Source organism: Sphingomonas sp. FW306-05-A, assembly GCF_058782275.1.
Window position 1 is genome coordinate 113738 of the sequence record NZ_JBYSXN010000005.1, and the last position, 45819, is coordinate 159556.

Genomic DNA, 45819 nt, shown 5'->3' on the forward strand with positions numbered 1-45819 from the left:
CTCTGGTGCCCTCGTTCCTCGGCGAAGCGCACTTCAACGCGCTGAGCTACGCGCTCAGCTACATGCGTACGCCGCAGCGGCGCGAGCTCGATTACGTACGCCAGGTCGCCGCCAGTGCGGATACGGCCAAGGAGGTCAAGATCTTCGGCCTCAGCCCTTTTCTGATCGACCGCTATCGTACCATCTCACGCGACACTTACAGCGCAAGCCGACGGTTGGCGCAGCGCCGGGCGGTTTGGGGCTCGGGCTTCGCGGCTCTTGGCACGATCGCCTATTACGCCGCCTACGCCTACATTGCTTGGCGGGCAGTGACTGGGGCGATCACCATTGGCGACCTCACTTTCCTTGCGGCCTCGTTCCTGCGGCTCCGCGGGCTACTGGAAGGACTGCTCACGGGCTTTTCTTCGACCGCCGGCCAAGCATTGTACATCGACGACCTGTTCTCCTTCTTTCGGACCGAGCCCAGCATCCACTCACCAGACGTAGCACTGCCGTTCCCAAATCCCGTGCGGCAAGGCTTCGTTTTTGAGGATGTTGGCTTTCACTATCCAAGCGCCGAACGATGGGCGGTACGGCACCTGTCCTTCACGCTGGGACCGGGCGAGGTGGTTGCACTGGTCGGTGAGAACGGCGCAGGCAAGACCACGCTCGTGAAGCTGCTGGCCCGGCTGTACGATCCGGTAGAGGGCCGCGTTCTGCTAGATGGACGCGACTTGCGCGAATACGATCTTGACGGTGTGCGCGCCGCGATCGGCGTGATCTTTCAGGACTTTGTCCGCTACAATTTGCCTGCCGCCGACAACATCGCCGTCGGGCGCATCGAGGCGCGTAGAGATCGTGAGCGGATCGAGGCGGCAGCGTCCGCCGCGCTCGCCGACGATGTTGTTGCCAAACTGCCCGACGGTTACGATCAAATGATCGGAAAGCGGTTTCGGAACGGTGTCGACCTTTCCGGGGGCGAATGGCAGAAGATGGCGATCGCTCGCGCCTACATGCGCGATGCCCAAGTATTGATCCTCGACGAACCTACCGCAGCGCTGGACGCGCGCGCCGAGTACGAGGTGTTCCAGCGCTTTCAGGAACTGAGCGCGGGACGCTCTGCGGTACTGATCTCGCACCGCTTCTCCAGCGTTCGCATGGCAGACCGCATATTAGTGCTTAGCGACGGCAAGGTGGAGGCATCAGGTACCCATGACGATCTGCTTGCTGCAGGGGGCCGCTATGCCGAATTGTTCGAGCTTCAGGCTGCTGGCTATCGATGATCCACCGTTACCCAGTGTCGGACATTCGAGGCCAGTTTTTAGTTCCCCAACTCCGGTCATCCATTCATGTAGGCGGCAGGGCTGTGTAGATGTCATAGAGTTATGTCCTTCCGTCATTCTCTCCCCAAAAACGTTTTGACAACGAGACGCTAAGTGCCACCGCCAGTCAGGCGGTCCCAATTGCGATGCGCGAACCCTTCACGGGCGGCATCGTCAAGCGTGCAGCCCTCAAGGAAGCGGCGCGGTGCCCCGCCTTCCCGGTATTGATAGGGGAAGTCGGTTGAGAACAGCAGCCGCTCAGGCCCGACGATCTCAAGGCAGCGCTGCAGGTAGGTTTCGCTCCACATGCCGCTGCCGGTCACATACAAATTGCCGCGCGCATAGTCCGCGAGCGGACGACGCAGGTCGAGCGCCCGCTCGAAGACGGTCGAGATCCGCTCGAGATAGAACAGCACTACCTCCCCCCAATGACCGAGGATGATCTGCAGATCGGGCAGTTCGTCGAACACGCCAGCTGCAGCCATGCGGACCCATTGCAGTCCCGCCTCATAATGCCAGCCAAGGCCGAAGGCGGCGAGCGCGAGGTCGGCGCGCTCGTTGATCCCGGAATAATTGGCGTCGCGCACCGCAGGCGGCGGGGTCTGCGGATGGATGAAGAGCGGCACGCGCAGTTCCGCCGCTTTAGCCAGCATCGGGCGGAAGGAGGAATGGTCAAGGTGCCGGTCGCGCGTCCGACCGCACAGCAGCGCTCCCTTCAGGCCAAGGTCACGAACAGCACGCTCGAGTTCGCGCGGCGCGGCCTCAGGATCTGGCGTCGGCAGCGCCGCGAACCCTTGGAAGCGATCAGGATGACGGGCGCAGGTCTCGGCGATACGGTCATTTACGCGGCACGCCAATTCGACGGCGACGCCGGGAGCCAGATTATGGAGCCCGGGCGTGGTGAGTGACAGGACCTGCATGTCGACGCCTTGCTCGTCCATCAGCGTGAGGCGGCCCTCGCCGAGATCGGCAAGGCGGTCTCCATTGTCGCCGCCGTCCGCAAAGGCCGACACCGGATCATGCGGCAGCGGTGCGGCGCTCCATGCGTCGCGCACCTCCTGCGGAAGGATATGTTCTTCGATTGCGATCAGGCGCATGGATTTGCTCTCCGAACGGTGACGAAACGGGAACTGGCCGAACACGAGTTAGGTCCACTCGCGTTCAAGCCGTACCAGTTTCGGAGCGCAATCTGTAACGCTACCTGTCTTCTTCGCGCCTATCACGGCGGCTGGAATGACCCACAAGCAGACATTCACGCCCGCTTCCCGACTGGCCAACTTCAGCCATTCATTCATCTTCGCGGCATTACGGTGTTGTCAATCGGATCAGCAGTCTCGAATGTCGTGATATATCGGATAATGGCCCGGCCGTTTTGGACCGCCGCCAGACGATACCGGTCGTCCATTCATCTACGACGAGGTGGTAACTAGCCATCGACAGCGACTACAGCGAGGTTGCTATTTCGGTACGATCGTGAAAATCATCCATGATGCAGGACAATCTGATCGTTCTAATTCTTTCGCTGACGGCGACGACTTTTGCAATCGAACCCCCGCCGGTCATTGCGCAATCTGCTCCACGCCAAATAGTCAAAATCAAGGACAATCTTCCGCAATTTTCATATGCGATCAGCGGCACCGCCACAGATCTCGTCCGTGCCCCTGACGCGACCTTCGCCCCCTTTGCCGCCAAGGTTAAAGCCGATATTGACGCTGTGCTCGCCCGCTACGAAATCCGTGACATAGCGACTTTGCGGGAGCTCTACTCGACGCGGCTTTCGCTGCAGTTGTTGGAGGGAAAAAACGACGACGCACTCGCGACAATCGGCGTCCTGCGTGGATTGAGTGAAAAGCCCAGCGAAAAGCTGCTTACCGGGCTCTCCAGCATGGCAATCGCGCGGGCACGGCTTTCGACCGGGCAGATAACGGGGGTCGCTTACGCCAAAGCATTCGGCAGAAACCTGGCGAAAAGCCTTGAAACAATACCGTGGTCGGTCGTCGGCAACGGTGTCAAGCAACGGCGGGGTGACGCATTGATCGCGTCCGACGACAATATGCTTGGCCTGTTGCAGGCCTATATCGAACCCGGTGTCGCTAAGACCCACCAGCTCAGCAGGGAGGGCGCCGCATACGTCATCGGGGCACGGCTGTTCGTGCGGTACCAAAGCGCAACGGTCCCGCAGGAGCTGGCCGCCCTGACCGCCTATATCACCGCTCATGATGTCCCCAAGCGCGATATCTGGCCGGCACGCGAAGTAAATCTGACTGCGGCGGATGGCCTGAATCCCGTGCCCGTGGCGATCTGGGATGTCGGCGTCGACTTGTCGCAGTTTCCAACCCAGACCTTTGTCGACCCGACCCCCGGCACATCATCCGATCCGCACGGCATTGCCTATGATATCAATTTCAGGCCGACCCACGGCGACCTAAAGTCACTCACGCCCGCGCAGCAGCGCGGATATGCCGCCAGCCTGGAAGATGCCAAGGGCATGTCAGACCTGGAAGCGTCGATCGAAAGTCCGGAGGCCGACGGGTGGCGACGCAAGCTTGCCAGGCTCAGCCCCAGCGCCCGCGCCGCACTGATGGAGTCCACGTACTTTTACGGCAATTATACCCACGGCACCCACGTCGCCGGGATCGCGGCAAGCGGCAATCCCGCAATTCGGCTGGCTACGGCGCGGGCGACGTGGGACTGGCACAATATACCGATCGCATTCACCGACGCTGTCATCGCTCGACAAGTCGCCGCCTATCAGCATTATGTCGACTGGTTCCGTACCCGCCATATTCGCGTCGTGAATATGAGCTGGGGCGAAGCGCCCAGCGATTTTGAGAGTAATCTGGAGACCAACGGGATCGGCAAGGATACTGCCGATCGCAAGGCAATCGCGCGCCGATTGTTCGAGCGAGAACGTGACGGACTTCGCCGCGCGATGGCGAGCGCGCCTGATGTTCTGTTTATAACTGCGGCGGGCAATTCGAACGACGACAACGGCTTTACCGAGGACATACCTTCGTCGTTCGATATGCCCAATGTGCTAACGGTCGGCGCGGTCGATCAGGCGGGCGAGGAAGCGTCGTTCACGACGTTCGGCAAGCTCGTTCGCGTTCACGCCAGCGGCTATCAGGTGGAATCCGTCGTCCCCGGGGGTTTAAGGCTACGTTTTACGGGTACGTCGATGGCTGCACCCGCAGTCGTCAATCTTGCTGCGAAGATGTTAGCGCTCGATCCTGCGTTGACGCCCCCCGAAGTGGTCCGAATGATCATCGCGGGGGCCGACACTAGCGCCGACGGACGTCTGCATGTCATCAACCCCAAGGCAGCGATTGGGATGCTGCCGCAGCGCCGTTAGGTCCGATCGGTACTAGAATTGGCGACGATCTGCCGTTACGTGGTCATGAATGCGGGGCCGCCGTTAGATCCGTCAAACGCCCGGTTAAAGGTTGCCTTCTTAAGCGGTATCCAGGCACTTTGGCCTCGAATCGGCGTTATCCTTCAGGTACTTCCGGCAGTAGGCGCGGAGCTCTGTTGATTAGTGGACTGCAGCTATGGGCGTGTTGTCGCCCACGGCATGTCGCCGAATGGTCGCTTACTGTTGTGCGCTTATCGCGCCCGGCGCTGCCATCCGGTGGGATGGGTATCGGGCGGGAGAATGTGCCTGACACACCCCGGAATTGATAAGGTCCGGTCTCAAGAGCATTTTCCTCGTTACTGAAATCTCAAGGTGCGCCGGCGAAGCCTAACCGTCTTATATAATTAACTATTATATTGACAGCGTGAAGGATTATCGCAAGCCTGAGTCCTGCAGCTTAGCCGCATGGTTTACAGTCCGGGTAAGCGTCAGCTTAGGACAGCACAGTTAAACCAGCATGGCGCACAAGAACGCCGGCAGGAAGTCAGAGCTGCGACTCACTATGTCGTTCTAATATGCGAAGGGAATGCTGATGATTCGATCCGTGTCGCTGGCCGTTGCAGCCGCCCTTTCAAGCACGACTGCGCATGCTTCAACGATTGATTTTGAAGCGCAGTTCTTCGACAGCTTTGGGTATGAGAAGACCGCTTTCGTCGAAGATGGATTTCGTGTCGAAATTGTTCCTACAAGTATCTTCGGCATGTTTCTTATAAATGATCCTACCAAACAAGTGGGCTTATGTGGATACCAAGGGTGCGCCGCAAATGGAACAACATCTTATTACGGCTTAAATGAAACAAACATATCGTTTTCCAGAGCCAATGGTGGCCGGTTCTCGCTGAGCTCCTTAGACGCAGCCCAAACATTTATAGGCCTGGACCGGCCCCTGACTCTAACTCTCACGGGCACGAAAGCGGGAAGTGTAGTATCGAACACGATCCTCGTTGGCGCCGATGCGGCCGGAGCCTTCGCTACCTTCACTTTTAATGACTTCGTAGATCTTTCGTCATTAACCATCACTGGCAGCTCAGAGTTTCCAGAGTTTGCCTTGGACAACGTCGTCCTTAACGCAGGGGCGGTCCCTGAACCCGCAACCTGGGCGATGATGATCGGCGGCTTCGGCGTGGTAGGTGGCACAATACGCCGTCGCCGCGTCAGCCCGAGGGTTAGCTTCGCCTAAGAAGGTTCGCATACGAAGGATTGAAAGAAGCCGCCGGTCTGCAGGCCGGCGGCTTCTCTGTGTCGCGTGATCGAGTGCACCGGCGCAAGGCAATGCATAAGGGAGGCACTAGGGTCCCGTCCGGCAGATCACTGGAAGGCGCACGTACCCAACGGCGCTTCAGAATAAACCTAACGGCCCATAGCTGCGGAAACTTCCGCCTTAGATTGGGTGGACAGTCCAATCTTCCGTTCCCTTAAGCCTCCACGTCTGGCCGGGCGCCGAAGGTGATAGCCTGATCCTTTGAAGAGTCACAAGTGATCGTTTAACCACAAGATGTTCACGATGGTATAGGTTGATGCCGAAGGGGAGAGCTAAACGTATAGCCAACGAATTGGTCGGGTAACAACCCATCGGGTTTTGGCGGCGCTCCCCTGTTAGGCCAAGAGTTTTTGTCGAAAGACCCAAACCCCGCTATTCCCAGCGCTTATTCGCCTCTCCAACTTTCGACGTTCATTCAGCTTTCGATGTGGCGCGGTCTCGACCGCTGACCCACGCTTGCGTCCTGGTCGTTGCCGCGCGGATGCGGTGAGCACGTTGATCACCAAAGGTCTCAATCACAAGATATCCCAACAACCACGCGCTATTGGGCAGGATGGTATCGAGCGCCCGAGTGTTCACGCAGCAGCGGTTTTCGAGCGTGCCCTTGGGCATTGTTCGGTCAGCTCGGGAACGGTGCGCACAGTTGAGCGGTTTGCAGATGACCAGAGGGCAATCTTGTCCAAGGTACGAAAAAGGATCGCGCGCCATGGCTGCTCCGGAAGATCTCATGGAAATCTACACCGACGAGCTGAAGGATCTCTGGTCCGCCAATGATCAGATGAAGAAGGTGCTGAAGAAGATCACCACGAAAGCCAGCGACGCGGCGCTGAAAGAGATGCTGACCAACTCACAGGCCGGCATCGAAAAGCACACCGACGTGTTGAAGGAATTGATCGCCGCGAACGATGAGAAGGTCTCGAAAGAGCATTGCAAGGGCATGGAAGGCCTGGTGGCCGAAGCGACTAAACATGTGCTTGAAGAGGGACCTGACAAGGGTCCGTTGCTCGACGTCATTATCATCGCGCAATATCAGCGGATGACGCACTACGGCATTGCCGGCTTCGGCACCGCGGCGGCCTATGCAGAGGCGCTCGGCCTCAAGGCCGATACCAAAAAGCTCAAGGACGCCACCAAGGACATCTATGGCGGCGACGAATATATGACCAAGCTCGCGGAATCATCCGTCAACTTGCAGGCGGAAGACGCCTGATGCCACGCCCGCCGGCATCGGCCGGCGGGCGCCTTACCGATACAGCGCCCGACGCTTCGTGGGGTTGAGCGCGGGCAGAATCGACCCAAAATCGGTCAGTCATGCGCTCCTTCTCCGTTCCCAACATCGGACGCCTGTTCATGTTCAACACGGCCAGTTTCCAAGGCCGGCTTCCACCCGAGAAAGTCGCGTTTTGGAGTAAGCGGCTCAGCTGCCGTGACCGTTAGATATTGCGAACAGGCCACCCATGCCGAGGGCATAAAGGGTAAGCACTGCGAAGGAATCGATGCCCATGCGCCAAACTTGACGCTTAGGTCGGAAAATCAGGCCTGCGGCGTAAACGCAGGTCAGCAGCACTCCGAGGCCCGCAAGGTAGATGTCGCTTGCCTGAGCATCAGGCAGCACTGCCTTGCCTGAGACGACGACGGCTAGGAGGAAGAGCACTGGCAGAAAGGCGTTTCCACCGAAGATGTCGCTGATGGCCAGCTGATAGTCCTTCATGCGTACCGAGGTGATACCGGTCGAAAGCTCGGGCAGCGACGTGGCGGCCGCAAGCACCGTTGCCCCGAAGAGCACCCCGCTGAGGCCGATGTGATCGGCTATGGCATCGCCGCTTCGTTCCAGGAGTACGCCGGCTGCCAGGGTCGCAAGCGCCGCGGCGCCGAAGACCAATGCGACATGAACCGTACTCTCGCCGCGCTGTCCGGAAGCGTCATCCTTCTTTGCCTGCGAGTGGCCCTTGCGTTCTTTTTGCCCGTCGGGAGCCGTGCCGCTCGTATCGTGCCAAGGCAGCCCCTTGCTGGCTTTGCTGGAAAGCCACACGCCGATGATCCACAAGACGCCGATCAACACCGCCCCGGGAGTCAGGCGGGCCGCAATGAGCGTGCCCGGCAACTGCGTCGCCATGATCGACACGATCAAGACCACCACGACCAGCACCGCCTCCACGACCAGCGTGAGGCTGGCGGCGCGGTAGGTCAGAGAGACCTGCTCCTTCATGGCGATGTCCATCGCCACGAGCACGACCGTCTGGATGGCGATGCCGCCCAGGATATTGCCGATCGCCACCCCCAGATTGCCTGCCAGCGCCGCACTGACGGTGATCGCCACCTCGGGCAGGTTGGTGGCTATTGCGAGGACGATGATACCACCGAGCGCCTTGCCCAGGTGAAGGCGCGAGGACAGAATGTCCGTCGTATCAGCTAGCTTCACGCCCGCGACCCAAATTACACCCGCGCAGGCGGCAAAGATCGCGAGCAAAACCGGCAGGCCAAGTCCGTTGAACATGCGGAACTTTCAGTTTGTGGGTGAGCGATAGGCGGTCCATCTTAGCGATCCAGGCGACCGTGCGTTCCACAATCAACCAGGCTCCAGTGATACCAAAGCCGCGCAATCTAGCTCGCCGGGCCTGCTGCGGACAACGGCTGATCGATGCGATGATTATCAAGGCACCCGGTACCAGTAATTACCTACGCAGCGACACGCAGGGTAGTCCGCCGGTTTAAATCAATGACGAATTATCCGTTCGTCTCGTATCGACCGTGCTTCGTGACAAACCGATGAACTCCGCTCCGGCGTGGATACAAAACGATACAATCCATGTTATGCGATTTGGGTCGGCATCGGGTCGCCCCCTTGTGCTGGGGATCCCGCATGGATCAGACTGCCTTCCTACTTGGGTTCACAATCATGTCGCTGGGTTCGCTGGCGATCTATGCGACGGGGAAGAAAAGTCACCCGTCCGGCCACCATACGCTGCTGCATGCCAGCGTGCCGTTCATCGCAGCTACGGCATATCTGGCAATGGCTTTCGGCATCGGTACGCTGTTCAAGTTCGACGGCTCGGTGACCTATCTCGCAAGATACCTCGATTGGTCGGTGACAACGCCGATCCTGCTATCGAGCCTCGTTCTTCTGGCCTTCCATGAGCATGGCAGAACTGGCGAGGTGGGCGGTCACCTCACCGCCATCATCGTCCTTGACGTGCTGATGATAGCTACGGGACTGATGTCGTCGCTAACCGGCCCATCGTTCGCAAAATGGGTCTGGTATGCGTGGTCATGCGTCGCCTTTCTCGGCGTTCTGTACCTCTTGTGGGGGCCGCTACGCACGCTGGCGCAAAGCCGGGGCATGGCCTTGGGCACGGCATACAACAAGAACGTCGCCTTCCTGACGGTTATCTGGTTCCTCTATCCAATCGTCTTCCTGATCGGTCCCGAAGGGATGAAGATCATCACGGATCCGACATCAGTCTGGGCGATTCTGATCATGGATGTCGTCGCCAAGGTCGTTTACGCCTTCTATGCAGCAAGCAACCTGGACAAGGCGCTGGAGCAGCATAGCACCGAACGCGGTCATCAGTCATGATCGCCCGCGCTCCAGCCTGGGGCTGGAGCCTGCTTCTGGGGGCGGCAGCCGCCGCCTCCATTAGCGCGTTGACCGTACAATTAGCTTTTGCGGTTGTGGCGATAGGTCTCATCGGCATGGCACATGGCGCCAGCGACTTGGCAATAGTCGAGCCGCGGCAACGCCCTTTGTTCGTCGCCTTATACGTCTTTGTTGGTGCAGTTTGCCTCTGTTGGTGGGTCATTGATCCAGCGGTCGCACTTCCGGCTTTTCTTATCGCGTCGGCAGTTCATTTCGGCGTGGAAGATGCACCAGCGGATCGGCCGTTGGAGAGGGTGGCGAGAGGAACAAGCCTTGTCGCCACCCCCGCCACTTTTCATGCCACGAACCTGACCGATATTCTTCGTCTTGGCGGCACCTCGACAAACGTGATGTGCGCAATGGTGTCGGCAATGGCGCTGATCGGCGCGATAGCCGCAGCGTATTTGGTCGTACGGGCATGTCAGCGCAACGACCTGCGCCTCCTGATCGGGACGGTGGCCCTTGTCGTTCTGCCGCCACTCGTGGGGTTTTCGGTGGGCTTTCTTGTTCTGCATGCCGCACCCCAAACGTTCGAACGTCGTACGCAGATCGGTTGTGCAACGATGGGCGTCTACCTCCGAGCAACTGCTCCGATACTCGTCGCCGCTATACTGCTTGCTACCATAATAGGCGTTCTTTTGTTAAACTCTGACCCTTCCGGCGTCCGCCCCCTATTCGCGGGCATTGCGGCTCTCGCTGTACCACATCTAATAGTGACGCCATTATTCGGGCATATGCAGTGGCGCCCGTTTCAACGGGCTGTCCGCTCCGACGCTTAGAGTGACCGCCGGGTGGCTTCTTTCAACGAATGGCCCGTTGGCGTTACGACCCACAAGTGGACATTCATGGCCCTTTTACGCCTCCCACTTTCGGACATTCGTTCATCCGGTTGGACGGCAGTCTTTGGACGTCTAGAGCAGTCGCCCGTACCATCTAAACTGGTGGAATGCAGACAGTGAAAGGCCACCGGTCATTACACCAGCGGCCTTTTCAGATGCCCCAGCCGGGTTCGGGTTAAGCCGCGAAGGGGGACTTTAGTTGTAACTCTCTGAGGCCGGCGCATTACGCCGCCAACCGCACGTATGCCGAAGATCGTCGTCGCTCACGATGCCAGTTCAAGCATCGCGCCTACCGCAGCGCGGGCAATCAACGTCGCTAAACGATGTTATGTTTATCGCCCTGTGGGCAGCCGACACCCCCGTTTCAAGCTCACGATATCATCCCGCGTCGGCGATGGTATCGTATGCCGGGGCTTGGGCCATTTTTATCAGTCCGAAGGGTTGCCGGTTCTCAACTTTGCCAAATCGAGTTTATCGAGCAGAGCCAACATGTCGTTCGGTATATTTCGGTCGAGCTTTTGAAACAACGTGGATCGTCGTTGCCGTTGGGTCGGATCGGAGCCAAGAGTGCTTGAGCGCACAACAATCACCTGATCAAAAAATGCTCTGATGACCAGAGAGGGGGGACTGATCACCGGAGTGGAACTACTGTCTTCAAGTTAAACGTCGATATGCTTAACTGCGTTCCACGATCCAGGCCGAATAGCTTTACGATTGTTATAAAAAGCCGGCTTTGAAATGCCCGCACGACATTACCCCCGGCAGGTTGGCCTATGACCCAAAGTCGGCCATTCATGCAGGTCGTGGGGAGCCCGAAACCGGACGTTGGTTCAGGTCAATTTGCGCCGCTGTAAGGCGTAAAGCGGACGCCGCTGGCGGTGCTCCCCCGCCGAAAGCGGCCATTCCGCTCTCCACCCAATGTTATCGAAATGTAAACGGTCCAATTCTTGAAGGATCAAGCGATCTTTGCCATAAGGCGACCGGCGGCACCTTGCTCTGCCGCAAGATTGCGATTGTACGCAAGCGGCATCCGCGCTGATTTCCATCGCAAAGCGTCCATAATACCCGCCAGGTCCTCACCACTGGCAAACAGGTCCTGGTTAAGCCCAATCCGCGTCGAGTGGGAGCTGATGCCTTTGAGCAGTCGAGCGATATCCTCTTCAGTCAGGTCGGGCAGCGCACTGCGGTTAAACGCGCGCTGGATAATCGATCGAAAGATCTGTCCGATCGAGCCTGGATGCAACGCTACAATGCCAACGTCATACGCCACGCGCGCCTCCACCGCAGGTTTGGAAAGTGTCTTGCGCAGATCCCACGTCTCCCGCCCCGAGATGCTATGGATCGAGCGGCCACGCACCGCTGCGCGAGCCTTGTAACGACGAACTTGCACCCGTCGGAAAAGCGGCCCGGTCGTGATCTCGGCCGCCTCGGTCCAGGCAGCTATCGCCGCAACGGTCCGCGGGCTAAGATAGGCGGTGGCTCCCTCCCCATCCTGATCACCCTTGTGTCGCAGGATTTGCAGCAGCCGCGCTTCGGGGTCAATCGCTTCCTTAATATGGTCGATGGCGACTGCCACCAGCTCAGATGCGCGCAAACCTGTGTCATACGCAGTCGACAGGAGCGCGCGATCGCGTAGTTCAGGCAGATCATCCCCGCAGCTTTCGAGCAAGGCCCGGATATTGAGCCCGCGCGCCTTGTCGCGCTCGACGTCGCGTACTGGACCTTTGAACCGGAGCGGCCGCGCCTGTTTCTGGGCCGTCCCCTTCTTGCGACGTACAGCCTGTAGCCGCAGCTTGACCAGCGGGGCGGGCGTCGGATCCTTGAGATCAAGCAATTGATGGATTTTGGCGATCGACGCCTTGTAGCGGGACAACGAAGCCGGCCGGCTCCCCTTTCCTGCTCGGGCATCAAGATAGTCGGCCACAGTCTCGGCCGTCGCCGGTAGCGCGATCCGGTTAGTGTGCCGACACCAAGCATCAAACGCCGCAATGTCGGATTTGACCGCCCGGATGCTGTGGGGCGACGAGGCCGCCTGATAAGCGGCGATAAGCGCCTCGTTGACGGCGATGCGCTCGCCCGCACGCATCCGTACAACGATCCAGGAGAGGTCGTCCGGCGGTCTGATGGCCGGCACGCTTGCCTCAGATGCCGCAATAGCGGTCTCATGCCCTTCCGGCGCGGTTTCGGTGCTCATTGCGCGCCTTACTCCTCCGCAACGCATCTACCGCACCTTATGCAGGAAGGTCAATTACGCTTATGCAATAACTGCAATTATCATATATCCATACATCAGTAGCCTGCCCATGCTAGACTGAGGTGCCCCATTGGGGATATACTCGCTTTGTGACGCGCACTATTCCTGACCTTTCGAAGCCGGTTTGGACTTCCAAACTCGTGACTGCTCTTGAGCGCGCCGCGGCGGCCATAGGCAGGCTAGATGCCCGCGTTTGCGTCAGTCCAGTCGCTGCACCGTGGGCCATTCGGGCTTCTTGGACGGGGTATGCCACCGCGCTCAGGGGGCAGTCTGTCGAAATTGACGAAATCGACATTTTCGGTCGGGAATGTGCGATCAAACTCCCCGGTCGACCGCTGATCCCGACCCATACGGAAGATCCCGGGGCGTTGCACGAATGGCAAGCGCGGTTGCGGCAACGCGAGCCGCACTATTGGCGGGACATTGCCACTATGCCGACCGCCGTGGGCGAGGACTGGAACCGGCGCCCCGCACTGCTTCGGACTCTTGAGGTCACCGCGCATCATGCGCGAGCCGACGGTACCATCGCTCCGTGGCTGACGTTCCCCGTCCTGCTCCGCTCGATGGCCATCACTCGGGCAACGCTCCCGTGTCTCACAGTCGGGGATAAGGCGATGCGCCTCGCTCCGCGCGAGGGCGAGGCCATCATCGTACGCAACCTACGTGGTCTTGCCGATCGCGCCGACGAGGCTCTTGATCGACTCCAGGCGCTTGAGGATCACCGGCTGCGGACAGCCGAAGCGATCCGTGCCGCGCACCGGCCTGGGAGGCTTCTGGAACTCGCCGCTCTGGTTCAGTTCGCGCCGGTGGTGAGCCCGCGGCAAATTGCACAGCGTTTAAACATGACACTTTCGGGGGCCGGAAAGCTGCTTGCACGCGCCGCGGACCTCGAACTGCTCGCCGAGGTCAGCGGTCGAATGGCTTGGCGCGCCTATATGGCCCCGGATATCGCAATAGCGTTCGGGTACGTCACCCGACCGGTCGGACGACCTCGCGCCGCACCGCGACAGCTGACGGAGCTTGAACCAACCTTGACGGCTTTCGATCGCGAGATGGCGGCTCTAGATCTCGTCCTCGAGAAGTTCGGTGTGATCGGTCCTGCGGGAGAGCCAATCTCCTAGATTCAACCTCACCGCCCAGAAGGACGCGTCGCGCAAAGCTCAACGCATCGAGTCCTGGTATCTCCCTTACGTCCAGTGCTGGTCGAGCACCTCTCGTATCGCCTTCTCAGCGTCTTCCCGCGAAGCTCCACTTTTATGTAACAGCGTCAGGCGGACACCCTTGCGATCGGCGCTTTCGATCCGAAGAACAGCCTTCCCCTTAGAGGACGAGATGGTCTGGACCAATCCTGACCTTTTGGGGGATCCTGACTTTTTGGGGGGGGGCGCAGCTGCGCTCAACGCCCGGATGATATCAAGGACGGGCATCGGGGTTCCGGTGTCTATCTGCCGCTTCCTTAGCATTGCAGCCTCCTGAAAGACCCGAACTCGCTTTTCCTCTGGCTTGAGTAGTGGCTTCAAAGCGATCACGTTTCGGATCGTAAGCGACTGCGGTTCCGGGAATGCCGCCATTAAGCCCTCGGGCAGGCGCGCCAGATCAAGATACCGAGTTAGCCAGCTTTCACTGACGTTGATCCTCTCCGCCATCGTCTTTTGGCGCCCACCATAATAGGCGTCGAGCGCCCGGAGATAATCGCGCGCGCGCTCGAGGTCGGTAAGATCGTCGCGGGCTCGGTTTTCGATGTCAGCCAGCCGGAACGCTTCCTCATCGCCGATTTCCCGAATGTCGACGAGGAATTTGAAGTCTGGATAGTTGTGCGACCGGAGCCAGCTGATCGTCCAGTGGCGGCGCGCTCCGCAGATTACCTCGAATTCGCAATCCGGATCGCCCGAAACGCGGCGGACGATGGCCGGCATCTCCTGCCGACCCTGCGCCTTGATGCTCTCGATCAAATCTTCGCAGCGTTGCTCGTTCAGCAACCCATATTCGCGATTATGCCCGGACCACATGCGACAGCGTGCTGGATCGACCAGTTCGTGGGTCCGGGTGATCACGGCACCCGAAGCGAGTTCCGCAATCCGGTTGCTTCGCCCCGTGAGGACATTGTTTGCGATCCCGCTACGTCTTGGCGCGGCCTCATTGCTGAGGTCGATTCCGGCAGCTAGATCGGCTGCAAATCCACTGTTCTTCCCGCTCATGCGGCCCTCCGGTTCTCGCAAATTGCACGCGTGCAATTTCGCGTTTTCACGCCAGTGCCTCCTGGCGCAAGCGGGCACGATGGCTTGGCCACATCGACCGCACATCGACCTCGATTTCCTGATTTACACCGTCGAGATAGGCGAGGCATCGGTTACGAACCTGCGAGCTGGTGGCTGGCCCGTCTAACTCATAGACCGTCATTAATCGCGCCGTAGCGTTGTCGATCTCGGCGGAATCCTTTAGCGGCGTGCGGATCATGGCATGCCCGAAAAGGGTTCGCATGAGGTTGAGCAGTTCTTTCTGCATCGACTTGTTCTCGTCGACCTTTGACGCGACAAACCGAAGGAACTGCAGATCGGGAGCGAGGCCGCGTTCCGTCAGCTGTTCGATCGTCTCGTCGAGCATCGACAGAAATGCTGCGGTTGAGGAAAAGTCCATCACCGTAGGCGGCACCGGCACAATGAGTGCATTGGCGGCGCGAAGGACTGAAAGCGAGATAGCGCCAAGCGCGGGGGGCGGGTCCATCACGATCACGTCGAACCTATCCGAAATGCTGTCGATGCCTACCCTCAGGCGATCGAGCAGTTCGCCGCTGCCACGTGCCATCCTCGCTGCCAGTTCGTATTCAGAGTTGAACAACCGCAGATTAGCGGGAATTAGCTCAAGTCCGTCGAAGTGCGTCTTGCGCAGCGCGTAATCGAGCGATGTCCGCTCCTCTTCCCGCAGGAACGGATAGAGCGTGTCATCCTCCGTAAGATCCAGATCGGGGACATACCCAAAAAGTGTTGTCGCGGACGCCTGGCTGTCGCAATCAATCAATGCAACGCGATACCCGTGAATTGCCAGGTACTGGGCAAGGTGGACCGCGAGCGTCGATTTGCCGACGCCGCCCTTGAAGTTCTGGACCGCAACGACGCAGCACGGATCTTCAGCGGTGCGATAAGGCCGCGTCCCGAACACCCCCCGCATGTCGTTAATCTGAGCAAGCGTGTATCGCTCCCGCCGGTTATTCTCGCCGCGGACCGGCTCTGGAAGCCGACCATCTTTTTCGGCATCTCGGATTGCAGCGGCCGTTCGCCCCACCAGCTCAGCGGCCTTGCTTATAGTAAATGTCGGTTCGCGCCGATCACCAGCACGAGCACTCCGCGCAGAATCCCGGAGTTTTTCGAGCACCGACGACGTACGCGCAGCGAGCGTCGCTACCGACACTAGGTCCTGGGCCCCCTCGATATCCAATGCTGATGTCACATGCCCGCCCTTTTGAAATTTGGGGCATGGTGCGCTCACTTGCGCTTTTTTGTCAATAAACTTAAGAATTGCGAAAGACTGTGTGGCGAATCGTACTGTTTTGCCCGGGTGTGAAGGCTATCCTGACCCGGTGGGGGAGCACGAAATTGCACGCGTGCAATTTTTACGAAGCCCTGCCCCGCCGAGTAACCCAACCTTCACAGAATCCCGTCCAGGCTTTTAGCAATTTCGCTCCTCGAACCTTCTCAATCCGATCGCCCATTTGCTGCCTGAAGCCATCTGCGATCAGATCGATGTCCCAGCCCCCGCCGTCGTGCCGGGCAATCGCCGCAAGCTCCTCTGCTCCAAATCGAATTGATCCCGACGGAAAGACGAGCTCAGCCGACTTTGCTGGAACGGGGGCCGGCTTCTGCTCTGCGATGGCAGCCACGATCGTCATCACTTCGACCGTTCCATCCCGCCGCTGCCGACGCCCGCCGGAATGGCGCTCGAGCTCGTCGACGGTGGCGATGAGCGCTGGCGTGTCCTTCGGTTCAAACCGGAATTCGATCTCCACGACGGTCCGACCCTGCCTGATCTCCCGCCACTCGACGCGGAAATGCGCAAGCTGATCAATCTCAGCCTTTGCTTTCTCAAGTACCTTCCGTCGAAGCTGCGCAAAATCGGTGTAAACTTCGGGAGGTATGCCGAGAGCGGCGCGCAGCGCGGTCATATCCCCGCGCCATGTTGCCTGCCTGCGATGCAGCCGAAGCGCCCCCAGTTCATAAAGCTTGAGCGCATAGTTCGAGCGAAAACCGAGGACTGCCTGACGGTTCAGGACCGCATAAGTCTCGGATGCCTGAATCAGTTTTCTAGCATCAGCGGTAAATTCCCATTCAATCCACCCGGCCTCGCCCTCCTCCTCCGTTTCTTCCCGCGATCGGGAGATGAGAGAGAACAGGGTGGTGGCCTTCTTCCCGCGCCATGATCGGTCATCGACAGCAAACAGTGTCCGATGGAGTTCCTGGAGCATGTCCGTGATCCGCTCATTGCCTTTATGGCCGCGGCGAATGTCGGCCTTTCGCATTCGGTGTGGCTTGTCTTCCCAAGCATCCCCGCCTGCTGTTAAAATCATCAAAGCCAGTAATCGCGATGCCGTAAGGCTCAGTGATTCGCCTTTGACGAACTTCACCTCGATGATGTTGCCCGGCTTTGCGAACTCGTCGCCGCCTTTAGCGCGCAATGCCGCAGCCACGCGCATCGAACGGCCCGGAAGCGGCTCCTCGGTGGCCTCCTCGACTACAACAACACTTTCACTATCGCCGGCTTCCATGCCATAACACGATCAGAATCAGAGGTCAGAGGCGTGATTGCTGCCTGACCTGACCTCCACCGTCAAGTCAGGTCAGGACGATTTTGAATTCAGCAGCCCCCAAGTGGTCAGGATGATGACGGTGTCAGATCTAGAAAAGCCCTATTAAAGCCACGAGTCGCGACGAGCGTGCGTCCTTGTTGCTGAAACTGTCGATTTTGCGAAATTTGTCGCCGAAACTGGGATCGGAAAACCGATCTGAACGCGATATTTCCGCCGCCCCCAATTGGTCAGGATGACCCCAATCAGTCAGGAAGCTTCCCCCGCCAGGACAGGATGTAGCCCCCAATCGGTCAGCGAGACTCCCCCGCAAGGTCAGGCCACTTCTCGTATGCTACTGAGACTACGCCGTTTTTCGGCCGCGAATTAGAATCTATTGAATCATGAATCCTTCCGCTGCGAGCAGCGTCGTTTTTATAGAGTGATTCTTAAGAACAAGAGAGTGATCGAGCTGGCCATCGATCGATCCCATACTGCTCGCCCTGGCTACGCCCTGAGGCTTGTGCGCGTGTCGATGATGCTCAAGTGGCCGCGATCGGAGGGCTCGAGCCGCATACCGTTCATACGCCCTTCGCCGAGGTGCAGTTCGAGGAGGGGCTACCGCCAACCTGCGGATTGAATTGTCGGGACGACTTGCAGCGGAGCTCTGCCGAGTCGATCAAGCCGCCTGAGGCACTTGCGCAGTAGCCGATCCTTAGGCTTAACCGCGGCGGCGAGATGCTCTGCAACAAGCTGGGTATCCATGACGCCGCCAACCTGACGAAGGCGCAATATCGGGTCACAAGCGAGAAGATAACCCAAGCTACGACGCTGCGAGTCGTGCTCGGTGCACAAGGCTATCGTCAGCTCAGTGCGCACATCTTACAGTATCTGTATGACTGGACCGGAGAAACCGGCTCGGTCCACACTTTTAGACCAGGGACTTTCTTCGCGCGCGCGATTCATCCAACGCGATCTCGAACAGCGCTTCAAGACTTTTGTAGGCAGGGGCCTGGTAGAAGGCACCGACCTGGAGATATTCGCGGACAGAGTGGCCGAACAACTTGTAGAGTTGAACTCCATCTATTTTTTCCGCGAACGTCGTCGTTGCAACCAAGCCGATTCGGCTCGTCACCATGGCGAGCGCTGAGAGCAACGTGAACGGCTCGAACTAGGTGAAGGTGTGGCTGTGCTTCAGCACGCCGGGCGGACGCTTGATCTCCGCTTAGCATATTCCGCCCATTTCGGTGACTGGCACGCCCGGTCCGTTCCAGCCAATTGGTCCGGGTATACCGCCAGAGCGTGCCGGCTTTCACGCTGCACTCGAACGGCTAACCAGGCGCGAAGAAGAAGAGATTTACTCAGCTGCGCAGCGGCTCTTGTCCGAATTGCACTAACGCCCTTTCGCGTTGAAACGATAACGGGGCCGGAACCGATAGCAGCGGTCCCGACCCCGTCGATCGAAGGATCCCCCGTCGAAACGGTGGATAGACAGGCTCAACGCGTTAGCGACGATTCCGGTCCACCACCCCCGTTATACGGTTCATCCTCAATTTCCCATGAACGAGCCGTTCCGACCGTTCCACTCGCCATACGGCACACCACCCGAAGGACTTCACCCGAAGGACATCAACCCCGACGGGACATCAACATGACCGTCATTGCACTCTCGGCTCGTCGCAGTTCGCTCGCGTCATTCGAGAACGCCTACGCCGTCGCCATTCAGCTTCGCGAAAATACTGGAGTCGACCAGTTTGTGGTCCGCACCGACAATCCCATCCAGCCCTTCCGTGTCTCCCGGCGCCGGCCACATCACCCGAAGAGTCTTCTCGCCCTGGTCGCCTGACCGGGTTTCCGTTGTCAGCCTGCGCTCGACACATTGGTTATGATCTGCGCGGCCGTGCGGCCTTCACACAGGTCAGCGTTCGTCGCGTACAGCACCGGTAGCTTCTGCTCGCGCATAACGTTGCACATCCGGCCACGACGATACGTCAAGCTCTGCAGCCAGGCCAACTCGGTGATCGCCTGCTCGATCGGCGTGTCGTACAGCAGATACCAAAGGCGCATCTGGTACGGGTTCTTATCGCGCAGGATCTCCTCGATATCCTTGTAGCCTTCACCGTATCCCGTCGTGTTGCGGACGTCGCTCGCGAGCGCGGTAAACGCCTCCTGCAACTCCGTGATCGCGAGATAAGCGACGTCGAGGCCGATGCCGACCGTGGCGCCTGCAAGCACCCTGCGATCGACCGACACCTGCGGATCGCCGTTGTCGTCCTTCTCGTTGTTGTTCAGCACGTGAGCAGCGGCAGGTCGTAATCGTACCCCCGCATCATGTCCTGGACCTTCATCATATTCTCCTTCGGGTGAGGCCTCGGACTTCCTCCGACCGTCACGCGCCCGGTTTCATGGCCGCATGACGAACATTGACAAATCCGCCACCTGCGGCAATGTCTGTACGTCACGACAAATAAGGTCAACCCGAAATGCAAACTTTTTCCAGTCGCGACTTCAATCGCGAACCGGGGCGCATCAAGCGCGCGGCCGTGGACGGTCCCGTCATCATCACCGAGCGCGGTCGGCCGATCATCGCGGTGATGCCGTTCGCCGAATATGAGCGGCTGAAGGCACCCCCCGGCAACATCCTCGACTCGCTGGACATGGACGAGGTCGGCGACATCGAGGTCGACTTCACGCGACCGCAATCCATCCCGCGGCCGGCAGTATTTGACTGATGTACCTGCTCGACACCAACGTCCTGTCCGAGCTGCGCAAACGTCGCAGCGGAAAGATCAATCCGGCCGTGGAAGCATGGGCGGGCAGCGTCGATCAGGCCGACATGTACCTCTCGGTCATTACGATCATGGAGGTCGAGCTCGGCATCGCGCTTCTTGAACGACGCGATGCCAGGCAGGCCGGCGTGTTACGGCTTTGGCTTCACGAGAAGGTTATGCAAGCGTTCTCCGGTCGCGTTCTGCCTGTAGACACGGCAATCGCCCTGCGCTGCGCGCGGCTGCACGTCCCGGAAACCAAAAGCGAGCGCGACGCGTGGATCGCGGCGACGGGGCTTGCGCATGATCTGACAGTCGTCACCCGAAACATCGGGGACTTTACGGGAACTGGCGTGACCCTCCTCGACCCCTGGACCTTCGCCGACTGAACAACACCACTCCGAGATGCGCAGACCCAAGGGTTGCGACGCGGATCCGGCGCACGATTTCGGAAGCGTTCATCAAAAGCCATCTAATCTCGATCAAGGTATTGGAGGTTGGATGACTGACGCGCTTCCGGACTCCCCTTTTGCCGATCGGCAGCCGGTTGATGTACCGCTGAGCCTGATGAAGATGGCACTGGCGTTGCTTGACCAAGAAGTTGGGGCGACGCTCGCTGAAGCTCGCCTCGCGGAGGCCATCGAAGCAAGGAGTCGAGATATGAGAGGAAAAGGGCATCAGCAATAATAACTGGCCCGTTTTGCCGGCTGTCGTGTTCTGTCTAAATGACAACCTCCACAGTCCCCTATGCGCTTGCGGTCGATGACGACCCTTTCATCCTCATGGATGTCACGACTATTCTCGAAGATGCAGGCTTCCGCACATATGAGGCGGATGACGGCGATGCTGCGATCGCTATGCTCCCGGAGTACGCCCACACCATCACCCTGCTCTTCTCGGACGTCGACATGCCGGGCGACACGAACGGGTTCACGCTCGCCCATCACGTCGCTGAAAACTATCCCTGGATCGAGATCGTCATCGGTAGCGGTCATCTTCAACCGAAAGAGGGTGACCTTCCCGAGAAGGCGACGTTCGTCTCGAAGCCGTTCAATGCGCAGATGATCCATGGCCATCTTCGCGAGACCCTGCCCGACGGCAAGCTACCAGATCCGCTAAAAACGGCCGTTTAAAGACGACCATGCGGGCCTACTCGTCGTCGGTGTCCATGGTGGCAGCTACGCCGCGGGCTTCGAGGGCGGCGTTCAACTGACGCCTGATGCTCATGCCGTTCAGGTGGCTGAATACGCCTTCATAGCCTTCAGCAGTCAGGCGTTCGCGGATATCGCTCACCGAACGACAGGCCCCCTGCTTCGCCAACTGAAATGCTCGCTCAATCGTGCCGATACGCGTGTCGCTCATGTCCCTCCGGATGGCCGATTCATCGTGCGGGTCGCAACGGTCAGCCAAAACGGGATATCGCTCGAAAAATATGGCGTTCAACCCCGTTAGCGGTTGCAAAACGGTGTTCGCACTTGCAGCATAGGGACGCCTTTCAGGCATCCTCTCCTAGAAACTCTCCGGGCCGGCTCACGCTGGCCCTTTTTTTGTCTGCCGAACGCAGCCGCAACTGCGTGATAAGGACACGTCGTTCGCGCTCGATCTGGGTCTTCATCATCGCCCAGATATCGCGGGCTCCGGCGCAATAGCCTGCCCAGTCGGCTTCGATTGACGCATAGGTCCACTTCGCAATGTGCGCATTCGACATCAGCCGTTTTGCGGTCAAGGCGACCAGGAGGTCGGATAGCGCGCTTCGCAGATCTGTATTCGCGTCCTCGAGCAATGCAGGTACGACTGTCTCACTTACAAACTGTGATCGGGACAGGCTGGCATTGGTGAGGCTCTGCCTATCCCTGGCCAGCGCGTCGCTGCCGGGGTGCGCCGCTGCGCAGTGCCGTTCGATTTTGGCAATCCCGTCGATGATCTTTCGGTGATGCTCCTCCAACCTGTATAGCATCTCGTCGTAGTTCATATGGATGGTCCTTCCCGGTCGCGAGCATTGCCTGTTGCTGTCATTGACACCCACGATCTGACGCCGCGGTTGCGCATTACACGGAGTATTATCATTACCTTATAACGGCTTAGACTGAAGGTCTGGTCCTGCCCCCTGACGCGTCCCCTGCCCCCTTTTGACACGCCATTCCTCAAACGCGCGAAATCGGCAGGAGACTCATAAAAACGCCTCCGAAACGACGAAATGGTCAGGGTCTATGACGCACTGAATGAAGCCGCTCGGATGCTCGAAGTTCGGCGCGATCCGATCGACGGGGTGGCCCGCGGTTAGCGTGGTGGTACGGTGCTGTCAGTTGCCTGGGCGATCGTTCGCCGCACTGGAAAAGGTCAGCATGTCCTAGCTGGGGACAAATGAGACCAGCAGTCTCTACTGCGTGTACTTGCTACGCGGCTCGGGCGTTGTTTTATGAACGTCATCCGGCGAATAATAACCTGCGGGCGCATTAGGGTCTGACTTTTTGAAGCTACCGCGGCGCGGGTTCAGGACCGCTTTGCCTTCAGAACGACTGGTGACGACGGTATCGGGCTGACCGCTTTGGTCCGTCGATCCCGATGGTTCGCGACCACACGCGGCGAAGGTCAGCGCGGCCAGCATAGCTGCAGCTGACGTTACATAAATCATCTTGGATTCTGCCATGGTCGATCCCTCAACTTGCTTAGGCGCTGGACGTACGCGTCACCTCAACATCAGGGAAACTATCTGTTCGCCGCAGGTGGTCAAGGAAGAGCAGTAAGGGTTGGGACATCCCGCCCAAGGGGGCGGGACCGTTCAATAGTCGCCAAGAGGCTCCCCGAGCCCCGCGAAGAGCGGGTCTCGGCCCTTCGGGTACAATCACTTGTCGGGCTCCCGGAACGCCCCCAGAGCGGCTCGATCGCCATGTTCGCGGATGGTGTGGGGCGAAGGTTGTGCCTCGTCTCTGACGTCGTGCCCAGGACCGCGATCACCGCAGGCAGCCTACGGCTGTGGAATCATGCGCTAGGCGCATGATGTGTTCTTTGTGGGCCTGTGTTCTCATCGCACCCTTCGCCGTCTCTCAGTGTCTCGGCGTGCCAGACCCGTCCGGCGGGGTCGGCGTCAAAGCTGAATTGCCCGCAAGCGGGCAATGATTTTTGTTTGATTGGAAGACGCCTTAACAAGAATACCGGGCCTAAAGGCCCTACGGTTTCCCCGCCGCTGCGCGTCGCGGAGCCTCCGTCATTCATGTTGACCCCGCCGGCCGTGCCTGCCTCTTGAGCCCCTGCGAGGACGGCTCCGGGTGCGATGAGAACAAAGGCCGGGCCTTGCCCATAAGAACGGTAGGAACAGAATAGCCCGCTACCGCGGTCTATGCGTCTTTGATTTGTTATTTACGCCCCCTAGTCGGGGGCTATTTTATGCTCGGACTCACCGTGTACGATGACTAAGCGTCAAGTAATCAATCCGTTTGGCTAAATAGAGGGGGGGTAAAAAGAAGATGCCGGAGGGGAAAGGCCCCAAGCACCGGCAATAGGGGGATAGGCCCCCGCTTAGATGGAGTTATTACTATGAACATCGGTCAGTTCAAGAACGCCAGCGGTCAGCTTGTTGGTTCGATCGCAACCGCGACTATCGACCTCCCGCGCCTTGGCCTTCGTCCCGTCGAGAGCAACAACGAACGCGCCCCCGTTTTCGAGATCGTCACCCTGAACGTCGCCCGTCGCTGGGTTCAGATCGGCGCACTGTGGCAGCTGACCAGCAACTCGACCGGCGAGGTTTTCTATCGGGGCAAGCTGGACGACCCGAGCCTTTCCGAGCCGTTGCAGATCACGCTTTTCGGCAACAACGAAGAAGGCTTCCGCGTCGTCTGGAACCGCGCGCAGCCCCGCCGCGAGAACATGGACGGCACCCGCCAGAGCCGCCGCAAGGCAGCCGATGACGGTTTCGGCAACGGCAACGCAACCGACAACGGCCAGCTTGCCGAGCCGCAGAACGACGAAATCCCCGCGTTCTAACACACCGACCAAGACGGGCGGGGAGAGCGGCTGAAACGCTCCCCCGACCCTAAACCGCCATCCCTGCCAAAGGCTTGAAACCATGACCAAGAAAACGACCTCCCCGCGCTTTAACAGCTTTTCCGAAATGGGCGAAGCGTTGAACGGCACCGACGCCAGCACGGACACCACGCCCGCCACGGAAACCGCCAGCGACGACGCCAGCGACCCGCGCGCGGCCGAGATCGCCGAGAGCCACGCCGAGGAAACCGCGACCACCAATTTTCAGGATGCTTTCGGCGACGTTGGCGCGCTTTCCATCGTCGAGCTTGGCGGCGAGCGTCAGGAACTCGACATGCCCGAGCCGATCGAGGCGCAGCACGATTGCGCGGCGATCATGGCGACCCTTTTCGACCTGTTCCGCGATACCCGCCTAGAGGCGAGCGCACAGGCGATCGCATGGGGGTTCGTCAACTCGTTCCACTTCGAGGCGCAGAAGCTGGAACGCGAGGAAGACACGCTTTGCCGCGACCTTGGCGAGATGACGCGCCGCTATGATCCGTCCGAAATCTACGCGACGGAAATGGAGGAATTGCAACTCCGCGCGCAGACCATGACCGAGCGCCGCGCCGCCATTGAATGCATGCGCGACTATGCCGCCGACTGCTACCGCGCGCAGTCGGGCCACCCATGGTCCCCCGCGCGCGGATCGAAGGTTTCGAGCGGAGGCACCGCGAGCCAGATTGCCGCCCTCGACTTCCTGAAGGCCCGCGCGCAGGACCACCGCGAGAAGCGCAACCCGACCGGCCCGCTTGTCGTCTTCTCGGGCGGCCAAGAGTGGCACGACTTCCAGCAGCTTTGGGACCGCCTCGACCAGATCAAGGCCCGCGTGCCCCACATGGCGCTTTGCACCACCGCACAGCGCAAGGGGTGCGATATGATCGCGGCAGCATGGGCGGCGAGCCGTGGCGTTACCGTGGTTGCCTTCACCCCACAGACGGGCCGCTATGGCAACCGCGCCGGGTTCGTCCGCAACGAGCAGCTTGCAAAGCTGGCACCCGTCGAAGCTATCGTTTGTCAGGGTTCGGGGCTGCAATCCAACCTCTTGCAGGTCCTGAAAAACGCCCGCGTCCCAACCCACGCTTTCCGCATCGACGGACAGGCACCCGCCCCCACCGCAACCAAGCGGCAGGCGATCAGCTAACCCCATCGGGCGGCGCAGCCGAGAACGCGCCGCCCCTCCCCTTTCCTTGGCAGGAATCACTAGGCCAGCGACGGGCGACCCCCGGCGCTGGCCCTTTTTTGTCAGTGTTGCTGTGGGGGGAACCCTACGGTTCCCCCCACGCCAGGCGATCGGCCGCGCGGCATCCTTGGCACGGCCCCGTCGGGCCGCGCCTGGACGCCGCGCGACCGATCGCCTTCCCCCCTTCGGTAATGCGCTGCCGCCAGCTTGTCCGAGTGGGCGCGAGCTGCCCGATCTTCACGAACGCGGCCAGCGCGGCCCGGGCTCGCTCGCATCGGTCCGGCCCCGTCGGGCCTCCCCTGGCTACGCCTCGACCGGGGAAGCGCCGGTGCGGGCATCGAGCCCGCGCCGGCGCTGCTGCCGCGGTCGAGAAACTGGCCTCCAGTCGTTCGACCTAAACCGCCACATTCTGACCGCCCCGGCCTCGCTCGCTCGCATCGGTCACGCCCTTCGGCCTGCCCTTCGCTACGCGTCGGCCGGGGAAGCGCCAGTGCGGGCATCGAGCCCGCCCTGGCGCTGCTGCCGCGGGAGAAATCTATCTCAAGATCTTCCAAGTCTGTCGGCCGGATCGGCGAGCGCCAAGGACGGCAGGGTCCCACCATATTTCTACGAAAAATCGTTGCCCCTACCGCCGCTAACGCGGCCGCTTCGCGGTCCCTGACCCTCACCAATCCGACCGACGGTCGGACTTCGTCATGATGACCATAGGAGGACGAAATGCAGGTCGCGTTGTTCAGAGCACTGAAATCGGCTAATATCGACGACGAGGCAGCTGCAAAGGCAGTCGTCGTCGTCGAGGAGCAGATCGACATGGCCGTGGGTCGCGCAATTGAGCCGTTGAAGCAGCAAATCGCCGGGCTCGAGCTCAAACTCGATCAGCGGATCGCGGGACTTGAAGGGAAATTCGATCAACGTATTGCCGGACTGGAGGTCAAGCTGGAAAGCGGCCTCAAAGGCATGCAGACATCGATCGACGGGCTCAAATGGTACATCATCGGGCTTGGCTCGCTGATGACTGGCGCGATCGCGGTTGGGGCGGCGCTTACGGCATACGTTCAGTTCATCAAATGACCTTGGGCGGGGCTACGGCCCCTCCCCTCACCGTCTCACGACTATAGGGCCATCCGGGCGACCGGGTGGCCCTTTTCGGTGGCCTATACGCGGGCCCGCCCGACCGGCTCGCTCGCGTCGGTTCGGCCCCTGCGGGCCTCCCTTGCTACGCATCGGCCGGGGAAGCGCCAGTGCGGGCATCGGCCCGCCCCGGCGCTGCTGCCGCGCCCCTCCGGCCGAGCCGTTTGCCCTGCTCGATACACCTCGCTCGCCTACGCGTAGCGGCCCTTCGGCCGCACGCTGGCTACGCCTCGCCGATCGGACTGCTGTGCGTGTTTGCCGGCGTCCCGCATCCTCACCGGAGAGGAGGGGGGGAGGAGTTTGCGGTTTCAATGAAGGAGGTCAGCATGACCATCACATTCCGCGTCGAAGACGGCCGCTCGATCTCACCGCCAAGCGCTGCCGTCATCACCCCTGACCAGTTGGCAGCCTTTCGTGATATGCTCGCCGAACAGGCGCTGCGGTTGAGAACTACGTTGCTCCTACCTGTCTATGGCGTGACGGGCGATCCGTGGTTCGAGTTCGATGCGCGTGTCTGTCATCTGTCGCTGGCAACGGTCGCGCGGTGCTTCGATCACGATCCCTCCGTGATCGCGATTCTGGACGAGGCGCAGTTCCTTGGTCGACGGGTCCGGATCGCTCAAACCGACCGGGCGCGCGACATCGAGATGCGGTTGTCGCTGAACCCCGATGCGGCCCCGGAAATCGTGATGGCGAACCCGGCCGCGCTCACGCTGTTGGAGGGCCTTGGCATCGATCGAGCGGTCGCCGGAATGGTCCCAATGACAGAGCTGCGGCAACGCCTGATGGACCCGCGGATTCGGCGACGCCTCAATGCCGATCCGGGGATGGCCGATTGTGTTGAGACGCTCTCCAAAATGGCGGCACTGAAGCCCGTCGACGGCGAGTATCTGCTGGCTTGGATCTGATCGCCTGCCACATCGAAACAGGACGCAGGGGACGCCCAGCCTAACGGCTGGCGCGTCCCTTTTTTTGCTTGATACCGCCAAGCCGGCTTCGCCGCTTTCCGGCTGAAAAGAGAATGGCCGCACAGGGTAGCAAACCCGTGCGGCCATTGAGGCGGGCCTCAGCCTCGAAACGTCTCCGGCTTACGCCGTCAGCCGCTTCTCGACCTCATCCACGCCCAGCGTTTTCACCGCCTCCATAATCCGCTCCAGTCGATCCAGTGGGAGCTTCAGCAACCCTACCTTCTCGACCTTGTCGATCGCCGTATCCCGCAGCTTCTTCAGATGCGCCTTTCGACGCTCTGCCAGCTTGCGTTCCTCGGCCTCGATCGCGGCCATTTCAGCGTCCAGTGACTTCGCCATATTCTTGCCTTTTGGTCAGGCTGATCGGGCTCTGAACAACCCCGGTATAACCGCCACTCGAGCGATAGAAAAGACCGAGACCAAGGCTCCCAGCATACCCACGGAGACCCCGATGACGATCATCGAAGAACGGACCCAAGACACCCGCGCGGAGCGCAGGATCGAACAACCTTTCCGCCGGCATGGCGGGGCCTTTTCCCGAGGATCACCGGACGACCTTCACATCGAACCGGACGCACGAGGAGATCAGAGCAACAATGATGGATCGGGACTACAGTAGAGCACACCTTACGCAAGCTGCGCTTGCCGTTTTTGGCGGATTTCCGCCATTTTTCGAGCCCTCTCGATGTGATCCCAACAGAGTTGCTTTTGATCCCAACCGACTTTCGGGCAAGAAACCGCAGAAAACCGCCATTTTTGCTGGGATCGGATGGGATCACATTTTTCCGGTTTCCGACCGGCTGACCGTTGCAATACCAAGGGTGACTGCCCTATTGTAGCAGCGTCTCAGAGCCCACCAGCCTCCCTGCTAGGAGGTTGGTTTGAAGATACCCTACGTCCAAAGAACCGTCCGGTTCGACCCGCAGCAATACGCGCGGCTGGAAGAGCTTGCCACCAAGCATTCCAGGTCGATGGCCGAGGTCATGCGCCTCGCCATTGCCCATTATCTCACCGGTGAACAGAAGCGCACCGAGAGCCAGCTTCGGCACCTTCGCGTGACCGAATATGTGCAGGTCGCCCTCGACGCGATCATTCGGGAAAACCACCCGGAACTGCGCGACCAGCTGATCGTCGAAACCGACCAACGCGTGAGGCGCTACCATGGCGCGTGATGACCCCCAGAAGCCGCCCCAGGAGCCCCGCAAGGACATCCGGAACGACCGACGTCCAATTCCTCAACAGCACCATTCTGCGCGCGGTGATGCACCCCGCAATTCGGGCAATTTCACCCGTGGGAGCCAGCTGCTCAACACGCAGGTCCTCATGTGGCTGCAGGGCATCAAAATGCCCGTCTACATGTGGCTCGGTGTCTTCGCGATCTCCTACACCGCGATCCTGTCGCTCACCCTCGATGAAAACAATGTCCAGCTCATCTCAATGCGCATTCTATCCTCGCTGTGGGATTGGATCTCGTTCGACCCGATGAAGCAGGTCAATCTGCGCCTCCCGGATAACAGCGTGCGCCATACGTACATGGGCTACGTGCCTTACGTACCGGACGTTGTTCTGGCCTGGAGCAAGGCAGTTAAGGGCCTCTTGGGATCCCTAGCGATCGCCTCGTGCATCACGGTCCCGCTGTCGATTTGGTACGTCGACTTCTCGGCCCGCCGCGGCAAGGCAATGATCCAGGAGCGGCACGAGCGCGGCGCCATGCTGGTCGAGCGTGATCTCCTCTACTCCGAGATCGCCGAGCATAACAAAGTCGAGTTCGTAAAGGAGGCCGCTCGCCTATTTCCGGGCAAGACGACGGAGTACGTCCTAAGCCTCAAATTCAAGGCGCGGAAGGCGGGCGGCATCCACCACCCGTACAGCGTCGCGGGTATCCCTTTCCCGCACCGGCTAGAGCAGTCACACTTCATGACGCTAGGCACCACTGGATCGGGCAAGACAACGGTCTTCCGGAAGCTCCTGGCGCAGATGCGGGAGCGTGAAGACACGGCCGTCGTGTTCGATCTGACCGGGGCCTATGTCGAGGCCTTTTACGACCCCGAGCGAGACACGATCCTCAACCCGGCCGATGCCCGTTGCCCGGCCTGGACAATCTTCAACGACTGCCATTCCTACAGCGATTTCACAGCTGCAGCCGGCGCGCTGATCCCGTCCGATGGCGGTGCCGCGGACCCCTTCTGGGCACTCGCTGCGCGCACCCTCTTCATTGAGATGTGCATGAAGCTCATCGAGAAGAAAATGACCTCGAACAAGGCGCTCGCGGACAACCTGATGACCGCCGACCTAAAGCTGGTCCACAAGCACCTCGCCAACACCATTGCCGACCCGATCACCGCCCCCGAGGCGGCGAAGATGGCGGAGTCGATCCGCGCCGTTTTCAACACCAACGCACAGGTGCTGCGCTTTCTGCCCGACGACGGTCCCCAATACTCGATCCGGGACTGGATGACCTCCGAGAAGAAGCCTGGCTCGATCCTGTTCATCACCTCGAACTACACCGATCTCGAGATGAACCGGGCGCTGCTCACGCTGTGGTCGAACCTGGCGATCCATTCGCTCATGACGATGAAGAAAACCCGCGATTTGCGCACTTGGTTCGTGTTTGACGAACTCGGCGCACTGCATCGCCTGCCGGCAATCGAAAGCGGCCTCCAGACCGCCCGAAACTTCGGCGGAGCGATGGTCCTTGGGCTCCACTCGTTCGACAAGCTGATACAGGTCTACGGCGAGGAAAACGCGCGCAACCTATCGTCGCTGGCGCGGACAAAACTGATCCTCGCCGCGGCCGACCTCGACACCGCGGAACAGGGCTCCCGCTACATCGACAATCGCGAGATCCGGCAGATGGATGAGGGGTATAGCTACGGCTACAATAACACCCGCGACGCTTCGACCCTGACCCCTCGTAAGCAGATCGAGCCACTGGTCATTCCAGACGACATCATGAACCTGCCCAGCCTGCACGGTTTCGTGAAATTCCCAGACGGCTTCCCCGTCGCACGCGTCCGGCTCGAATGGGAGCATTATCCGACCGTCGCCGAAGGTTTCATCCGGCGCAAACCCGACAAGCCGGACGCGCCTGATAAGCCTGTTCGCGGAGGAGGTGGCAAGCCGCAGGGTGGCGATGTTGATGTTGGTCGAGGTGACCTGCCCGTGATGGTTGAGGAGGGGGCGGCGCCCGCCAACGAGGCGAATGATTTCGCGGCCAACATCCTGTCGCAGCCGACGGAGGGCGAGGTCGATAATTCGCGCGACGGGATGCCGCTCGAAGCGACTGCGCGCAGCGAACCGCCGGTGCTTCTCGCCGACATGCGAGATCGCTCTGACCGCGATCATCGTCACGAGAGCACAAAGCCGTCGGATGGCCAGACGGCGCTCTCACGGGGCGATCATCGGGAGCAGAAGGACAATGCGGCGCAAGAGGCCGAACGTTCTGAAGACCTGTCGATTAGGGAGGCGCGGGACGCGTTTCCGGACGACGGATACGGGCTGTAACGATGCTTTCAATGTCATCCGTGAAGTCGGCGTCAGGAGCCGCCAACTATTTCGCCAAGGACGACTTTGTCAGCGGCGGATATTACACCGACGAGGCGGCCGGCGATGGCAGCATGTGGGGTGGCGAAGGTGCAGCCGCCGCAGGCCTTACCGGCACCGTTCACAAGGAAGCGTTCGCCAAGGTTCTCGGCGGTGAACTTCCCTCCGGTCAGAAGGTGGACGTCAGGGAGGGCCGTCGACCCGGCTTCGACCTGACCTTCTCGGCACCGAAGTCAGTTTCAGTGATGGCCTATATCGCGGGCGACAAGCGGATCCTTGGGCCGGAAGGAGCTCACACCAAAGCAGTGCAGCAAACGATGGCCTGGGTTCAGAAAAACCTCGCCGCCGGGCGCGTCACCAAGGACGGCAAAACCGAAACGGTGAAGACCGGTAATCTGGTGTACGCACTGTTCCAGCACGACACGAGCCGCGCCCTGGATCCACAGGCGCATATCCATGCAATTGTCGCCAACATGACCCAGATGCCCGACGGCAAATGGCAGGCGCTTGATGCTCAAAAGCTGTGGGCGGGCAACACGGTGATCGGGTCGATTTACCACAGCTTCCTACGCAATGAGATGGAGAAGCTCGGCTATCAGGTTCGGATGGACGGCAAGCACGGTACGTTCGAGATTGCCGGGGTCCCGAAAGAGGTTCTGGAGACCTTCAGCCAGCGTCGCGAACAAATCTTGGAGAAGGCGGCAGAGCTCGGAATCGTATCGCCCGAGGGGCGTAACAAGATCACCGTCAACACCCGCGATCCGAAGCTGAATGTAGAAGACCGAGACGGTCTCGTTTTGGATTGGATGCGGAAAGCCGCAGAGCATGGCTTCGACGGCAAAAAACTGCTCGAAGGCGTGCTGAAGGCCTCAGCGGAACGAGAAGACGCTGGTCCGATAGGGCGTAGCTATCAGGCGATTGCCGATGCGGTCAGCGACGCACGTGAGACGGTCGCTGGCCTGCTCCGCTCGCCCGATCCCCTCGTTGATCGTGGCTTCGTCCGCTTGGCACAGTCTACCGGCCAGGCGAACGCGCAGCTCGCAGTCGCACCAGCGATCCGCATTCTTGGCCAGCGCGAAGCAGCATTCGAGGTCGATCAGGTCAGCAAGAAAGCGCTCGACCTCGGCCTGAAGGGCGTGACGATCAACCATGTTGAGACCCGCATCGAACAGCTGCTGGAAAAGGAGAAGCTTCTCGCCGGTCAGATCGAGGTCAAGGGCCGAATGGTCGATGCCGTCACGACCAAAGAAGCGCTGAAGACTGAAATGTCGATCCTCTCCATGGTGGACGCAGGCAAAGAGAAAGCGACCCCGATCGTCGCTGCTGTTGATGCTCCAGACAGGTTGCAGGCGGCCTCCCCGTTCGAGTTGAACGCTGGCCAGCTCGCCGCAGCAACATTGCTCGTATCCAGCACTGATCGCATCGTCGTCGTCCAGGGCGTCGCCGGTGCCGGCAAGTCGACAATGCTCCAGGCGACGGCAGCTGTCGCGCGCGAGGAAGGCAAATGCGTGCTGGGCCTCGCATTTCAGAACAAGATGGTCACGGACCTGCGAGAAGGCCTGAAACCGGGCGAAATGTCGGTCGACGATATGAAGGCGGCCGGCATCGAGGCGCAGACCATCGCTTCCTTCATCTGGGAGAACCAGAAGCACGTTGCCAACCCGAACACGGCGGAGGCGCAGGCCAAGCGCTACGAGATGAAGGAGACCCTTATCGTAATCGATGAGACGTCGATGGTCTCCGATACCGATATGCTGAAGTTGCTCACAATCGCAGACGTGCTGGGCAACGAACATCTTGGTGAGATTGGCGATCGCCAGCAGCTGCAGCCCTTCGATCGTGGCAAGTCCTTCTCCGCGCAGCAGGCTGCCGGCGTCACTATGGCGCGGATAGATGACAATATTCGTCAGCGAACAGACCAGCTCCGCACCGTCGCGGCGCTGACCAACGCCGGAAAAGCATCCCAGGCGCTGAGAGTGCTCGGGGACAAGGTCGTCGAGGACAATAATCCCGCCGAGAAGGCTTCGGAGCTATGGCTGGCGTTGTCGCCTGAGAATCGAGGTATCACCGCAATCTTCGCCTCCGGCAAGGCGGCACGCGCCACCATCAATACGACCGTGCAGGCTGGCTTGCTGAAGGACGGCACGTTGAAGGGCGAGGGTTTGGCGCTGACAGTCCACGAGACGGTCAACCTGACCCGCGAGGAGTTGCGATATGCACACGTCTACAAGCCGGGACAGATCCTCCACGTCCAGGGAAGCGTTGCCGAGATAGGGCTCCGGCACGGCATGTCCGCGGTGCAGCGGGTCTTTGCCAATGGCAAAGTCGAGGTAGAGAACAACGGCAGAAGAGTGCGGTTCAACCCACAAAAGGTCGATCCGCTGATCGACCGCGACCGGATGCAGCTGACCACGCTCGAAAAGGTCACGGTTCATGAGGGCGACCGCATCCGCTGGACCGCTAACGACAAAGACCGCGGCATCAACAATGCGGCAATGGCGACAATCACTGCAATCGAGGGCGGTCGGGTCACCGTCGAGTTGGCCTCCAAGGAGGCACTGACGCTTGAGAGGGGCGATCCGATGCTGTCGCAGCTGGACCTGGCCTATGCGCTGAACGCGCATATGGCGCAGGGCGTGACGGCCGACAAAGCGATCGGCGTGATGCACAGCTACGAGAGCAACCTGTCCAATCAACGACTGACCAACGTAGTCGTCACCCGCGTCCGGGACGATCTTACCATGGTTGTCGACAACCAAGAGAAGCTCGAACGCCAGCTCGATCGCAATCCCGGCAACAAGACCTCTGCGCTCGAAAGCCTCGGCCGGCTCGACATCGATGGGTCCGGCGCGACGACCAAATCCTTCGATGACGCACTGAGCAAGGCGATGGAGGGCCTCGACAAGGCGGACAGTGAGCCGATCCTGATCGATCCGGCCAGCCTCGACATGAACGACCTGCCCCCGATGGGAGAGTCCACCACGGACTATTCCGACCTCGCGAACCTCGATCGCGAGATCCCACCGATCAAGGACGGCGATAACGCTGAACGGCATGACACCCGGGCGGACCGAAGGGACGACGAGCTCGGGATGCGGCCGCTCGACATGGATAACCTCAGCGCCCTGCCCGCGATACTCGCGTCGAATGAGCAAAGCCGCGGGCTGCCTGAGAAGAACCTCAGCTTGGATATGTGATAATGACTGACAGCCAAACCACTGTGATCCTCTGCGGCACGAGCGACACCGTTCCCTTGGACATCCTAGGGCTGCTGCTGAGCCGAGCGTGGCAAGGTCGCGGGCGTCCGATGATTGTTGACGAAGGCAGCAATCCAGACGGCTTAACTGAACAACGGGAACGCACATGAGGCGGGCATTCGCAATGCCTGGGATGCTGACGATCGCAGCCACCACCGCGACGGCGCAAGAGATCGGCTTGGGCGGTATTGGCTTTGTTGAGGACACGGAGGTGCGTCGCTGCTGCCGCTCGCTGGCGGACATCGCGCTGGGATAGGAGTTTAGCGCGGCAACCCCAACCGACGAGCTTCCTGGCGCTATGGCGGTCTTGGTCCGGGTAGGTGGATTCAACACGGTGACCGCCCGCGTGTTGGCCCCTCCCCTTGCTGAACCTACCGGTGTGACAGTCGGGCTATTTCCAAGTCATCGACCGCGAAGCGGGTTTCGATGCCCTCCAACGCGAGCGGCAGCTTGATGCGGGTGTATCGGGCGCCGGCGCGATAACCCAAGCGACCCCAAAGGCTGCAGATTGTCTAGTGCGAGCGGGGGTGGGCTATTCCGACAATGACCCTTGGGGCGTTTGTGGTGATCTAGGGCTGCGAGCCACAGCGTTGGTCTTTGGTCCAACTGGATATTCGCAGGATATCCTTTCGATATGGCGGCCGTCCAAATAAACTATCGAAATATCAAGCCTACCATATCGATAGGCTGCCATATACAAAGGCGAACCTATGCATAGGCTATTATAGCAATAGGCAACCATATTAATAGGCTAGCGATAGGCTTTAAAAAGGATATCCAAAGTATATTTCTTGCGCTATCGATAGAGCTCCGATAGGCCACCGACAACCTATGCGTGGTCAATCGATCGCCATAGGCAATTAGTAGCCTAGAAAAATGGTAGTCAGGAAACGCAGGCATGCCAGCGATATCAGTAGCAAACCCGAAAGGGGGCGCCGGTAAAACGACTCTTACGTTCATTCTCGCTGGTGAGTTGGCTCGTAGTGGCGCTTCGGTGGTTGTAGTCGATGCTGATCCAAACGCGATCATCGCGAAGTGGGGCGCTAGGCGAACCGCTGAGGGGAGGGCTCTTCCGTTTGAGATCGTTGCAAGCCCTAAAGAGTCAGAGCTAGTAAAGGTCCTAGACGCTCTAACCGAGAAGAACGACTTTGTATTAATTGATCTTGAGGGGACTGCGTCCCGAATGACATCGCGAGCACTCGCCCGCTCTCACTTGGTACTGATCCCGTTCAATCTCTCGCCGATTGACGCCGAATTAGCAGCGAATGCCGTTGGTTTGATACACGAGGAGGCGGAAGCACTAGGCCGAGTTATTCCGTACCGCCTAGTCCGAAGTCGTGACAACGCGGCAATAGAAACGAAATCGGCGAAACGAATTACATCAGCAATTAGGGATGCTGATCTTCCCTTGCTTAGTAAGGGGCTGGTAGAGCGAGCGGCTTACCGTGACGTATTCGATTTCGCATCAACGTTGGAAGAACTGACCGATGAAAGGACTTCAGGCCTCGCGGCAGCCAAACGAAATGCATTCGAAGTTGCGTACGCGGTCGTAGAGGCTGTGCGCGAGGAGACTGACCGATGAGCGGTTATGGGTTCAAGAAGCCTAATGCGGCATCGGCTGACGACGTAGCTGACAAACTCAATCTTTCCGGCCTCTCAAAAGCGCCTCTCCGAGTCGATCCAGTGAGGGAAGAGGAGGCAGTTGCGCGTGGCGCTGCAATGGGGTTCGTTGATCGCGCGCAGGGGGAGGGCGAGGGTGTCCTAGCTCGACCTAGCCGACGTCGGCGGGAGACCGTTGCTCAAGGAAATCTCTTCATTAAGGGCCCACAGGAAACGCTCGACTGGTTCGTAGACTTTACAAACCAGCGTGGTCACCGTGCCTATTGGCAGGCACTTGAGGAGCTGCGGGCTCTTGCCGCCAAGGGTTAGCATCCTTCTCGAAGGCAGATGCTCGTCGGAGGAGGGAGGCGGACGATGATTTGTAGTCCTACTCAAGTGGTGTCTTTGGTGAGCATTTTTTTTGATAGATCGGTCGCAGGCGGCAGACCGGAAATCGCGGGGTCTCGCTAAGCTATACTTAAACGGTACCGCAAATTTGTCACAACCTGCAAGTCCAACATTGTCTCACTGACAGGCTTCGGCAAGTTGACGGCCAAAGACAGCCCGGCACGTGAGGCTCGCAATCTGGCGAGCGGCAAGGCCATCCAGATTATCGTTGCGACCGATGCGACTGCCCAGTGTCCGGGCAGTAGTGCAAGCGGGTCACGACCGGGCAATGGGTATTACCTATGGGAAATGAAATATCCGCATTCACCTACTGCAGGAGCGCTCCTCCACGCTGCCTTTGCTGTCTCACGATCATCGGGGTGCACTACGTTTAGCCAACCGGATCCGATGCTATCATCGGCTGTTTGCCCTGTATATCGAGCCCATTGTGGGCTGGACCAAGTCCACGACCCTTGCCCCACTGAGCGCCAAATCATCTGCGGCATGCCCTCGACCAACGCAAGGAGCCAAGCCCCGCTCTCGCGAGAGACAACTAAATCAGCAGCCTTGTTCAAAGCATTACCCTGTTCGCAACTAACATAGCTAGGCTAGCTAAAAGCAGGTCCTTATAATTAAAATAGTTTAATCATTTTTGGACGATTACCTGTTTTTGCGTTTAATGCCTAGAACCGTGAGCTTAGACCGCATCGCTGCTCCAAAGCGAACTACCTGTTTTGCCCGATTTTTAGGTCGTACAGACGGCCGATACGGCCGCGAAGAAGCTCCCGCCCAACAAGATGAATGAATGTCCGAAAGTAGGAGGCGAGGGAGAGCGCTCGAACGTCCACAAGTGGGTCTTGCCAGACGCGAAGAGGACCGGTGGTTAGCGCCCAATCGTCGTCGTTTGCGGTCCGTCCGCTTTTGACCTTCAGTGGTAGTCCGACCTCGTGCCGTTCCCTCCATGCAGCACCCCCGCTTGCCGCCATCGCGGTAGCGGGCGTGCTCTCGATCTCGTAGGTGGCTCGCCGATGGCGAACCGAGGATGCCCGAATGAAGCCTATCGCCGCCGCCACATCCGACCAGGTGTGCAAGATGCTGCGATTGATGGCCGCCGACGCTCGCGCATCACTCCCGAAGACGTCTCGCATGCTGGGAAGGGCGCCAAAATACCTAGCGAGTGCGTCCGCGGGGCCGGGCTGAAGCAGCTGACGCTGGCAGATCGCCAGTTGCTCGCTCAGCTTTCCGGATTGATCCCTGATCAACGCGAACGCGAGAGCTGGTGACGTTAGCAATTTACGGCGCATGTACCCGCGTGATGCACAGCCCGAGCCTTATAGGAAAGCGCATTCAGATCATGCCGCACTTGTATGTAACGGATTAGTAGCGCTTTAATCATTCCCCCTTTCGCTGCGGAGCAAAGTCGATGATTCGATTGCATTATCCCGACGGGCTGCCGGTCAACTTGGAAGACGGCGTTGTGACCTTCATCGAGCCGGCTCGTAACGGGGGTACACTAATCTGGATTGGGTCAGAGGAGGACTCTCTCGCGATCCATGCCAGAGAAGATTACGCAATGGTGTGGGCGGCGCTTTTCCCGGCGCAACCAACCATCTGCTGACTTGCGTCAACATGCTCCAACAAGCTAGATTTCAATTTCGGACAAAGTCATCAGGTTACGCGCAATTGCGATCCAGCGTCGAAGATCGTCGGCGTACGCACACAGGGCGCGTTCTGACCGATTGTCCGTTAGCTGGTCGGCCAACCGACTCACTCTGCTCAACTCAATTTCCATTTCACGCCTGTCAAACATCGGGAATCTCCAGCCCCCGCTCTTGATATTCCGATCTTCGCAGAATTCTGATTAAAAAATAATTAAATGACGCCTTGTGAGAGTGTTAACTAGGGAACGTCAGAGTTCTTTACCGCTCGATCCGTATTGAAATTCGTAGTAGGCCGGTGACGCCAGCCGCCGAAGACACCGGCTCTGAGCATCGAGGAAAATAAAGTGACCCGTGCTCAACTTATGACGCTGCTTGCTGCCCAGTACCCGGAACTGCAAGCCTACGAAATTGAAGGGATTGTAATGGTTTTCTTTGACACAATTGTGGAGCGCTTGGCTGACGGCGGCCGGGTTGAAATTCGGCGCTTTGGATCATTTAGTACGCGTGAGCGCGTTGCTCGCACTGGCCGCAACCCGCTGACAGGGGAACGGGTACAGGTCAATGCCAAGCGCAGTCTGCATTTCACGCCGGGTAAGAATTTGCGAAAGCTCGTCGCTGACTCGAAGGTCTGATCCCGCACTAGGCTTGTTTGTATGGGAAGCGAAGTCGCTTCGTAGTTTTCGCGCGGACGGTCCCGGCTGGCAAACCCGGATCAACGAGGCGGTGCGCGAGGCAATTAGTCTTTGAACCCTACGCCACCGCCACACCGCCGACGTGCACAGGACGCTGCGATCGCTTGTGGCAGAGCATTGCGTAACGTTCGCAGCATTGTGGGGGACGCTACGCCGGCATCGGGTATCGGGCGCGCTTCGCGTGGGGCGCCGGGCCCAATCGATTGCCAGCGAGCAACGTCGAGCTATTAGTGCAGTTCTTTCGGGTCGATCCGCCCCTTTTCAGAGACCGAGAAGTGTGGGAGTCGCTAAGACGGCTGCTGTACACTGGAATGGTCGCAGTCAGAGTTCAACGCCGCCCTTGCTCCCGCGCCGCCCGTCTAGCCTTTTGCTCGTATTGCCGGGGACAGTCAGCCTGGTTGAATGAAGAGCCCATCCTCTTCCACGCTCAACGATGCCCCCGCAGAAATGTCGGACCGCGACCTGCTGGCGGAGTATCAGCACAGCGGGGGCGAGTCCGGCGATGCCAAGGTCGAGGCGGCCCTCGCATAGATCCAGCGAAGGGATCTCGATTTCTGACGCGCACCGACGTCGACTGATCAAAGACAATGCTGCCGACGCTTAGCTGAGTATCACTTCAATTAATCAACCCGCTCCCCTCCCAGTGTGCGGTTTGGCTACCCGATGCCTATGCTTCGTGCCGCTGCGGCGGTGAGGGGGCGTTCTGACCAACAAGGGGGAGAGCGGTAAGCTGCGCTAAAATCGCTTCTGATAAATAATTCATCAAAAAGATGACACTGTATAGGCAGTTAACTCTTTACTCAGACTTATGCATGGTATTGGGGTTGCACTACCTCTCCAGTGCATCTCTCAGTACAATTACTTGTCCGCAACGATCCATCGTTGCGGGCAGTTTTTTGAGCTAATGATCTCGAACTAACTTTCCTCACCGCCATTCAGCCGAACTTGTGTGCGCAGAATGGACTATGCCTTGCGTCCTGTATTTTGGGTGAGGTTGCGGATTGCTAGGATGACAACCTACGCAACCGGGCCAATCCGGTATTAAATTATCGTTTCAAAACAACGGTTAGGGCTATTAAATCAAAATCGTTTCGTTATCCTGACGGCGTCGGGGTCCTTACCGACAGTGTTTTCTCCCCTTAAGTTAGAAACGCTCCTTGGCCCGTAACGATCAGTCCTTACGGGCCATTTTTTAGACTCTGCGATGCGGGAAAGGAATGAGCAACGTGATAGCTGAAATGCAGCAGGGCATGGGCCTGCTTGCGCATTGCGCCGCTCGAGTGCCCTTCGCGCCATATCGTTGCGTACTTCCTTCAGTCCAAACGTTTCTACGATGTGTGAGCAGGCTAGCGTAGCTTCTTAGCGAGTTTTGCTGCACGTGTGAGCGTACGTCACCCGCGTCCGTGTATCTGGGCGCGGGTAACGCTTGATAATTTGGCGCGATATGCTGCCTACCGCAGCGAGCTTACAGGATCGCGTATATTATGTCGGAGAATATCGCCGCTAATGATCTAGTTCGCAGGAAGCTTGGCGGACCAGCCATGTTGGTACTGTCGCTTGTTGATGCCGGACATGGCGCAATGCCAATGGCAATATGCGCCTGGCCAGAGAATAAGAGGTTCGCCCGCATCGCAGTGCCCTTGGATCAGTTGATCCTTGTGTCGTCAGAGTAGCGCTGTCCCCACCTATCGCGTGTCCACGGTCATCAATCGCTACGCTCCGTTAGTAATTCGATCGCAAACGTTCCTCCAAGCGTCAGGCCGGATGGTAATCCCGGGGTGCGGAGAAACGATTTGAGCAATGAAATGTTTGCCGGGGCACTAGTCCGCACGGCATCAGGCGGCCCTGTCTTGGTTGTGCAGGCGATCGGCGAGGGTGGGCTTGGCATCGGCACGTGCGCACGCACCTGCTGGTTCGAACGGGGGCAATTCGAAATTGCAGAGATTCCATTAGCCGATCTCGTGTCCGCCAATAGCAAGACCCATGCTAGCCCATCGCAGTCCCATACCGTAGGGCCGTCAAAGCACTGGCTTTCGCGGAGTTGGCGTGCGCATGAGAACAAGCTCAAGATCATTGGCGCCGGATTGCCGATTGAGCGGCTATGGTCGTTGCGTTTACAACATGTGCGGACAGACGCCAAACCTCAATCGTCATAGTTAGCGACCCTCCAAAAGCAACGACCGCGCTGCGCCCATCGGTTCTGGCAAATCACGCCGGTCATGCCTGCAAGCGACGGCTGGCCAGTCACGGACACCCGTGCGCCCACCGCGAAATCGTGTCGTTCGGCGCGCAAGGCTTTCTCCCGTTCGCGTTTGGTACGTAACGCAGCGCTACGAATGCGGCGTTGTTCCTCTCGCGTCTCCGCATTACGAAGTGCTTCGATAAGTTCGGCGGCGAGCCGCTCCTCCTCCCGCAGCCCAGACACAGAAGCATCTTCGATCAACGGGATCCGCCCGGCGTGAGAGAAGAGCAAGAACGGGGGATGCTGATGTGCAGGGTAGCCAGCCATATGAGCGAACGTAGCGAGGCCACTGGCCTGGGCGAACACGAACGTCGGCAAGATCGGCAAATTGATCTCGATCGTGGCTCTCCGGCCCTTCGCATCGGGCTTTCCATGCGGTCGCTTGATGGTGCGGGTAGGCGTCCACACGTCAAAGCCCGCCTCAGCGAGCGAGCGGGCTAGGTTGAGCGTCCGGCCGCCCGAGGTGCGCAGGATGCACCAATCCGTATCGTCCCTGCGCCGTGCTGCCTTCCTACTCATATCCCACCCCTTGAACCTTGATACTGAATTGAAAATGCGTGGGGCAGTCATGGCGGTGGCCTCGCGATCGCAGATCCGCCAGACGGTGGCGTCATCACCCGACGTTCCAAGTACTGCGCATCAGGCCCGCACCGATCCGCGCCGAACCAAGAATTGGAACGCTCACGAAGTGCGGGAACCTCGTGCCGGACCTCTCCAAACACGGGGTCAAACTCTGCCCTTCGGGCACATACCGGGCGTTGACCGGGATACGGGCTGAAGCGGAACGACACGCAATCTGCGCAGACGGGCATTCGCCTCCTCCGCGGAGCTCTGCACGAGTTCTGTTCAGATAATCGCGTGCGGTACGGCAGCTAACCACGAGCTTAGGACGTTCCGTGGGCTGATTTAGGTGCCGAAGAACTGCCGTTCAACCAAATGAACGAATGTCCGGAAGTGACAGGCAAGGAAGGGCGTCTGCATGTCCGGGTATGGGTCTAAAGACCGCTTCGGTCCGCAGCGAACGCCGCAGTCAGGCGTGGGCGTCAACGGCGATCAGGAGATCGCCGGAACGCCCGTCGGCGAGTACGAGCGGGCGGATGTCGCTGAAGCCTGCTTTCTCGCAATATAGCCTGATAAGGGTGGCTTGGCCTTCCACGTCGAGGTGGCGCCAGATCGCCACGGCTTTCGTGGGGAAGCAACGGTTAGAGTAACTGGCCACGATCACGCCACCGGGACGCAGCACGCGCCGTAATTCTCGGAAAACCGAGACCGGGCGCTGCAGGTACTGGACGCCGACGCAGATGAGAACGGCATCGAAAGCGGCGTCGGGCTCGACGAGGACCGGGTCGTGATTGAGGTCCTGGACGAACCACCGGCCAAGCGATGGATTGGCCCCGAGCTCGTCGGCGTTCATGCCGTGCCCGACGACGTCCAGAGCCAAGTCTGGCGGCAGATGGCTGACCCAGCTCGACATGAGGTCGAGTACGCGATCGCCCGGCTTGAGTAGAGACGCGTAATGGCGGGTCAGCGCGACAACCGCAGCGTCGTCGATGTGCGTGACGAGGCGGGGGGCCGAGTAAAAGTCGAGATCCGCCTCGCTATCTTGCTTGTCGAAAGCGTCCTCGGGAAGCCCCAGTTCCTTCGCCTCGCTCATGATTTGCCCCCTACGGTGATTGGCCTGCGAACCTTTGGCTGCAAAGCGGTCTTGCTGGCGACATCCGGGGGTGCTCTTCGCGTTCATGCTGCAAGGACGTCTGCCAACCCGTGACGTTCCTCCTATTCCTCGGACATGGCGGCCCCAACGCTGAAACCCCATATCGTCTACATGGCGCTCCCCCGGACCCTTATCGATCCCAAACTCATCTATGTGGAGCCGGCGGTGCGGGAGTATCGGCGCGGTCGGGAGGTTCTGGCGCGCTTTCCAAATGCCGAATTGGTCGAGGTGGCAAGCCACTGGCGGATACCTCAGCTCGCCGATCCGGCGCTCGCCGAAGATTGGTTGCGGGTGAAGCGCGAAACGCTCGTGCTCGGCGTCAAGAAGGGCATGGCGATGCGGCCCAATGGCCGCTCAGCCGACTTCATCGCGCCATCCTCGTCTAACGGCTGCGCAATGGCCTGCGCCTACTGCTACGTCGGACGGCGGAAGGGCTACGCCAACCCAATCAGCGTCTTCGTCAACGTCGACGACGTCACCCGTGCGCTCGCGCGGCACGCCACGCGGCTTGGTCCCAAGGTCGAGCCCAACACCATTGATCCCGTCGACTGGGTCTACGACCTTGGCGAGAACGGCGACCTGTCCGTCGATGCCTCGCTGTCGGACAACGTCCGGGACTTGGTGGCTGCGTTCCGCGACATCCCGAACGCCAAGGGCTCTTTCGCAACCAAGTACGTCAACCGGGACCTTCTCGACTACGATCCGCAAGGCCGTACCCGCATCCGCTTCAGCCTGATGCCTGATACGATCGCCAAAGTAGTCGATGTGCGCACCTCGCCGATGTCGGAGCGGATCGCCGCCATCAACGACTTCGTCGCGGCGGGCTACGAGGTTCATGTCAACTTCTCGCCCGTGATTGTTCACGAGAACTGGGAGGCGGAGTGGAAGGCCCTGTTCACAGAGCTGGACGCGGCGCTCTCGCCGGCGGCCAGGGCGCAGCTCAAGTGCGAGGTCATCTTTCTCACCCACAATGAGGGGCTGCATGATCTCAACCTCCAGTGGCACCCCCGCGCCGAGGAATGGCTGTGGCGGCCCGACATTCAGGAGGCCAAGTGGAGCCAGTCTGGTATGCGGAACCTGCGATACAAGGCGAGCTGGAAGCGGCAGTGGCTCGACCGCTTCTTGGGATGGCTCAAGGAAGCCATGCCATATTGTCAGGTCCGCTACGCCTTTTGATCCGAAAGCCGATACCCCTGTGACGCGAAATCCAGCGTGCAAACCCCGTTTGGCTTCGCAGTGCGGTCGGATCACATGGATTAGCGTCCGCTTCGTGGAACCGTCGACTGGGCAACAGCGACTAAAACTGGTGTATTTCGGTAAGTGGGACGAAGACGCCGAATCAATCGGCGACGTCGATCGCGAGCGTCTTGATGATAATCGGTCGCGCTGTCGCGAGGTCGCGTGCGGCCAAACCGAATGCTTTGAAGTGGTCCGAAGCCATATGAGAAGCAACGGCGGCATCATCAACATAGAGTTCGTTGAAGACGTAGCGCTGTTCGCCGTCGGTTTCACGCCACAGGTCATAGTGCAACACGCCAGCTTCAGCGCGTGAAGCGGCGACGCAGGGGATAGCCACCTCGACGAAGGCGTCTTCCTGTCCAGGCTTGACCGATACGAACGCAACGACCTTCACCGACATCGTCGATCTCCCGATCCAAGATTGCTGAGTGGACACATTCGGTCATGACATCAAGCGTCCCGATCGACATGAATGAATGACCGCTTCGGGGAAGCCCCACTTGAACCACGAACGACCGGAAGTGGGTCTAGCCGGCCACCGAGCTACCGGGCGGCTAACGCCAATAGCGGATCTCAGTTTTTTGGCGGAGTCGCGCCCCCCCAAGAAGTGCAGGAGGGACACGTGCTTGACTGAATGTAGCGTTCTCCTCGCCTGACCCTGTAAACCGCACGATTTTCGTGAACATCGTATCAATCACAACGGGCGTCCTGCGGCACCTTGTAAGATACGTTACACTGCACCCGCTACTGCGTGACCGACAGTACCGTGACCGATCTTGGTGGTAGCGTCAGGCTGATCCGCCCGTTGCTCACGCGAGCAGCAATCTGCCGCGGCACGACCGTGTTCGGCTTGTCGTGGGTGTTGACGGCATCGACCCGGTCGGCGGTCAGCACCGTGCCGGACGCGGTCTGCGCCCGTATGCCTTGGAGCTGCGCATCGATTTGCGCCGGCGCGTTGGGGTCGACGTTCGTCAACGCGATCCATAGTTTTCCGTCTTCTGCGCGCGCGGCGATCGCGTCGATGCGCGGTAGGCTGACATCGCCGAAACGATAGGTGCCCGCGTCAAAGGTGATTGGCAACCGCGTCGCATCCTGGAACGGCACGTACATCTTGAACAGATGGTAGGTGGGCGTCAGCACCATCTTCGGTCCGTCGGTCAGGATCATCGCCTGAAGCACGTTCACCATCTGGGCGATCGCGGTCATCCGAACGCGGTCGGCATGGCGCGCGAACATGTTCAGGTTGATGGAGGCGATAATCGCATCGCGGATCGAGTTCTGCTGATGCAGAAAACCGTCGCGGCTGCCGGGCAGCTTGGCCAGCCAGACGCCCCATTCGTCGATGACCAGCGGGACCTTCTTGGCCGGGTCGTACTTATCCATGACGGCGGAATGAATGCGGATCATATCCTCCATCTTCAGCGTGTCTTTGATCAGGGTCGCATATTCGCGCTCACCGAACCCAGTGCTGGCGTAGGTCGGCGGCCAGCTGACCCAGGTATAATTGTGCAGCGACACCCCTTCGATGCTCCAGCTCCAATCGTGTCCCTTCCACGCGCGCATCACCGCCTCGGTATAGTCGGTCCCCGGCGATCCCGGCCCGACCGCGATACGCCGCATGGGACTCGATCCGGCGACCGATCCGCCCGCCGGGTTGTCTGTACCTTGCTGCTTGAGGTTCAGGTTGCGCGCGAAGCGGGCGTAGCGCTTCATCTCGTCAACGTAATATTCCGATCGATACGCGCCGCCGCAGCTCCAGCTTTCGTTGCCGATACCGAGGAACTTCACCTGGTAAGGATCGCGGTGACCGTTGGCGGCGCGTTCGGCGCCGGCAGTCGTGCCCGGGTCGGCGGTCATATACGCCATCCAGTCGGCAGCTTCCTTGACGCTCCCCGATCCCATGTTGACAGAGATATAGGCCTCCGATCCGA

At 59.5% G+C, this 45819-nt stretch carries 42 protein-coding genes and 1 pseudogene (1 of these 43 running past the window's edge); 26 read left to right on the forward strand and 17 right to left on the reverse strand.

Annotation, left to right across the window (positions count from 1 at the left end):
• Positions 1-1262: the 3' portion of an ABC transporter ATP-binding protein gene (locus tag AC3WJR_RS19290; RefSeq protein ID WP_492727143.1), read on the forward strand. 616 nt of this gene lie to the left of the window's left edge; the window shows 1262 of its 1878 coding nt (coding positions 617-1878); its start codon lies beyond the left edge, outside the window; the stop codon is at positions 1260-1262.
• A 149-nt stretch (positions 1263-1411) separates the two neighbouring features.
• Here the strand turns inward: AC3WJR_RS19290 and AC3WJR_RS19295 are convergent, their stop codons facing one another.
• Positions 1412-2443, reverse strand: a complete 1032-nt coding sequence (locus tag AC3WJR_RS19295; protein WP_492727145.1) for an amidohydrolase family protein — start codon at positions 2441-2443, stop codon at positions 1412-1414.
• Positions 2444-2787: 344 nt separating this feature from the next.
• Between AC3WJR_RS19295 and AC3WJR_RS19300 the strand changes: the two genes are divergently transcribed.
• The 3 genes from AC3WJR_RS19300 to AC3WJR_RS19310 all read left to right on the forward strand — a co-directional run bounded on the left by AC3WJR_RS19300 (position 2788) and on the right by AC3WJR_RS19310 (position 7184).
• Positions 2788-4653, forward strand: coding sequence for a S8 family serine peptidase (locus AC3WJR_RS19300; protein ID WP_492727147.1), 1866 nt, complete (start codon positions 2788-2790; stop codon positions 4651-4653).
• Positions 4654-5245: 592 nt separating this feature from the next.
• Positions 5246-5893: an NF038120 family PEP-CTERM protein gene (locus tag AC3WJR_RS19305; protein WP_492727149.1), complete on the forward strand. Its 648-nt coding sequence runs from the start codon at positions 5246-5248 to the stop codon at positions 5891-5893.
• Positions 5894-6680: 787 nt separating this feature from the next.
• The gene (locus tag AC3WJR_RS19310; RefSeq protein WP_492727151.1) at positions 6681-7184 is read left to right on the forward strand and encodes a ferritin-like domain-containing protein; all 504 of its coding nucleotides are present in this window, start codon (positions 6681-6683) and stop codon (positions 7182-7184) included.
• A gap of 207 nt (positions 7185-7391) precedes the next feature.
• On the opposite strand, the gene AC3WJR_RS19315 is transcribed toward AC3WJR_RS19310, so the two are convergent.
• Entirely contained in the window at positions 7392-8471 is a 1080-nt protein-coding gene (locus AC3WJR_RS19315) for a sodium:calcium antiporter (protein WP_492727153.1), read from the reverse strand.
• A gap of 366 nt (positions 8472-8837) precedes the next feature.
• Between AC3WJR_RS19315 and AC3WJR_RS19320 the strand changes: the two genes are divergently transcribed.
• Together AC3WJR_RS19320 and AC3WJR_RS19325 are read left to right on the forward strand one after the other, a co-directional pair.
• Positions 8838-9551 carry a bacteriorhodopsin gene (locus AC3WJR_RS19320; protein ID WP_492727155.1) on the forward strand — a complete coding sequence of 238 codons (714 nt, stop codon included), beginning with the start codon at positions 8838-8840 and terminating at the stop codon, positions 9549-9551.
• Positions 9548-10390 (forward strand): Brp/Blh family beta-carotene 15,15'-dioxygenase, encoded by an 843-nt coding sequence (locus AC3WJR_RS19325; protein ID WP_492727157.1) that lies wholly within the window; start codon positions 9548-9550, stop codon positions 10388-10390. Before AC3WJR_RS19320 ends, AC3WJR_RS19325 begins: the two co-directional genes overlap by 4 nt.
• A 1015-nt stretch (positions 10391-11405) precedes the next feature.
• Here the strand turns inward: AC3WJR_RS19325 and AC3WJR_RS19330 are convergent.
• On the reverse strand, positions 11406-12644 hold the full coding sequence (locus AC3WJR_RS19330; RefSeq protein ID WP_492727159.1) for a site-specific integrase: 1239 nt from the start codon (positions 12642-12644) through the stop codon (positions 11406-11408).
• Between the two features lie 674 nt (positions 12645-13318).
• Here AC3WJR_RS19330 and AC3WJR_RS19335 point away from each other — a divergent pair.
• Positions 13319-13825 carry a hypothetical protein gene (locus AC3WJR_RS19335; protein WP_492727161.1) on the forward strand — a complete coding sequence of 169 codons (507 nt, stop codon included), beginning with the start codon at positions 13319-13321 and terminating at the stop codon, positions 13823-13825.
• A gap of 66 nt (positions 13826-13891) precedes the next feature.
• On the opposite strand, the gene AC3WJR_RS19340 is transcribed toward AC3WJR_RS19335, so the two are convergent.
• The 4 genes from AC3WJR_RS19340 to AC3WJR_RS19355 all read right to left on the reverse strand — a co-directional run bounded on the left by AC3WJR_RS19340 (position 13892) and on the right by AC3WJR_RS19355 (position 18637).
• On the reverse strand, positions 13892-14902 hold the full coding sequence (locus AC3WJR_RS19340) for a ParB/RepB/Spo0J family partition protein (RefSeq protein ID WP_492727162.1): 1011 nt from the start codon (positions 14900-14902) through the stop codon (positions 13892-13894).
• A 46-nt stretch (positions 14903-14948) separates the two neighbouring features.
• The gene (locus AC3WJR_RS19345) at positions 14949-16151 is read right to left on the reverse strand and encodes an AAA family ATPase (protein ID WP_354283409.1); all 1203 of its coding nucleotides are present in this window, start codon (positions 16149-16151) and stop codon (positions 14949-14951) included.
• Between the two features lie 163 nt (positions 16152-16314).
• Entirely contained in the window at positions 16315-17391 is a 1077-nt protein-coding gene (locus tag AC3WJR_RS19350) for a replication initiation protein (RefSeq protein ID WP_492727209.1), read from the reverse strand.
• Between the two features lie 1021 nt (positions 17392-18412).
• Positions 18413-18637: a hypothetical protein gene (locus tag AC3WJR_RS19355; protein WP_492727164.1), complete on the reverse strand. Its 225-nt coding sequence runs from the start codon at positions 18635-18637 to the stop codon at positions 18413-18415.
• A 495-nt stretch (positions 18638-19132) separates the two neighbouring features.
• Between AC3WJR_RS19355 and AC3WJR_RS19360 the strand changes: the two genes are divergently transcribed.
• Positions 19133-19327 carry a hypothetical protein gene (locus AC3WJR_RS19360; protein ID WP_492727166.1) on the forward strand — a complete coding sequence of 65 codons (195 nt, stop codon included), beginning with the start codon at positions 19133-19135 and terminating at the stop codon, positions 19325-19327.
• 14 nt (positions 19328-19341) lie between these two features.
• On the opposite strand, the gene AC3WJR_RS19365 is transcribed toward AC3WJR_RS19360, so the two are convergent.
• Positions 19342-19776 (reverse strand): hypothetical protein, encoded by a 435-nt coding sequence (locus tag AC3WJR_RS19365; protein ID WP_492727168.1) that lies wholly within the window; start codon positions 19774-19776, stop codon positions 19342-19344.
• 188 nt (positions 19777-19964) lie between these two features.
• On the opposite strand from AC3WJR_RS19365, the gene AC3WJR_RS19370 reads away from it, so the two are divergent.
• The 4 genes from AC3WJR_RS19370 to AC3WJR_RS19385 all read left to right on the forward strand — a co-directional run bounded on the left by AC3WJR_RS19370 (position 19965) and on the right by AC3WJR_RS19385 (position 21382).
• Complete coding sequence (locus AC3WJR_RS19370; protein ID WP_354283414.1) at positions 19965-20213, forward strand: type II toxin-antitoxin system Phd/YefM family antitoxin; 249 nt, start codon at positions 19965-19967, stop codon at positions 20211-20213.
• Positions 20213-20638 carry a type II toxin-antitoxin system VapC family toxin gene (locus tag AC3WJR_RS19375; protein WP_492727170.1) on the forward strand — a complete coding sequence of 142 codons (426 nt, stop codon included), beginning with the start codon at positions 20213-20215 and terminating at the stop codon, positions 20636-20638. Before AC3WJR_RS19370 ends, AC3WJR_RS19375 begins: the two co-directional genes overlap by 1 nt.
• Before the next feature lie 112 nt (positions 20639-20750).
• Positions 20751-20936, forward strand: coding sequence for a hypothetical protein (locus tag AC3WJR_RS19380; RefSeq protein WP_354283418.1), 186 nt, complete (start codon positions 20751-20753; stop codon positions 20934-20936).
• 38 nt (positions 20937-20974) lie between these two features.
• The gene (locus tag AC3WJR_RS19385) at positions 20975-21382 is read left to right on the forward strand and encodes a response regulator (RefSeq protein WP_353447062.1); all 408 of its coding nucleotides are present in this window, start codon (positions 20975-20977) and stop codon (positions 21380-21382) included.
• A gap of 16 nt (positions 21383-21398) precedes the next feature.
• Here the strand turns inward: AC3WJR_RS19385 and AC3WJR_RS19390 are convergent, their stop codons facing one another.
• From AC3WJR_RS19390 to AC3WJR_RS19400, 3 genes are all read right to left on the reverse strand, one after another.
• Positions 21399-21611 (reverse strand): hypothetical protein, encoded by a 213-nt coding sequence (locus AC3WJR_RS19390; RefSeq protein WP_492727173.1) that lies wholly within the window; start codon positions 21609-21611, stop codon positions 21399-21401.
• 133 nt (positions 21612-21744) lie between these two features.
• Positions 21745-22221, reverse strand: a complete 477-nt coding sequence (locus AC3WJR_RS19395) for a hypothetical protein (protein WP_492727174.1) — start codon at positions 22219-22221, stop codon at positions 21745-21747.
• Positions 22222-22629: 408 nt separating this feature from the next.
• Positions 22630-22899 (reverse strand): hypothetical protein, encoded by a 270-nt coding sequence (locus AC3WJR_RS19400; RefSeq protein WP_492727176.1) that lies wholly within the window; start codon positions 22897-22899, stop codon positions 22630-22632.
• A gap of 887 nt (positions 22900-23786) precedes the next feature.
• Between AC3WJR_RS19400 and AC3WJR_RS19405 the strand changes: the two genes are divergently transcribed.
• The 4 genes from AC3WJR_RS19405 to AC3WJR_RS19420 all read left to right on the forward strand — a co-directional run bounded on the left by AC3WJR_RS19405 (position 23787) and on the right by AC3WJR_RS19420 (position 27494).
• Positions 23787-24233 carry a DUF736 domain-containing protein gene (locus AC3WJR_RS19405; RefSeq protein WP_492727178.1) on the forward strand — a complete coding sequence of 149 codons (447 nt, stop codon included), beginning with the start codon at positions 23787-23789 and terminating at the stop codon, positions 24231-24233.
• An 82-nt stretch (positions 24234-24315) separates the two neighbouring features.
• Positions 24316-25416, forward strand: a complete 1101-nt coding sequence (locus tag AC3WJR_RS19410) for a DUF2493 domain-containing protein (RefSeq protein WP_492727180.1) — start codon at positions 24316-24318, stop codon at positions 25414-25416.
• A gap of 756 nt (positions 25417-26172) precedes the next feature.
• Positions 26173-26526: a hypothetical protein gene (locus tag AC3WJR_RS19415; RefSeq protein WP_492727182.1), complete on the forward strand. Its 354-nt coding sequence runs from the start codon at positions 26173-26175 to the stop codon at positions 26524-26526.
• A 386-nt stretch (positions 26527-26912) separates the two neighbouring features.
• On the forward strand, positions 26913-27494 hold the full coding sequence (locus AC3WJR_RS19420; RefSeq protein ID WP_492727184.1) for a hypothetical protein: 582 nt from the start codon (positions 26913-26915) through the stop codon (positions 27492-27494).
• Between the two features lie 180 nt (positions 27495-27674).
• On the opposite strand, the gene AC3WJR_RS19425 is transcribed toward AC3WJR_RS19420, so the two are convergent.
• The gene (locus tag AC3WJR_RS19425; protein WP_056414064.1) at positions 27675-27893 is read right to left on the reverse strand and encodes a hypothetical protein; all 219 of its coding nucleotides are present in this window, start codon (positions 27891-27893) and stop codon (positions 27675-27677) included.
• A gap of 542 nt (positions 27894-28435) precedes the next feature.
• Here AC3WJR_RS19425 and AC3WJR_RS19430 point away from each other — a divergent pair.
• The 6 genes and pseudogenes from AC3WJR_RS19430 to AC3WJR_RS19455 form a co-directional block, all read left to right on the forward strand.
• Complete coding sequence (locus AC3WJR_RS19430; RefSeq protein WP_354283462.1) at positions 28436-28726, forward strand: ribbon-helix-helix protein, CopG family; 291 nt, start codon at positions 28436-28438, stop codon at positions 28724-28726.
• Complete coding sequence (locus tag AC3WJR_RS19435) at positions 28716-31058, forward strand: type IV secretion system DNA-binding domain-containing protein (protein WP_492727186.1); 2343 nt, start codon at positions 28716-28718, stop codon at positions 31056-31058. Before AC3WJR_RS19430 ends, AC3WJR_RS19435 begins: the two co-directional genes overlap by 11 nt.
• A gap of 11 nt (positions 31059-31069) precedes the next feature.
• On the forward strand, positions 31070-34294 hold the full coding sequence (gene mobF, locus AC3WJR_RS19440; RefSeq protein ID WP_492727187.1) for a MobF family relaxase: 3225 nt from the start codon (positions 31070-31072) through the stop codon (positions 34292-34294).
• 193 nt (positions 34295-34487) lie between these two features.
• On the forward strand, positions 34488-34610 hold the full coding sequence (locus AC3WJR_RS19445) for a hypothetical protein (RefSeq protein ID WP_492727188.1): 123 nt from the start codon (positions 34488-34490) through the stop codon (positions 34608-34610).
• A 642-nt stretch (positions 34611-35252) separates the two neighbouring features.
• Positions 35253-35936 carry an AAA family ATPase gene (locus tag AC3WJR_RS19450; RefSeq protein WP_492727190.1) on the forward strand — a complete coding sequence of 228 codons (684 nt, stop codon included), beginning with the start codon at positions 35253-35255 and terminating at the stop codon, positions 35934-35936.
• A gap of 536 nt (positions 35937-36472) precedes the next feature.
• A pseudogene (locus AC3WJR_RS19455) lies at positions 36473-36553 on the forward strand (HU family DNA-binding protein); the annotation flags it as partial.
• Between the two features lie 83 nt (positions 36554-36636).
• On the opposite strand, the gene AC3WJR_RS19460 reads toward AC3WJR_RS19455, so the two are convergent.
• Positions 36637-36915, reverse strand: coding sequence for a PAS domain-containing protein (locus AC3WJR_RS19460; RefSeq protein ID WP_492727191.1), 279 nt, complete (start codon positions 36913-36915; stop codon positions 36637-36639).
• 1430 nt (positions 36916-38345) lie between these two features.
• Here AC3WJR_RS19460 and AC3WJR_RS19465 point away from each other — a divergent pair.
• From AC3WJR_RS19465 to AC3WJR_RS19475, 3 genes are all read left to right on the forward strand, one after another.
• Positions 38346-38633 (forward strand): HU family DNA-binding protein, encoded by a 288-nt coding sequence (locus AC3WJR_RS19465; protein WP_492727193.1) that lies wholly within the window; start codon positions 38346-38348, stop codon positions 38631-38633.
• Positions 38563-38748: a BrnA antitoxin family protein gene (locus AC3WJR_RS19470; RefSeq protein ID WP_492727195.1), complete on the forward strand. Its 186-nt coding sequence runs from the start codon at positions 38563-38565 to the stop codon at positions 38746-38748. Before AC3WJR_RS19465 ends, AC3WJR_RS19470 begins: the two co-directional genes overlap by 71 nt.
• Before the next feature lie 347 nt (positions 38749-39095).
• The gene (locus tag AC3WJR_RS19475) at positions 39096-39224 is read left to right on the forward strand and encodes a hypothetical protein (RefSeq protein WP_492727197.1); all 129 of its coding nucleotides are present in this window, start codon (positions 39096-39098) and stop codon (positions 39222-39224) included.
• Positions 39225-40836: 1612 nt separating this feature from the next.
• Here the strand turns inward: AC3WJR_RS19475 and AC3WJR_RS19480 are convergent.
• Both AC3WJR_RS19480 and AC3WJR_RS19485 read right to left on the reverse strand, forming a co-directional pair.
• A complete protein-coding gene (locus AC3WJR_RS19480) occupies positions 40837-41454 on the reverse strand; it encodes a hypothetical protein (protein ID WP_492727198.1) in 618 nt (205 codons plus the stop codon).
• A 511-nt stretch (positions 41455-41965) separates the two neighbouring features.
• Entirely contained in the window at positions 41966-42589 is a 624-nt protein-coding gene (locus AC3WJR_RS19485) for a class I SAM-dependent methyltransferase (protein ID WP_492727200.1), read from the reverse strand.
• 135 nt (positions 42590-42724) lie between these two features.
• On the opposite strand from AC3WJR_RS19485, the gene AC3WJR_RS19490 reads away from it, so the two are divergent.
• Complete coding sequence (locus AC3WJR_RS19490; RefSeq protein ID WP_492727202.1) at positions 42725-43825, forward strand: spore photoproduct lyase family protein; 1101 nt, start codon at positions 42725-42727, stop codon at positions 43823-43825.
• 163 nt (positions 43826-43988) lie between these two features.
• Here the strand turns inward: AC3WJR_RS19490 and AC3WJR_RS19495 are convergent, their stop codons facing one another.
• Both AC3WJR_RS19495 and AC3WJR_RS19500 read right to left on the reverse strand, forming a co-directional pair.
• A complete protein-coding gene (locus AC3WJR_RS19495) occupies positions 43989-44288 on the reverse strand; it encodes a putative quinol monooxygenase (protein ID WP_492727203.1) in 300 nt (99 codons plus the stop codon).
• A 344-nt stretch (positions 44289-44632) separates the two neighbouring features.
• Positions 44633-45790: an alpha-L-arabinofuranosidase C-terminal domain-containing protein gene (locus AC3WJR_RS19500; RefSeq protein WP_492727211.1), complete on the reverse strand. Its 1158-nt coding sequence runs from the start codon at positions 45788-45790 to the stop codon at positions 44633-44635.
• Positions 45791-45819 lie beyond the last annotated feature (29 nt).

Bases quoted from the DNA above. Each gene is read 5' to 3' on its own strand.
- AC3WJR_RS19300 (WP_492727147.1), top strand. From the start codon at position 2,788: ATGATGCAGGACAATCTGATCGTTCTAATTCTTTCGCTGACGGCGACG.
- AC3WJR_RS19305 (WP_492727149.1), top strand. From the start codon at position 5,246: ATGATTCGATCCGTGTCGCTGGCCGTTGCAGCCGCCCTTTCAAGCACG.
- AC3WJR_RS19310 (WP_492727151.1), top strand. From the start codon at position 6,681: ATGGCTGCTCCGGAAGATCTCATGGAAATCTACACCGACGAGCTGAAG.
- AC3WJR_RS19315 (WP_492727153.1), bottom strand. From the start codon at position 8,471: ATGTTCAACGGACTTGGCCTGCCGGTTTTGCTCGCGATCTTTGCCGCC.
- AC3WJR_RS19320 (WP_492727155.1), top strand. From the start codon at position 8,838: ATGGATCAGACTGCCTTCCTACTTGGGTTCACAATCATGTCGCTGGGT.
- AC3WJR_RS19325 (WP_492727157.1), top strand. From the start codon at position 9,548: ATGATCGCCCGCGCTCCAGCCTGGGGCTGGAGCCTGCTTCTGGGGGCG.
- AC3WJR_RS19330 (WP_492727159.1), bottom strand. From the start codon at position 12,644: ATGAGCACCGAAACCGCGCCGGAAGGGCATGAGACCGCTATTGCGGCA.
- AC3WJR_RS19335 (WP_492727161.1), top strand. From the start codon at position 13,319: ATGCGCCTCGCTCCGCGCGAGGGCGAGGCCATCATCGTACGCAACCTA.
- AC3WJR_RS19340 (WP_492727162.1), bottom strand. From the start codon at position 14,902: ATGAGCGGGAAGAACAGTGGATTTGCAGCCGATCTAGCTGCCGGAATC.
- AC3WJR_RS19350 (WP_492727209.1), bottom strand. From the start codon at position 17,391: ATGCGCGTGGCTGCGGCATTGCGCGCTAAAGGCGGCGACGAGTTCGCA.
- AC3WJR_RS19360 (WP_492727166.1), top strand. From the start codon at position 19,133: ATGACCGTCATTGCACTCTCGGCTCGTCGCAGTTCGCTCGCGTCATTC.
- AC3WJR_RS19370 (WP_354283414.1), top strand. From the start codon at position 19,965: ATGCAAACTTTTTCCAGTCGCGACTTCAATCGCGAACCGGGGCGCATC.
- AC3WJR_RS19375 (WP_492727170.1), top strand. From the start codon at position 20,213: ATGTACCTGCTCGACACCAACGTCCTGTCCGAGCTGCGCAAACGTCGC.
- AC3WJR_RS19380 (WP_354283418.1), top strand. From the start codon at position 20,751: ATGACTGACGCGCTTCCGGACTCCCCTTTTGCCGATCGGCAGCCGGTT.
- AC3WJR_RS19385 (WP_353447062.1), top strand. From the start codon at position 20,975: ATGACAACCTCCACAGTCCCCTATGCGCTTGCGGTCGATGACGACCCT.
- AC3WJR_RS19390 (WP_492727173.1), bottom strand. From the start codon at position 21,611: ATGAGCGACACGCGTATCGGCACGATTGAGCGAGCATTTCAGTTGGCG.
- AC3WJR_RS19395 (WP_492727174.1), bottom strand. From the start codon at position 22,221: ATGAACTACGACGAGATGCTATACAGGTTGGAGGAGCATCACCGAAAG.
- AC3WJR_RS19400 (WP_492727176.1), bottom strand. From the start codon at position 22,899: ATGGCAGAATCCAAGATGATTTATGTAACGTCAGCTGCAGCTATGCTG.
- AC3WJR_RS19405 (WP_492727178.1), top strand. From the start codon at position 23,787: ATGAACATCGGTCAGTTCAAGAACGCCAGCGGTCAGCTTGTTGGTTCG.
- AC3WJR_RS19410 (WP_492727180.1), top strand. From the start codon at position 24,316: ATGACCAAGAAAACGACCTCCCCGCGCTTTAACAGCTTTTCCGAAATG.
- AC3WJR_RS19415 (WP_492727182.1), top strand. From the start codon at position 26,173: ATGCAGGTCGCGTTGTTCAGAGCACTGAAATCGGCTAATATCGACGAC.
- AC3WJR_RS19420 (WP_492727184.1), top strand. From the start codon at position 26,913: ATGACCATCACATTCCGCGTCGAAGACGGCCGCTCGATCTCACCGCCA.
- AC3WJR_RS19425 (WP_056414064.1), bottom strand. From the start codon at position 27,893: ATGGCGAAGTCACTGGACGCTGAAATGGCCGCGATCGAGGCCGAGGAA.
- AC3WJR_RS19435 (WP_492727186.1), top strand. From the start codon at position 28,716: ATGGCGCGTGATGACCCCCAGAAGCCGCCCCAGGAGCCCCGCAAGGAC.
- mobF (WP_492727187.1), top strand. From the start codon at position 31,070: ATGTCATCCGTGAAGTCGGCGTCAGGAGCCGCCAACTATTTCGCCAAG.
- AC3WJR_RS19445 (WP_492727188.1), top strand. From the start codon at position 34,488: ATGCTGACGATCGCAGCCACCACCGCGACGGCGCAAGAGATCGGCTTG.
- AC3WJR_RS19450 (WP_492727190.1), top strand. From the start codon at position 35,253: ATGCCAGCGATATCAGTAGCAAACCCGAAAGGGGGCGCCGGTAAAACG.
- AC3WJR_RS19470 (WP_492727195.1), top strand. From the start codon at position 38,563: ATGCCAAGCGCAGTCTGCATTTCACGCCGGGTAAGAATTTGCGAAAGC.
- AC3WJR_RS19475 (WP_492727197.1), top strand. From the start codon at position 39,096: ATGAAGAGCCCATCCTCTTCCACGCTCAACGATGCCCCCGCAGAAATG.
- AC3WJR_RS19480 (WP_492727198.1), bottom strand. From the start codon at position 41,454: ATGAGTAGGAAGGCAGCACGGCGCAGGGACGATACGGATTGGTGCATC.
- AC3WJR_RS19485 (WP_492727200.1), bottom strand. From the start codon at position 42,589: ATGAGCGAGGCGAAGGAACTGGGGCTTCCCGAGGACGCTTTCGACAAG.
- AC3WJR_RS19490 (WP_492727202.1), top strand. From the start codon at position 42,725: ATGGCGGCCCCAACGCTGAAACCCCATATCGTCTACATGGCGCTCCCC.
- AC3WJR_RS19495 (WP_492727203.1), bottom strand. From the start codon at position 44,288: ATGTCGGTGAAGGTCGTTGCGTTCGTATCGGTCAAGCCTGGACAGGAA.
- AC3WJR_RS19500 (WP_492727211.1), bottom strand. From the start codon at position 45,790: ATGGGATCGGGGAGCGTCAAGGAAGCTGCCGACTGGATGGCGTATATG.